The following is a 53,804-nucleotide window of genomic DNA, read 5'->3' on the forward strand; positions in this document are numbered from 1 at the left end:
GCTTCAACAAGCTGAAGAACGCTCGCCGGGTCGCAACCCGCTACGACAAGACCGCTGAGAGCTTCCTTGGCTTCATAGACATCACCTCCATCCGCCTCTGGCTGCGTCTTTTGTCAACATGACCTAGCGTTCAGTTTCATTTCACCTCACCAACTCCCGCACAACATACCCCACGTCCCCCTCGCCCGGCTGCGATGAGATCTCCCGCCAGTGCGCCTCGTCGATCTCCGGGAACCAGGTGTCCGCGCCCTCGACGGCGCAGTCGACCTCGGTCAGCAGCAGGCGGTGCGCCAGGGGCAGCATCTCCGCGTAGATGCGGGCGCCGCCGATGCCGTAGAGGCGGAAGTGGCCCTGGGAGGCGGCGAGTTCCACTGCCTCCGTGACCGAGCCCACGACGTGGTCGGCGAGCGAGCGGTCCCGGGACACCACGATATTCAGGCGGTTTTTCAGAGGCTTGACCGGCAGGCTTTCCCATGTGGCGCGGCCCATGATGAGGGCGCCGCCGGTGGTTTCGCGCTGGAACATCCGCAGGTCGCCGGGCAGGTGCCAGGGGATGGTGCCGTCGCGGCCGATGGCGTGGTTGCGGTCGCGGGCGACGATGAGGGTGATCATGGCGCCTCCTCAGACAGCGACGGGCGCGCGGATGGCGGCGTCGGGGGTGTAGTTTTCGAACACGAAATCTTCATACCTGAAGTCGAAGATGGAGGAGACCTCCCGCGTCAGCCGCAGTCTGGGCAGCGGATGCGGCGTGCGGGTGAGTTGCAGGGCGACCTGCTCCATATGGTTGGAGTAGATATGGGCGTCGCCGATGGAATGGACGAAATCGCCGGGTTCGTACCCGGTGACATGGGCGAGCATGACCTGAAGGAGAGCGTATGAGGCGATGTTGAAGGGCACGCCCAGGAACATGTCGGCGGACCTCTGGTAGAGCTGGAGGTGCAGCTTGCCCCCGGCGATGCGCACCTGCCAGAGCGTGTGGCAGGGGGGCAGCGCCATCTGATCGACCTCCGCCGGGTTCCAGGCGGAGACGATGAGGCGGCGGCTGTCGGGGCTCTTGCGGATCATCTCGATCAGCTTGGCGATCTGGTCGACCTCGCCCTGGGGCGTGGGCCAGTGGCGCCACTGGTGGCCGTAGACCGGACCGAGGTCGCCGTTTTCATCCGCCCATTCGTCCCAGATGGAGACGCCGTTTTCCTTGAGATAGCGGATGTTGGTGTCGCCGGAGAGGAACCAGAGCAGCTCGTGCACGATGCTCTTCAGGTGCAGTTTCTTGGTGGTGACGAGGGGGAAGCCCTCTGCCAGGGGATAGCGGGCCTGGAGGCCGAAATAGGAGGTCGTGCCGGTGCCGGTGCGATCCGTGGAGGGGGTTCCATGATCCAGAACGGTGCGTAGCTGGTCGAGATATTGGCGCATCTGGCGGTACTCCGGGCGGTTGGATTGATTCCCATGTCTGGCGACCTGCACAGTATATAGGGATTAGCGCCATATGCACCACCAGATACGGTAGGGCATTTGCGCCGCACCATGGTGCTTTCCCCCATGCAGGATTGACTTTGCAGCCTATCCGGTTGATGTTTCCGGCAAAACAATGCGCCGCAAATGGCACATGAGGCAGGCAGATGATCAGGAAAACCACGGCAGCGCTGCTGGCGATGCTCGCATTGGCGAGCTGCGGCGGAGACGGCACCAACCCGTTTGACGACGATACGACCACCGATGACGACGTCACCGATGAGGAGACGATCAACGGCATCCCGGCGGGACTGGCCAGTAATCTGACCAATGCGGTCTACGATCCGGATAGCGGCACGCTGAGCCTGACGCTGGAAGGGTTCGACGCGACCCCGATCGTGGCAAGCTTTGTGCGCAATGCCGCGCTGGATGTGGATGGCTATCAGGCCTACACGCTGCAGGACGACCCGCTGGACCGGCATTTCACGGCGCTGACGCGGCGCTCGACCGACCCGGGGACGACGGTCAAGGCCGGTGTCGTGGGGGACGGCGGACAGTTCAACTATTTCTACTCCGGCGGGTATTATGAACGCAGCGGGTCCTATAGTCCGCCGAGCTCGGGCGGGACGCCGGCGGGCCTTGTATCCTATGCGGGCAGCTACGTGGGCGTGACGAACATGAACGTCAATTCCGCCTCGCCCAACAACGACCTTCAGGCGATCGCCGATCCGACCATCCCGACGCTGAACCGACCGCAACAGGCGCGGCGGGTGACGGGAGACATCTTCCTTAACGTCAGCTTCGGCGACAATGCGGTGAACGGCGGGATCAGCAACCGCAATATCGTGGATGGCGATCCGACGGTGAATGGCGGGCTGCTGGCCGTGCCGGATATCGTCCTGGTGCAGGGTGTCATCGACGGGACCGCGGGGACCTTTGCCGGGTCGGTCGAACATGCGGGCGAAACGGGGACATCCATCGGCGCCTTCGGCGGGATCTTCGGGGGCACGGATGCCACCGCTGTCGGCGGTGTGGTGGAGGTCGAGCAGATCGACATCAACGATGGCCTGGGGCTGGAGAACGAGTTCGAGCGCGGTGTCTTTGTTCTGGACAGATGCGGCACCGCCAATGACGACCCGATCTGCGACACCGTGAACTGATCCGATGCTGCGGCGCCTCGCGCTTGCCCTGACGCTCCTCGGCGGGCTGGTCCTCGGACCCGCCCGGGCCGAGGAGGTCAGCGTCGCGCAGGCGCGGACCATCGGCGTTTCGGCGCTGCAGCAGGGGCGCCTCGACCTGGCGGAGGAGGTTGCGCTTGGCCTGTTGCAGCGGGATGGGGGGGACGCCTTTGCCCATCTGTTGCTGGCGCGGGTGCGCGCGGCACAGGCGCGGCCGAAGGAGGCGCGGCGGGCGCTGCGTCTTGCCTTTCGCGAGGCCGACAAGCCGATGCACAAGTTCCAGGCGGCGCAGATGGCGGCGCGGATGGCCTTTGAACAGGATAGTTTGACGGTGGCGCAGCTCTGGTTGCGCCGGTCGCTGGCCTATGCCCCGTCGGAGGCGCATGAATCCGTCGTGGTGCGCGACTATCGCATCCTGCGAGTGAAGAACCCGCTGTCCCTTGGCTTCGATTTCTCCGTCGCGCCCTCGTCGAATGTGAACAACGGGGCGGAAAGCTCCGTCTCGGTGATCGAGGGGCTGCCCTTTGTCGGGCAGCTGAGCCCCTCGGCCCAAGCGCTATCTGGGGTGGTCACCACTGCGGAGGGGCGGCTCAGCTATCGCCTGGCGGGGTCGCGGCAGATGCGCACCGATCTCAGCCTGAAACTGGGGACGCGGCAGGTCCGGCTGTCGGACGCGGCGCGGGCGGCGGCACCGACGGTGACCAACTCCGACCTTTCCAGCACGACGGCGGAGGCGGGGTTGTCCTACCTCCGCAAGGTGGGAGAGGGATCGGTGCGGGCGGAGACCTCGGTGGCGCGCAGCTGGCAGAACGGCGCGGCGCGGCAGGATGTGGTGACGACGGCGCTGACCTACGGGCGCAAGCTGAGCGAAACCTTGACTTGGCAGGGCGGGCTGACCCGGGACTGGCGGATTGCCCGGCTGAACCGGTTCCAGGATCAGCAGGGATGGACAGCGCGGTCCACCTTGGGGTTCGATCTGCCCTCGGGCGATCAGATGGCCCTGTCGGTCAGCTATCGCGCCACGGACAGCGCGGACGGCAACCGCCGCTCGGACCGCTGGCTGGCCTATGCCAGCTATCAGCCGGAGAAGCCCATCGGCCCGGCGGATGTGACACTGCGCATCGGCGCGGCCAGCCAGAGTTACGACGATTACATGGTCGGTCTGTTTGCCGTGCCGGGCGGGCGGCAGGACGAGACCTGGTTCGCCAATGTCGACATGGTCTTCACGGAGTTCGACTATGGCGGCTTTGCCCCGGCGGTTACCCTGTCGGCGCAACGGACCAGTTCCAATGTCTCGCATTTCACCAGCAAGCAGATGGCGATCACGGTTGGGGTCCGCTCGGCCTTCTGAAGGGCGATCGCGCAGCGCGGGGGGCGAGGCCCCTCGACACTTGGTCAAAGCGGCCTATCCTGCATCCGGAATGCGTGAAAGGGAGCCCGCAATGAAAGTCCGCTATTTGCACACCATGGTTCGCGTGAAGGACCTGGAGAAGACCATGGCCTTCTTTGAACTGCTCGGGTTGAAGGAGACCCGGCGGATCGACAGTGAACAGGGCCGGTTTTCGCTGATCTTCATGGCGCCGGACGGGCAGCCGGAGTGTCCGGTGGAACTGACCTACAACTGGGATGGCGATGACGGGCTGCCCTCGGACAGCCGCCATTTCGGGCATCTCGCCTATTCCGTCGGGAATATCTACGAGATGTGCCAGCACCTGATGGACAACGGGGTGACGATCAACCGGCCGCCGCGCGATGGCCGGATGGCCTTTGTCCGGTCGCCGGACAATATCTCGGTCGAGCTGTTGCAGGACGGGCCCGCGCTGGAGCCCGCGGAACCATGGGCCAGTATGGACAACACAGGCCATTGGTGATCCTGAGGGTCGCCGCGGCGCTCGCCGTCCTGCTGCTGGCCCCGGCCGCGCAGGCGCAGTGTCGGCTGGCGCTCTTGATCGGGATGGATGTTTCTGCCTCGGTCGATGCGCGGGAGTATCAGTTGCAGCGCGACGGGCTGGCCCGCGCTTTAAACGCGCCGGATGTCCGCGATGCGATTCTCAACGATCCCGGCGGGGCCATCGCCATGGCCGTCTATGAATGGAGCGGCCGGAGGCAGCAGACCGTCATGCTGGACTGGGTGCTGATCGACAGCCCCGCCCGGCTGGATGCGGTGATCGGGCAGATCGCGAGCGCGCGGCGCGGGTGGAAGGATTATCCCACGGCGATCGGCTATGCCCTGGGCTATGGGGCGGGGATGCTGCGGGATGGGCCGGTCTGCGACCGGCAGGTCATCGACATTTCCGGCGACGGGACCAACAACGAGGGCTTTCCGCCCGTGAACGCCTACCGGCATTTTCCGTTAAGGGATGTCGTGGTGAACGGTCTGGTCATCACCAGCGAGGAGCCGGGCGTGGTGGAATTCTACCGCGCCGAGGTGCTGCATGGGCCGGGGGCGTTTCTGGAGGTCGCGCGGGGGTTCGAGGAGTTCGAAGCGGCCATGGCGCGGAAGTTGTTTCGGGAGGTCAACGGGCTGATCCTGGGCGCCCGGAAAGATCGGACAAGGCAGCCTGGGTGAGGCTGCTGGTCCTTGCCATCTCCTGTCGGGACCGGTGGCACGAAGCGGTGCTGCGAGCGGGCCGATATCGGTGGATACCGGCCCGCGACCTTGCACTCACATAGCCGCCGCGCGCGGCGGCCCCGGATGGACATGGGTGGCACGTCCATGGTCCCATGGTCCTTCTAGACACACCTCTGCCAGGCGCGGCGCACGGGGGTGGATCAATAGATATATCTGATCTGATCCGACCAATACCGTTCGACCCGGCGCAGAGAGGATGTGATCAGGTCGATCCCCCCGGCGTCGAGGATCTCACGCTTGGCGATTTCGTCGGCATGCCGCGCGAAGAGTGCGGCGACCGTATCCCTGACATCGCGGCCCTTCTGCGTCAGCCGGACGCGGACGGAGCGGCGGTCGATCTCGCATCGCTGGTGGTGCATATAGCCCATCTCGACCAGCTTCTTGAGGTTGTAGCTGACGTTGGAGCCCTGATAGTAGCCCCGGGTCCGCAACTCGCCCGCCGTCACCTCGTTCTCCCCTATGTTGAAGAGGAGCAGGGCCTGGACGGCGTTGATGTCCAGCACGCCGACGCGTTCGAATTCATCCTTGATGACATCCAGAAGGAGGCGGTGCAGCCGTTCGACAAGCGAGAGGCAGTCGAGATAGGTCGCGAGGAAAGCCTGCTCTCCCGCCGGCAGGGGGGCTGGGTCGTACATGGACATGGTGAATCCGCTCCGTGGCTTGCTGCTCGGAGGGAGAGTGACCGATAATCGCCAAAAAAGTGTTAAGTTGCAGGGAAACTCAGGCCGGGCCGCGGGCGGCCTCTGCCGCGATGCGGTCGATCAGGGGGGCCAGGGGCGCGGGGGCGCCCTCCTGTCCGGTGATCCATCGGTAGAGGTCTTGGTCGTTTTCTTCCAGCACCCGGTCGAGGAGGTCGAGCTCGGCCTCCTCCAGCGAGTCGAGATGCGCCTCGGCGAAGCGCATCATCAGGATATCCATTTCCTTGGTGCCCCGCCGCATGGACCGCATGCGCATCCGCTTCAACCGGGTTTCACGGGGTTCGGTCATGCCTCAGGCAACCTCTTTGAGCTTGGCGCGCAGCCGCTTTTCCAGCACCGCCAACCGCCCGACCTTGACGTCAAGTTCGGCGCGCAGGTCACGCAGTTCGGTGAGGATGGCGGAAATATCGCCCGACAATTCGCTCACATCGCCCGGCGGCTCCACGCCTTCGCCGGTGCCGGTCAGAAGCCAGGGCAGCGACACGCCCAGCAAGCCGCTGAGCATCTGCAGCCGGTTGGCGCGCGGTTCGGACTGGTCTTCCTCCCAGGCGCGCAGTGTCGAGGTCTTGACGCCCAGGCGGCGGGCAAGGTCGTTCTGGCTCATCCCTGCGGCGTCGCGTGCCGCGGCGAGGCGATCGCCGAAGGTGGCGCTATCCGCCCCGAACCAGTCGGTGTTGTCGTCACTCATGCCGTCTTCCCTTCCGAACCTGCTTGAGAGGCTCTGCCAATGCTTCTATGACAGGGCCGTCCGAAACTCAAACCCTTGGGGGCCCCGATGCCTTTCCTGTCCGACACCCTGTCCCGTGTGAAACCCTCGCCGACCATTGCCGTCACGAACATGGCGGCTGAACTGAAGGCGGCCGGTAAGGACGTCATCGGTCTGGGGGCCGGTGAGCCGGACTTTGACACGCCCGAGAACATCAAGGCTGCTGCAATTGCGGCGATCAATGGCGGGAAAACGAAATACACCGCCGTCGATGGTATTCCCGAGCTGAAAAAGGCGATCTGCGCCAAGTTCAAACGCGACAACGGGCTGGACTATGCGCCCGAGCAGGTCACGGTCGGCACCGGCGGCAAGCAGGTGCTCTACAATGCGCTGATGGCCACGCTGAACCCCGGTGACGAGGTGGTGATTCCGGCGCCCTACTGGGTGTCCTATCCCGACATGGTCCTGCTGGCCGGGGGCGAGCCGGTCTTTATCGAGGCGCAGCTGGAGACCAGTTTCAAGATCACCGCCGATCAGCTGGACGCGGCGATCACGCCGAAGACCAAGTGGTTCATCTTCAACTCGCCGTCGAACCCGACCGGCGCGGGCTACTCGCGCGAGGAGCTGAAGGCGCTGACCGATGTGCTGAAAAAGCACCCGCATGTCTGGGTCCTGACCGATGACATGTACGAACACCTCGCCTACGACGATTTCGAATTCTGCACGCCCGCGGAGGTCGAGCCGGAGCTGTATGATCGCACCCTGACCGTCAACGGCGTGTCCAAGGCCTATGCGATGACCGGCTGGCGGATCGGCTATGCGGCGGGTCCGAAGGAACTGATCGGCGCGATCCGCAAGATCCAGTCGCAGTCGACCTCCAACCCGCCTTCGATCTCGCAATGGGCGGCGGTCGAGGCGCTGAACGGACCGCAGGATTACATCCCGGTCAACAATCAGACCTTCGTGCGCCGCCGCGACATGGTCTGCGAGATGCTGAACGCGATCGAGGGCATCACCTGCCCGGTGCCGGAGGGGGCCTTCTACGTCTATCCCTCCATCGCCGGTCTGATCGGCAAATCCACCCCCGGCGGTGTCGAGATCACGGATGACGAGGTGTTCGCCAAGGCACTGCTGGAGGACAAGGGCGTTGCCGTCGTCTTTGGCGCGGCCTTCGGCTTGTCGCCGAACTTCCGTGTCTCCTACGCGACCTCGGACGAGAACCTGAAAGAGGCCTGCACGCGGATCCAGGATTTCTGCGCGACGCTGCGCTGATGTCGGCCTCTGGGGATCGGATCACCGCAAACCTGCCGGCGCGCGATTTCGACGCGACGGCGGCGTTCTATGGGAAGATGGGGTTCGAAACGGCCTACCGCGACGATCATTGGATGATCCTGACGCGGGGGGCGCTCGTGCTCGAATTCTTCCCGCATCCCGAGGTTGACCCGTACTCGAGCTGGTTCAGCGCCTGTATCCGGGTTGACGACCTGGACAGGTATCATGGCGAATGGATGGCGCTGGACCTGCCGCGCGACCCCAAGTCGATCCCCCGGATCACCGGGATCATGGACCGGCCGCCGGTGCCGCGCATGTTCGCGCTGATTGATGCGGACGGGTCGTTGCTGCGCGTCCTGGAAAACGACTGAAAGGGCTGAACCTTGTCCACCGAACTGCCCCCGTATTACTTCCGCGTGCGCGACAATGGCGCCTTTGTCTTTCGCGTCACCGCCGCCGACCGGGCGCGGCGGATCGAGATGGAGCAGATCGCCGTCGTCAATATCCGCAATGGCGAGATCAAGGCGAATGGCGACCGCGCCCTGACCGAAGGGGATATCGAGGCGATCGAGACCTGGATGGAGGACCGGATCGTGACCCTCGCCCACCGCGATATCGACGACATCCTGCGGGCGGTGGACACGCTGAACCAGACGACGCATTGGGCGCAGTCGCGGGCCACGGACGAACAGCTGGATCTGGTGACGGATGCGATGCTGCTGGCCATGCATGATCTGCGCACGGTTCTGGTGCGCAAGAAGGCGGACCGGGTGCTGAAAACGCGCGGGATGGCGTGAGGCCGGGGGAACCTTGCCGCGACGTCTGACACTAGGGGTTGCGTGCCCCGGCACCCGCGCCGGGGCCTCGCACCTACGCAGCCTTGTCCAGCCATGATGCACATTCCTTCGAGGTCCCGGGGCGAGCCCGGGACTCGGCGGGTCACGTCGCCGGGGCGCCCGCCGCCGTGCCACCGTCTGACAGCCGGGGGAACACCCGCCACCAGAACCACCACATCAGCAGGATCGCGGCGATGGCGAGGCCGGCGGCCAGGCCCAGCCAGACGCCGACACCGCCCAGGCCCGCGCCGAAGCCCAGACCATAGGCGACCGGCAGGCCGATCAGCCAGTAGCTGATCGTCGCGATGATCATCGGCACGCGGGTTTCCTGCACGCCGCGCAGCACCCCGATGGCCATGACCTGCGCGGCATCGACCAGCTGGAACAGCGCGGCCGCCGCGAGGAGGATGCTGCCGGTGGCGATCACCGCCTCGCGCCGGGTGTCGTCGGGATCCAGGAACAGGCCGATCAGCGGCCCGGGCAGGGTCAGGAACAGCAGGATCGTCAGACCGGCGGCGATCATCGACAGGACAACGGCGCTGATCGCGCCCTCGCGCAGGCCGGGCCAGTCGGCGCGGCCCATGGCCCGGCCCGCCCGGACCGTGGCCGCATTGGACAGGCCGAGATGCACCATGAAAGTGAGTGAAGCGATCTGCAGCGCGATGCCATGGGCGGCCAGGGGCACCTCGCCCAGCCAGCCCATCATCACCGAGGAGGCGGAGAAGAGGCCGACCTCGGCCAGGGTGGTCAGCCCGATCGGCACGCCCATGGCGAAGACCCGGCGGAAGGCCTCCCAATCCGGGCGCCACATGCGCTGGAACAGCGTGTGTTCCGGCAGGCGGCGCAGGATGTAGACGACGAGCAGCACCATGGAGGTGATCTGTGTCCCGATGGAGGCGAGCGCCGCGCCGCGGATGCCCATTTCGGGCAGGCCGAGGTTGCCGAAGATCAGGCCCCAGTTCATCGCGGCATTGGCAAAGACCGCCGCGATGGTGACCCAGAGGATGATCCGGGTCATCTCCAGCGCCGACAGGAAGCTCTTGAAGACCATGACGACGATCGCGGGCAGCAGGCCGAACCCGGCGATCCGCAGGTAGTCGCCGGCCTGGCTGGCGACCTCGGGCTGCTGACCCAGGGCCTCGAATATCGGCCGGGAGAAGTACATCGCCGGGAAGGTGACCAGCGTGAAGAGCGTCACCAGCCAGAGCGCCATGCGGGTCGCGCGGCGGGCCTGGGTCGTGTCGCCCTGCCCTTCGGCCGCGGCGACCAGGGGCGTGACAGCCCAGGCGAAACCCGAGCCGGTGATGAAGATGACGAAGAAGGCCCCGCCTGCCAGTACCTGAGCCGCCAGCGCCGTCACGTCGTACCAGCCCAGCATGACCGCATCGGTCAGCGTGATGGCAAACTGCGCCACATGGCTGCCGACAAGCGGCAGGCCCAGGGTCAGGATGGCCCCTGCGTGGAAACGGAATGCCTTTGGCGTCATCATGGCGGTCCCATACGGTGCCGGATCGCATGCGGCAAGCCGCAGTGATGCCGGGCGGTGCACGGGCGATCTTGCGCGGGTCAGATCAGGCGCAGCGCCAGCGACAGGGACAGCAGGGCGACGAGGACACCGACGGCGAGTTCTGTCGTGGCGGCGATGCGGGCGGCAAGTGTTTCATCCGGCAGGAGTTTTCTCAGACGGTCCAGGGTGCCGCCGCGCAGCCAGACGGAGGCCAGGGCCGCGGCAACTGTCACGCTCGCCGTGCCCAGACCCATGGCAAAGGTCCCCGCGATCCCGGCAGGCAGAATATCCATCCGCCAGGTGATGATGAGCAGGAAGAGCGCGCCTGTGCAGGGCCGGATCGCCACCGCCCCGATCAGGATCAGCCCGTCGCGGAGGCTGTGGACGCGGGCGACCTCCTCGGGTGTGGGGGCGTGGGCGTGGCCGCAGGTGCCGTGGTCGTGGGCGTGATGGTGGTGCGCGTGATGGTCGTGCGCCCCGTGATCGTGGGGGGCGTCGTCATGATCGTGGTCGTGAGTGTCGTGGTCATGGGAGACGTGATCATGAGCGTGAGCGTGACCGCAGCCCGCCTGCTCCGGACGGACAAGCCCCCGGAGACCGCGCAGCGCCAGCCAGAGGCCGACCATGGCAATCGCCAGGTAGGAGGCCAGCGAGAGCCATCCGTCGGCCAGATCCGTCACCTGCGTCCGGGTCCAGCTGAGCAGGCCGATCCCGGCGACGACCATGAGCACGGCGGTCAGCGACTGCGCCAGGCTGGAGGCCAGCGCGAAGCCCGCCAGACGCAGGGCGGGCACCGCGCGGGTCATGCCGTATCCGCCGATCAGGATCTTGCCGTGCCCCGGCCCCGCCGCATGGAAAACGCCGTAGAGGAAGGCGACCGTCATCAGGCCGGAGAGCGCCCCGGCGTCGCCCTGTTTGATCGCCCGGACGGCGCGGGCGATGGCGTTCTGCGCCTCACGTTGTTCGGCGGCGGCCCAGAGCGCCAGGCGGTCGAAGCAGCCCCCGGCCCAGAGCCAGACCAGCCCGCCCGCGACCAGCAGCAGGGGCAGCAGCAGGGTCAGTCGGCGGGGGAGCATGTGATCGACACCGTCTCGGCAAAGACATGGCCCAGCATGGGGACCCCGACCGCGTCTTCGGGAAAGTCCGACATGATCTCGCGGGCCTCGCGGTAAGCGGCGTCCTGATCCGGCGGGGTGACCGTGGCGGCGCAGGAGTTGCCCACGGTGACGCCCAGGGTCAGGTCGTAGGCGGTGTAGAATTCCGGATCGAAGGCGCGGAGGGCCAGGCCGTCGGCCGCGACGGGCTCGGCCAGGGGACGGATGTGACGGGAGATCAGGCGCCCGTCCTCCACGTCGGTCGACAGGGGTTGCGGGGCGTCCAGCGCGACAGGCACGCCGCCGGGTGTTTCGAGATAGAGGTCGCCCTCGTAGCCCTCGATCCAGTTCATGTCCCAGCCGTCGATCTGGGCCAGCTCCGCCTCGGTCAGGGCGCCATCGGCGTCGTCGTCCAGGCCCCGGTCCTGCATGATCAGGAGGGAATAGAGGTCGTCGTATTTCCAGGTCACCTCGACCTGGGTCACGCGCCCGGCCTCGTCCAGCGTCAGCGCAAGGCCGGTGTCCACAAAGATATGCGGATGCGCCAGCGCGGGCGCGGCGGCGGCGCTGAGAAAGCCGAAGGCGACAAGGGCGGGCAGAACACGCATGGAGAAGCCCTAACCAGCGCCGCCGGACCTTGCAAGAGCGTGCCGCGCCCTGCATGGGCCGACCTTTGCCTGCTGCCGCGGCGCGGCGTGACAATGCGCCGCGGCCCTCCTAAGGTCCGACCAATCGCACCACCGGTGGCATCCTTCGGTGGTGCGGTGGATGCAAGGGAGGAAACCAAATGAAAACACTGCTGAAACCGGCCGTTGCCGGACTCTTTGCCTGTGCCCTGATGGCTGGCAGCGCGGTTGCCGAGAGCCATTCGGACATGAGCTGGACCGAGTCCAAATATGGGCCGGACGACGAAATCGGCGCCGCAAACCTGCTGACGCCGGAGCGGGCCAAGGCGGCGGCCGGGCTGGTCACCGAGGGCAAGACCTATTCGCTAGGCCTGACGCTCGACAGTACCGTCCCGGCCTTTGCGCCGCGGTCGATGTCCATCGCGATCCTTCAGCCGGGTCAGGTGAACAATTCCGGCCTGGGGCCGACCAAGACGACCTACAACGACGATATCTTCATGGGCTGGCTTGGTATCGGGTCGCAGATCGACGGGCTGGGCCATATCGGGGTGGACCATACCTATTACAACGGTCTGGAAGGCTCCGATTTCGTGGCCGCCGACGGGATGACCAAGCTGGGCATCGAAAAGGTCCCGCCGATGGTCACGCGGGGCGTGTTGCTGAACATGTCGGCGTTCTATGGCAAGGACATCCTGGACGAAGGCACGGCCTATACCCGCGAGGACATCATGGCCGCCGCCGAGCAGCAGGGCGTCGAGATCCGCGAAGGCGACGTGGTGCTGTTCCATTCCGGCTGGCTGGACCTGCTGAAGGAAGAGACCCGCGACACGGCGCGCTATGGGTCGGTCGAGCCGGGGCTGGGCAAGACCGGGGCGGAGTACCTGGCCGAGATCGGCGTGGTCGCCGTGGGCGCGGATACCTGGGGGCTGGAGGCCGTGCCCTTCGAGGAGGGCGTGGGCGTCTTCGAGGTGCACCAGATCCTGCTGGCGCATAACGGGATCTACATCCTGGAAAACATGGTCACTGAAGAGTTGGCCGCCGATGGCGTGACGGAGTTCATGTTCGTCCTTGGCCAGGCCAAGGTGCGCGGCGCGGTTCAGATGATCATCAATCCGGTCGCGATCCGGTAGGAGGCCACGGGACGCGACGGAGAAGGCGGGCGGTTCCGGAAGGGGGCCGCCCGTTTCCTCTTCGGCATCAGGCACTGCCATGTTATCGCCGGTATTGCGGCGCCAACCATAACAAACTGTTAACTTGTTTGGCCTTGATACGTGGCAGGACCCCGGTCAGGTTGCCCCCCATGAATGAGCGCGACATACAGCTGAATGGCCATAGTTTTCATCTACGGGAATGGGGGGACTCCGGTTCGCCTACCCTGTTGATGCTGCACGGGTTCCCCGAATACGGCGGGGCCTGGGGCGATCTGGCGACGCTGCTGGCGGACCAGTATCACTGCATCGCCCCGGACCAGCGCGGCTATGGGCAAAGCTACGCGCCGCCCGAGGTCGAGGCCTACAAGATGACGCAGCTGGTCGGGGACATGGCGGCCCTGGTCGAACAGATCGGCGGGCCGGTCAGCGTGATCGGCCATGACTGGGGCGCCGGGGTGGCCTATGCGCTGGCCATCAAGCGCCCGGATCTGGTGGATCGTCTGGTGATCCTCAACGGGGTGCACCCCGGGCCGTTCCAGCGGGCACTGGCCAATGGCGGGACACAGGCGGCGGCCTCGCAGTACATCCATTTCCTGCGCCGCGAGGATGCGGAGGAGCGGCTGTCGGCGGATGGTCATGCGAAGTTGCTGTCGCTCTTTGCCGAGAATATGGACATGTCCTGGATGACGCCGGACCGACGGGCCGAGTATGTGGCGGAGTGGTCGCGGCCAGGACGGCTGACGGGGATGCTGAACTGGTATCGCGCGACGTCGCTGGTGGTGCCGGAGCCGGGGGTCGGGGCCGATATCCTGCCGCTGCCGGTCGATCCGTTTCGGGTCACGATGCCGCATCTGCTGATCTGGGGGCTGGGCGACACCGCGCTGCTGCCGGAATCCAACGAGGGGCTGGAGCGGTATTGCGACAAGCTCACCCGGGTGGAAATCGAGGATGCGGATCACTGGATCGTCCATCAGCGCCCGGCGCAGGTGGCCCAGATCATCCGCGGCTGGCTGAGCGGCAAAGTCTGATCCCATCTGCATCTTTGTCTTGCCTCGGCCGTCGGCACGGGGCAACTATGGCCTGTTCTCAGGGCGGGGCGGAATTCCCCACCGGCGGTATGCGGGCGATGTCCCGTAAGCCCGCGAGCGCCCCGCGCCGTCAGGCCGGGGGTCAGCAGACCAGGTGAGAGGCCTGGGCCGACGGTCATAGTCCGGATGAAAGAGAACGAGCGACGCGGCCCTGCAGGGCGGCGTGGCCCGTGATCGCCTTGGGTGACGTGTCTGTTGCGAAAGGAGATCACCATGACACACACCCGATATGCCTTCATCAAGGCGAACTGGCATTCCGACATCGTATCCCGTGCTCTGGACGGGTTCTGCGAGTTGATCCCGGCGGATCAGGTCGATGTCTTTGATGTGCCCGGTGCTTTTGAGATGCCCCTGCTGGCGCGGGACCTTGCCGCCTCCGGGCGGTATGTGGCCGTTGCGGCGGCGGCCCTTGTCGTCGATGGCGGCATCTACCGCCATGACTTTGTCGCGCAGGCCGTGGTCGACGGGCTGATGCGGGCGGGGATGGATACCGGCGTGCCGGTTCTGTCGGTCTCGCTCACCCCGCATCAGTATCAGGAGACGGAGCATCACAACCGGATCTACGCGGAGCATTTCGTGACCAAGGGACGCGAGGCCGCAGAAGCCGCGCTGATGATCGGGCGGACCCGCGCGGCGCTGGCGGCCTGACGGGGGCACCGCAGAAGCGGGTTTGGATATGTGCCGCGACCGGCTAGGCTGGTCGCAGCATCCTTTCGGAGGACCCGATGCCCGACGCCTTTGACCGCCTGATCCCGGACGCGCAGGATTTCTGCCGCCGCCTGTCCGCGAACAATAGCAAGGACTGGTACGAGGCGCACAAGGACGAGTATCGCGCCAATCTGAAGCGGCCGGCGGAGCTGCTGCTGGAGACGCTGGTGCCGACGCTTGACCGGATGACGGGCGGGCCGGTCAGGACCAAGCTGTTCCGGATCAATCGTGACCTGCGCTTTGCCAAGGGCCAGCCGCCCTACAAGGATCACCTGCATATGCTGTGGTACGCGCCCTCGGCCGGGGTGGCGCCGATGGGGTGGTTCTTCGGGATCGAGACCGACTCCGTGCGGGTCGGGGCGGGGTTCATGAGTTTCGACGGCCCGGCGTTGACGCGCTGGCGGGAGGTGATGGCGGGGCCCGAGGGGGCCGCGATCGCGGCGGGGGTGCAAACGCAGCTGGCACTTGGGGCAACGATGCGGGAGGCGGCGTTGAAACGCGTGCCCCCGCCCTACCCCAAGGATCATCCGCAGGGAGAGTTCCTGCGGCGCAAGGGCATGGGCCTTTTCCGGGCCATGGAGGTGCCGAACACCGACCTTCCCGGCGCCCTGTCGGCGGAGTTCGAACGCCTCTGGTCTGCGTTCGAACCACTGGCTCACGCGCTTTCCCGCTGAATCTCCGGACAAATCCGGGCTGCGTGTCGGCAACGCCCCTCGCGAGACCTGCGAATGCTTGTATCCGGCGCCTCCGGGCTGCAATAATGCGGGCCAACCAGACAAAGAGCAGCGCATGGCCAACGACCTTCTGACCTCCAATGAACCGGATAGCTACGACGCCTCCTCGATCGAGGTGCTGGAGGGGCTGGAGCCCGTCCGAAAGCGCCCCGGCATGTATATCGGTGGCACCGACGAACGCGCGTTGCACCATCTGGTGGCGGAGGTTCTCGACAACTCCATGGACGAGGCGGTGGCAGGACATGCCAACCGGATCGAGGTGGAGCTGCACGAGGATTATTCGATCACCATCCGCGACAACGGGCGCGGCATGCCGTTCGACCCGCACCCGAAGTTCCCGGGCAAATCGGCGCTGGAGGTGATCCTGTGCACCCTGCACGCGGGCGGCAAGTTCGGCGGCAAGGCCTACGAGACCTCGGGCGGTCTGCACGGCGTCGGGGCCTCGGTCGTGAACGCGCTGTCGGACTCGCTGGTGGTGCAGGTCGCGCGGGACCGCAAGCTGGTGGAGCAGCGGTTTTCGCGCGGCGTGCCGCTTGGCCCGCTGGAGGAGATCGGGGCAGCGCCGAACCGGCGCGGGACCACGACGACCTTCCACCCGGATGCGGAGATCTTTGGTCATCACAAGTTCAAACCAGCGCGGCTCTTCAAGTCGATCCGGTCGAAGGCCTACCTCTTCTCGGGCGTAGAAATCCGCTGGAAATCCGCCATCGACGACGGAGAGACGCCGACGGAGGCCACGTTCCACTTCCCCGGCGGTCTGGCGGATTACCTGCGCGAGACGATGGTCGGGGCGATGGTCTATGCCGACGCGCCCTTTGCCGGTCGGGTCGATTTTCAGGGCCGCTTCGGCGTGCCGGGCCGGGTGGAATGGGCGATCAACTGGACGCCTGTCCGCGACGGCTTCATCCAGTCCTACTGTAACACCGTGCCGACCCCCGAGGGCGGGACGCATGTGGCGGGCTTCTGGGCGGCGATCCTGAAGGGGATCAAGGCCTATGGCGAGCTGGTGAACAACCGCAAGGCAGGCCAGATCACCCGCGACGACCTGATCTACGGCGGTTGCGCGCTGGTGTCCTGTTTCATCCGCGAGCCGGAGTTCGTGGGCCAGACCAAGGACCGGCTGGCCACGGTGGAGGCGCAAAGGCTGGTCGAGAACGCGGTGCGCGACCATTTCGACAACTGGCTGGCGGCGGATACGAAATCCGCCGGGGCGATCCTCGATTACCTCGTCCTGCGCTCGGAAGAGCGTCTGCGGCGGCGGCAGGAGAAGGAGACGCAGCGGAAGACGGCGACGAAGAAGCTGCGCCTGCCCGGTAAGCTGACCGACTGTTCGGCGACCAACCGCGAGGGGACGGAGCTGTTCATCGTCGAGGGTGACTCGGCCGGCGGGTCGGCCAAGATGGGCCGGGACCGGAAGACACAGGCGCTGCTGCCGCTGAAGGGCAAGATCCTGAACGTGCTGGGCGCGGCCTCCAACAAGATCGGAACCAATCAGGAGATCAACGACCTCTGCCAGGCCATGGGCGTCGGGTTGGGAACCAAGTTCAACCTTGATGACCTGCGCTATGACAAGATCATCATCATGACCGATGCGGATGTCGACGGGGCTCATATCGCCTCGCTTCTGATGACCTTTTTCTTTTCCCAGATGCGTCCGCTGATCGACAGGGGCCACCTTTACCTCGCCTGCCCGCCGCTGTTCCGCCTGACCCAGGGGCCGCATCGCGTCTATGTCCAGGACGAGGCCGAGCGGGACATGTGGCTGGAGAAGGGTCTGGGCGGCAAGGGCAAGATTGACGTCAGCCGCTTCAAGGGTCTGGGCGAGATGGATGCGAAGGATCTGAAGGAAACCACGATGGATCCCAAGACCCGCAAGCTGATCCGCGTGACCGTGGACGAGGACGCGCCGGGCGAGACCGGGGATCTGGTGGAGCGGTTGATGGGCAAGAAGCCCGAGCTGCGATTCCAGTTCATCCAGGAGCGGGCAAGGTTCGCGGAGGATCTGGACCTCTGACGTTAGGGCGACGAGTTGGAGAGATGGGTGCAAAGCACCCATCCTACGGTTCGACGTGGAAGCGACGGGTGGGAGAGATGGGTGCGTAGCACCTATCCTACGGCCGGATGGCTCCAAGTAGGATGGGTCCTCCGGACCCATCTCATGCGGGATCGGGCTGGATCTTTGGTGCCCCGCGCAGGAACGTGGCAAAAACCCGGCTCGGCAGTGTTGGAGAGCCTGACAGACCGGCCCTGAATGTGGCCGGTCTATTGCTGTCTCCCCCAACCTGACGCCAATGCGCAACAGCGGTTTTGCAGTCATCGCTCTGGACTCGCGCGTAATGCCCAATCGAATCCCCGGCTCTTGTCTGCAAGGTTTGAGCGGCAAATGGCTTTGGATTTGGCGTCGAGTTTGGAACAACGGCGCCCTCGGCGCACAACCATTCACGGAGGCGAAACAGTCCCGGTCAATTTTCCGCCCAAGTCGCGACTCCTCCGCGATTCGGTCACGGTTCCGCCTTCTTCATGAGGGAATTCTTGCTTTGCTCACCTGGGTCAAGAAATGCCCTGAAAGTAAGAAGAATATGAAAAGACTGCTGCACCGTTATCGGACCTCCGAAGAGGGATCCGCGACGATCGAAACTCTGATCTGGCTTCCGGTTTTTGTCTGGGTGCTGGTGATGATCATCAACGCGTCGCTGATCCTGTATCAAAAGAACGTGGCCTTCCGCATCGTACAGGACGCCAACCGCATCCTTTCGACCGGGTACATGCGCACCACGGCGGAGACCGAAAGCTACATTTCGAGCCACATCACCGGCTTCGCGCCCGGAGCAACGGTGTCGACGACGATCGACAACGGGGTCGTGACGTCGGACGTCAGCTACCAGATTTCGAACCTGTTCATGCCCCACGTCGTGGACGACCTGTTGAACATCCGGGTCAACATCTCCGCCCAGCACTTCATGGAGTATTGATCATGCGGGCCCTTTTGCGCCGACTTGTCCGTGATCCGTCCGGCAGCATGACGATCCTGTCGCTGTACTTCCTGGCCGGTCTGCTGGCGGTCAGTGCGCTGGCCATCGACTTCGCCTACCTGCTGGCGGCGCGGAACCAGCTGCAGGTGGCTGCGGATGCGGCGGCGCATGCGGCGATCTACTACCGCGAGACGAACCCGTCGTCGGATGCCAAGCTCAAGGCTGTGGAACTGGCACAGCACGCCATGCCGGCGAGCGAGTATGGGACGGTTCTGCGGGCCGAGGATGTCGAGTTCGGCCATTGGGATTATGCGACCAGGACCTTCACACCTGATCCGTATTCCCTGGATGCCGTCCGCGTCCGGCCCGGGCGCACGGCGGCGCGCGGCAATGCGGTTTCCGCGCATCTGTTCAAGATGGTGGGCGAGCCGTTCTGGGACCTCGCCGCCCAGGCCGTTTTCGTCGGGTTCCGCCCGCATTGCTTCCGCGAGGGTTTCGTCGGTGAAGATGTGGTCGACGTCCAGTCGAACAACGGCTTTCAGGACGGGTTCTGCATCCACTCGAACCGCTACGTGTCCGTCAACTCCAACAACACCTGGGAGGCGGGGACGATCGTGTCCATGCCCGACAGCAGCGAAGTTGATCTGCCCCGTTCGGGATTTGAAACCAACGAGGGGCTGCAGGCCGCGCTGCGGAACGGTCAATACCGGCTGCGCATCCTGAACAAGTTGGAGCGGATCCACGACGATCTCTATCTCGCCTCGGGGAGCTATCTGCCTAATTACGTCTCCGGCTCCGCCCCGATCATCCTGTCGAGCAAAAAGCTTGGCACGACGGACTTCCTGCCGGGCCGCGTTCACCGGGTCACCTGCAGCGGGCAGAGTGTCACGATCGAGGCGGGATCGGTGCTGCAATACGTTGTGATGGTCACCGACTGTCCAGTCAAATTCGGGCAGGGCGTGACGCTGGAAGACGCCGTGATCTTCACGCGGTCGACCGATGACAAATCCGTCTACGCAGCCTCGTCCCTGCAGATCGGCAAGAACGACAACTGCGCCACGGGCGGCGGGGCACAGATCATCACCTACGGCGGCATGGATGTGCCCAGTGACCTGCGGTTCTTTGGCGGTCAGGTGATTGCAAAGGGGCCTGTCAGCTTTTCCGCCAATGCGGGCGGCATCCAGGGCGCGTCCATCGTGTCCGGCAGCACCATCTCTGGCACCTCGAACATGACCATGGGGTTCTGTGACAACGGGATGGAAGACAACTTCGAAGCGCCCTACTACCGTCTCGCCTACTGAGGTGGTCTGAGCAAGCCCCCGACCGTTCCGAGCCTACCCCGCCGTGGGCGCCCCGTTTTTCAGTCGCAGGACCCACCTTTGCGCGCGGCGCGCTTTATGTGGTGGGGGCAAGGTCGGCGCGGCCGGTCTGGCGGATCACATGGGTGCGGAGCACCCATCCTACGGTCGGCAGCTCGGTCCATGTAGGATGGATCCTCCGGACCCATTACCCTACACTGCCACCAGCACCCCGTTCTCCAGCCGCAGGACACGGTCCATGCGCGCGGCGAGTTCCATGTTGTGGGTGGCGACCAGGGCAGCCAGGCCGGTCTGGCGCACCAGGTCCATCATCGCGGCAAAGACACGGTCCGAGGTCTCGGGATCGAGGTTGCCGGTCGGTTCATCCGCCAGCAGCACGCGCGGGGCATTGGCCAGCGCGCGGCAGAAGGCCACCCGTTGCTGTTCGCCGCCAGACAAAGCCGCGGGGCGATGATCCGCGCGCTCCGCGATGCCGACAGTCTCCAGCAGCTCCGCCGCCCGGGCGCGGGCCGCGCTGCGGGCGATGCCGTTGGCCAGCTGCGGCAAGACGATGTTTTCCTCGGCCGAAAACTCCGGCAGCAGGTGGTGGAACTGATAGACAAAGCCGACCTGATCGCGGCGCACGGCGGTGCGGCGGCGGTCGCCCAGGCCCTGCATCGCCGCGCCGCCGATTGCGACCTCGCCCGTGTCGGGCTGGTCCAGGAGGCCGGCGATATGCAGCAGCGTGGATTTTCCCGCGCCCGAGGGGGCGACGAGGGCCACGGCCTCGCCACTGCGCAGGGTCAGGTCGACGCCGCGCAGCACCTGCACCTCGCCGGGCTTCCCGCGTTTGTAGACCTTTTCGATGCCGGTGAGTTCGAGGACCGTGTCACTCATAGCGCAGCGCCTCCACCGGGTTCATCCGCGCGGCGCGACGGGCCGGGATGATGGTAATCAGGAAGGACAGGCCGAGCGACAGGGCGACAGCCGAGAGGACATCGGCCATCTGCAGCTTGGCCGGCAGGGCGTAGATGCCGCGGATCGACGGATCCCAGACGCCGCCGCCGGACAGGCGGTCCACCAGGGCGAAGATCGGGTCGATGTAGATGGCGAAGAGGCAGCCAAGGATCAGGCCCAGCAGGGTGCCGATCAGGCCGGTCGTTGCGCCGCAAAGGAAGAAAACCCGCAGCACGGAGCTTTCGGTCAGCCCCATGGTGCGCAGGATGCCGATGTCGCGGCCCTTGTTCTTCACCAGCATGATGAGGCCGGAGACGATGTTCATCGAGGCGATCAGCACGAGGACCGAGAGGATGATGAACATCACGTTGTCCTCGATATCCAGGGCCCGCAGGAAGGCGCCGGAGGCGTCGCGCCAGGTCCAGATCAAGGCCCGTTCGCCCGCGACGTTCAGCAGGGGCAGCGCCATTTGGTCTACCCGCTCGGGGTCGGCGATCATCACCTCGATCTCGTCCGCGACGTTTTCACGGTTGAAGTAGCTCTGCGCCTCGGCGAAGGGCATATAGAGGCGGGTCTGGTCGATGTCGTAGCGCCCAGCGGTGAAGATATAGGTGATCTCGTAGGTCTTCACGCGTGGGCTGGTGCCAAAGGCCGTCTTCACCCCGTCGGGCGAGATCAGCTTGATCCGGTCCCCGAGCGTCAGGTTCAGGTCGCGCGCGACGCCGGAGCCGAGGGCGACCCCCTCCTCGAACCGGGCGAGGTCGCCCTGCGAGGTTTCGGGGTTCACGATGCGGGGAATATCGGCGAGGTCAGCGGCGCGGATGCCGTAGACCTGCACCCCGGCTGTATCGCCCCGGGCGGAGGCCATCACCTGACCTTTGACCAGGGGCGCGGCATGGGTCACGCCGGGCACGCCCGCGATCCGCGCGGCCATCTCGTCGTAGTCCTCGATCGTGCGCACCAGATTGCCCGCCGCATCCGGCGCGCCGGCGTTGTAGACCGTGACATGGGCATTGGCGCCGAGGATCGTATCGACAAACTCCGCCCGGAACCCGGCCCGCACCGAGAGGGTGATGATCAGGGCGGCGACGGCGAGGGCGATGCCGATCAGGCTGATCCAGGTCATCACCGATACGCCGCCCTCGGCCCGGCGGGCCCGGAGGTAACGCCAGGCGATCATCCATTCGAACGGGGCAAAGGGGGGCGGGCTGGCCGACATGGGCTCTCCTAGGCTGGGGTCTGGCAGATGTGCGGCGTGGGGGGCGTGGCGTCAAGAGGGTCTGCGGCGGCGGAACGGGGCCGACAGCAGCGCGAACAGCATGGACAGCAGGGACCCGATCACCCCGACCGCCAGCATGCCCAGGACGGCGCCAATGGCGGCGAAGCTGCCGCCGGCGAAGGTCAGCGGCAGGGCGGGCTGGTAATCCTGCAAGGCGCGGCGGGCGACCTCTGCGTCGTTGAAATGGGTGATGCGATAGGCACGGGTGAAGGGGCCGCTGGCTTTCAGGGCATTGAGATCGGCAGTCAGATCCTCGTGGCGGGCCAGGGTCCGGATCATGTCGGCGCGGCGGCGTTCGACAAAGCCGCTGCCGGTCATGGCGGACAGGGCCTCGTCCCTCGTCAGGCCTTCTGCGGTGGCAGAGCGGTCGAAGTCATCCACGACGCGGGTGAGTTCGTCCACCGCCCCGGCCAGGCGCTGCGTATATTGCTGCGAATACTCGGGGAATTGCGAGAGGCCTGCGGCCCCTGCCAGCCCGCCAATCAGGGTAAGGGTACGTGCGATCATGGTCTGCCCGGTTTTTCCGCAAGCTTACCGGAATTTCCGCGGCTTGGATACGGGCGCTCGTCTCGCGTCCTACTGGCCGCCGTGGGCCACCTTGGCCAGGGCCATGTCCAGCGCCTGCATATCCGGCAGGGTGGCGCAGGCGTCGTACCAGACCGTCACGGTCCAGCCGGCCTGCCAGTGGACGGCGTAGCTGCCCAGGTTCGGCCCGTCGATGAAACAGAGCGCGCCGAAGTGCCAGACATTGATCGCCTCGCCCGTGTCGCGCTGCAACAGGCCCATGCCATAGCTCAACGGGCCGTCAATGGGGATACGTGGCAGATCGGAGAGCCGGTCGGTCAGCACGCCCTCGGGGCCGGCGACATGATCGAGGAATTGTGCGAAATCACCCACGCTCAACGCCCATCCCCCCCAGGGCAGGTAGGCACCGAACCGGTCCGACGGTTCGGCCGTGACGCCCGCGGGGTCAAGGACGAGGGTTCGGCAGGCGGTGTCATAGGGCTGGCCCGTGATGGCCTCGATCACCGTGCCGAGGACGGCGTAGTTTTCGTTGCTGTAGTAATAGCTTGGCGCGCCCGGGGTCAGGCGGTCGGGAGCAAGGGCGCGCTCGGTGATCTCCTGCCAGCGCGGCTCCGGCCGGTCGCGCCAGAAGGCCATGGGACCCTGGGTGTAGTCTTTCCGCAGGCCGGTGGCATGGCTGAGCAGCGCGCCAATGGTCGTCGGGGCCGCATCGGGCAGGTCCAGCACATCGCGGGCGGGCGTGTCGTACGTCAGGTCGCCCGCATCGACCAGGGCGGCGACGCAGGCGGCGGTGATTGATTTGGAGAGGGAGGCGATGGCGACGGGCCGGTCCGGCGCCATGCCGCGCGCCCAGGTGGCGACAGGCCGACCGTCGTAGCGCAGGGCGATGGCCCCTGCCCTGACGTCGGCCATGTCCATCCAATCGGCGTAGGTCTGTTCGAAGAGCCGGGCCCGGTCCTCCACATCCTCCGCCCGGACCAGCGAGGCGGTCAGACAGAGCAGGAGGACCAGCCAGCGCATCAAAGTCCGGCGTAGATCGCCGCGACGCGTTTGACGGCCTCTTCGGGGGGCAGCTCTTCGCTTTCCCCGGTGCGGCGGGAGGTCAGTTCGACCACCCCGTTCTTGAGGCCGCGCGGCCCGACGGTGATCCGCCAGGGTAGACCGATCAGGTCCATCGTGGCGAACTTGCCGCCCGCGCGTTCGTCGCGGTCGTCGTAAAGCGGTTCCAGCCCGAGGGCGGTGAAGGCGTCATAGAGCGACTGGCAGGCCGCGTCTGCTTCGTCATCGCCCTGCTTGAGGTTGACGATGCCGACATGGAAAGGTGTGACACCCTCGGGCCAGATGATGCCCTTGTCGTCATGGCTGGCCTCGATGATCGCGCCGAGCAGGCGGGAGACACCGATGCCGTGCGACCCCATGTGCAGGGGCGTCTTGCCACCATCGGCGGTCTGGACGAAGGCGCCCAGCTTTTCCGAATACTCGGTGCCAAAGTAGAAGATCTGACCGACCTCGATACCGCGGGCGGAGCGACGACGCGCCTCGGGGATCTCATTGAAGACGGCCTCGTCATGGGTCTCGTCCGTGCGGGCGTAGCGGGAGGTGAACTCCTCCAGCACCGCCTGGCACTGGGCCTTGTCGTCATAGTCGATCTCGCGGTCGCCGAACTTCAGGTCGGTGATCTCGCTGTCGTAGAAGACCTCCGATTCCCCGGTCTCGGCCAGCACGAGGAATTCATGAGTGTAATCGCCGCCGATCGGGCCGCTGTCGGCGCGCATCGGGATCGCCTGAAGGCCCATGCGTTCGTAGGTCCGGAGGTAGCTGACGAGGTGGCGGTTGTAGGCGTGCAGCGCGTCTTCCTTGGTCAGGTCGAAGTTGTAGCCGTCCTTCATCAGGAATTCGCGGCCGCGCATGACGCCAAAGCGGGGGCGGACCTCATCGCGGAACTTCCACTGGATGTGGTAGAGGGTCAGCGGCAGCGCCTTATAGGAGGTGACGTAGTTGGCGACGATATCGGTGATCATTTCCTCGTTCGTCGGACCATAGAGCATCTCGCGGTCATGCCGGTCGGTGATGCGCAGCATTTCCGGGCCGTAGGCGTCATAGCGGCCGGACTGGCGCCAGAGATCCGCGGACTGCAGCGTCGGCATCAGCATGGGGATATGGCCCGCGCGCTGCTGTTCCTCGTGCACGATGGTCTCGATCTTGCGCAGCACCTTGAAGCCGAGCGGCAGCCAGGAATAGATGCCGGCGCTGGCCTGCCGGATCATGCCGGCGCGCAGCATGTAGCGGTGGCTGACGATCTGGGCGTCGGCGGGGGTTTCCTTGAGAACGGGCAGGAAGTAGCGGCTCAGGCGCATCGGGGTGTCCTTTGGATCGGCATTCCCTAGCGGTTTACTGACGCGGCATGGGCGAGACAAGGGCAGCGACACGTGATGTTGGCCTGCAGGCGGGAAAGGGTGCCTGCGCCGCCACGAGGGTGGGGATGAGCGGCGCAGGCTGCCGCATTCGGATCGGGACAGTGACCCATGCGACGGGACGAGGGCCCGACAGGATCCGCAATATGGCGGCATGCCGGGGTCGTTTGTGGTTCCTCGGGGCCAAGCCCCCTGACCCGGGGCCTAGCCCTCGAATGGTCGGAACAGGGACAGAATGACGCCGGGTCAGGGGATTCGACAGTCTGGAATTCCCTACCTTTGTCGCGGGGCGTGCCGCCTGTCCCGGCCTCCGCGCCGGGACCTCGCGGCGGGCGTCCGGGCGCTGTGGTGGTGCTCTGTTGCGCGGGGCCCCGGCGCAAGGCCGGGGCACGGGGGTGCTTTACTGCCGCTTGTTTCGGGTCGCGAGGGATGCCACTGGATGGTGCGCCCGGCCTTGACCGGTCGCGCCGCCGCAACCACTTGAAGACCGTGGCCAATACGGCGACAATTGCGGGAAATGGAAAGGACAGCCATGGCTCTACCCGTCAGGCAGCAGATGAAATACTGGGGGGTCGCTGCGGCGATCTTTTTCCTGGCGCTCTGGTGGCTGGGCGATGTGATCCTGCCCTTCGTTCTGGGCGGGGCCGTGGCCTATTTCCTGGATCCCGTGGCCGACCGGATCGAAGCGGCGGGGGCGAGCCGGGCGCTGGCCACGGCGCTGATCACTCTCGGGGCGCTGCTGATCTTTGTCCTGCTGGCGCTGCTGGTCATTCCGACGCTGATCAACCAGGCGCTCGCGCTCTTCGATACGGTGCCAAAACTGCTGAACGAATTGCAGCGCTTTCTGACGACGCGGTTCCCGGATCTGCTGGACGACAGTTCGATCCTGCGGCAATCCCTGACCTCTGTCGGTGAGACGATACAATCCAAGGGCGGGCAGTTGCTGCAGACGGCGCTGACCTCGGTCGGGTCGCTGCTGAACGTGGTGATGCTCTTCGTGATCGTCCCGGTGGTGGCCTTCTACCTGCTGTACGACTGGGATCGGATGATTGCCCAGATCGACGACATGCTGCCGCGCGACCATGCGCCTGTGATCCGCAATCTGGCATCGCAGATCGACAAGACACTGGCCTCCTTCATCCGTGGCATGGGCACGGTCTGTCTGATCCTGGGCACCTATTACGCGGTGGCGCTGATGCTGGTCGGGCTGCAGTTCGGCCTGGTGGTGGGGGCCTTTGCGGGCCTGATTACCTTCATTCCGTACGTCGGCGCCCTGCTGGGCGGCGCAATGGCGATCGGTCTTGCGCTGTTCCAGTTCTGGGGCGACTGGGTGTCCATCGGCCTCGTCGCGGGGATCTTCGTGCTGGGGCAGGTGATCGAGGGCAATGTGCTGACGCCCAACCTCGTTGGCTCGTCGGTCGGGCTGCACCCAGTCTGGCTGATCTTTGCGCTGTCGGTCTTCGGCTCGCTCTTCGGATTTGTCGGGATGCTGGTGGCGGTGCCGGTGGCGGCAGCGATCGGGGTGCTGATGCGGTTCGTGATTTCGCAGTACAAGGACAGCCAGCTGTATCGCGGCTACGACAGCACATCCGGTCCGCGGGACTGAGACATGAGTGACCCCCTGCCTCTCGAACATCCCCGCAGGCCGGGGTTGGGCCGGGACGACTTCATGGTCGCGCCGGGCAATGCGGTTGCGCTGGCGATGCTGGATGGCTGGCGCGACTGGCCGCGGGGCAAGCTGGTGCTGACCGGACCCGCGGGGTCGGGCAAGACCCATCTGACGCATATCTGGGCGGCGGAGAGCGGCGCGCGGATCATCCCGGCCACTGCGCTGGCCGGGGCGGATATCCCGGCGCTGGCGACCGGACCGGTGGCGGTGGAAGACGTGGACGGCATCGCGACGCGTGAGGGCGAAGAGGCGTTGTTCCACCTGCACAACCTGATGCAGGCCGAGGGGCATGCCCTGCTGCTGACCGGGGCGCTGGCCGTGGCGGCCTGGCCCCTGCGCCTGCCGGACCTGCACAGCCGGTTGCAACAGGCGCAATCGGCGGTGTTGGAAGCCCCGGATGACGCCCTGCTGAGCACGCTGCTGGTCAAGCTTTTCTCCGACCGGCAGCTGCAGGTGCCGCATCAGGTGGTCGATTACCTGACCCGGCGCATGGATCGGTCGTTCGAGGGGGCGCGGCGGGTGGTTTCGGCGCTGGATGAGGCATCGCTGGCCCAGCGCCGCGCGATCACCGTGCGACTTGCGGGGGAGGTTCTGGACAAGCTTGACCCCACAGAGTCATAAAAGCGTCTTACGGTCTGGATAGGACTGCCAGACCTCGAATTTTTCCCGGACAGAAGATGACCAGCGCAGATTTCCTCCACTCAGACTTTCCCGAACCGCAGGAGCTGGACCAGAAATTCCTGTCCGGGCCGGGACGGTTCGTGAACCGGGAGCTGAGCTGGCTGGGCTTCAACTGGCGGGTGCTGGAGGAAGCGGAGAACCCGCGCGTGCCGCTGCTGGAACGGTTGCGGTTCCTGTCGATCAGCGCGACCAACCTGGACGAGTTCTACACCGTCCGCGTCGCCGGCCTGCGGGAGCTGATGCGGGAGGGCAATACCACCCCCGCCGCCGACGGGCTGTCCCCGGCCGAACAGCTGGACCTGATCGACGCCGACGCGCGGCGGCTGATGCAGCGGCAGCAGGATATCCTGGACAAGCTGCAGGCGCAGATGCGGGAGGTCGGGATCGCGATCCTTGACCGCGAGGAACTGACCGAGGCGGACAAGACCTATCTGGCGGATGTGTTCCTCTATCGGGTCTTTCCGGTGCTGTCGCCGCTGGCCGTCGACCCGGCGCATCCCTTTCCCTTCATCCCCAACACCGGCTTTTCCTTCGCGCTGATGCTCGAACGGCGGCGCGACGGGCGGACGCTGCAGGCGCTGCTGCCGATCCCGCATCAGATCGACCGTTTCATCCCCCTGCCCTCCGGCCCCGGACAGAACCGGTTCCTGCCGCTGGAGGAGCTGCTGCTGTTGAACATCGGGCAGCTATTCCCGGGCTATCGCACCACAGGCTCCTGCACCTTCCGGGTGCTGCGCGACAGCGATCTGGAAGTGGAGGAAGAGGCCGAGGACCTTGTGCGCGAATTCGAGACCGCGCTGAAACGCCGTCGGCGGGGAGAGGTCGTGCGGATGAAGATTTCCGCCAACGCGCCCGCCGCCCTGCGCGAGATCATCATGCGCGAGCTGCATGTGCGCAAGGAGGAGGTGATCGAGGTCGACGGTATCATCGGGATCTCCGACCTCCGGGAGCTGGTGATCGACGAGCGGCCCGATCTGCTGTGGCCGCAATTCACCCCGCGCGTGCCGGAACGGGTGCAGGATCACGAGGGCGACATGTTCGCCGCGATCCGGCGCAAGGACATGCTGCTGCACCACCCCTATGAGACCTTTGACATGGTGGTCCGCTTCCTGGAGCAGGCCGCGCGCGACCCGGATGTGGTGGCGATCAAGCAGACGCTATATCGGACCTCGAAGAATTCACCGATTGTCGAGGCGCTCTGCGAGGCGGCGGAGGACGGGAAATCCGTCACCGCACTGGTCGAGTTGAAGGCGCGGTTCGACGAAGCCGCGAATATTCGTCAGTCGCGGCGGCTGGAACGGTCCGGTGCACATGTGGTCTATGGCTTTGTCGACTGGAAGACGCATGCCAAGATCTCCACCGTGGTGCGGCGGGAGGGCGACCGACTGGTCACCTATACGCACTACGGGACGGGCAATTACCACCCGATCACGGCGCGGATCTATACCGACCTCAGCTTCTTCACCTGCGATGCCCAACTGGGCCGCGACGCGACGAAGGTCTTCAACTATCTCTCCGGTTACGCGCAGCCCGAGACGCTGGAAAACCTCAAGATCAGCCCGCACCGGATGAAGGATTTCCTGCTGGAGCAATTCGAGGCCGAGGCAGAGCACGCCCGCGCCGGCCGCCCCGCGCAGATCTGGGCCAAGATGAATTCGCTGATCGAGCCGGATGTGATCGACGGCCTATACCGGGCCAGCCAGGCGGGCGTGAAGATCGACCTGGTGATCCGGGGCATCTGCGGGCTGAGGCCCGGTGTGAAGGGGCTGTCGGAGAATATCCGGGTGAAATCCATCGTCGGCCGGTTTCTGGAGCACAGCCGCATCGTCTGTTTCGGCAATGGGCACGGGCTGCCGTCCAAGGGATCGCGGGTCTTCATTTCCTCCGCCGACTGGATGGGGCGCAATCTGAACCGCAGGGTGGAGACGCTGGTGGAGATCACAAATGCCACGGTCAAGGCACAGATCGTCGGTCAGATCATGGCCGCGAACCTGGCGGATCAGGCGCAGAGCTGGGTGATGCAGCCGGACGGGCATTTCGCCCGCGTGCCGATCCCCAAGGGGCAGTTCGCCTTCAACTGCCACCGGTTCTTCATGGAAAACCCGTCGCTTTCGGGGCGCGGGTCCGCCGGGGCGAAGGACGTGCCCGTGCTGACGCATGAGGCGGAGTGAGGGATAGCGGGTGGCGATTTATGGTGGGGATGAACCCCGCCACACTGGGCGGGTTGGTCAGCCTTCCTCAGCCGCCTGCGCCACCATCCACCTGACCCCAAAGCGGTCGGTCAGCATACCGAAGAGCGGCGCCCAGAACATGGGAGACAACGGCATCCGCACCTCCCCGCCCTCTGCCAGGGCGTCGAAGACGCGGCGGGCTTCTGCCTCCGTCGGGAAGTCGAGGCTGATACTGACGCCCGACATGGGCGCGGTGCGGTCGGGATCGTCGGAGGCATAGATCCACCCCTCCCCCACGGCGAGCGCGGAATGCATGACGGCCTCGGGGTCAAACTCCCCCATCTCGGCTTTCGCATCGTCGGGCATGGCGGTCATCGACATGATCTCGAGCGAGTCCGGCTTGCCAAAGAGCGCGGCGTAGAAGGTCATCGCCTCGCGGCAGGTTCCGGGAAAGAACAGATAGGGGGTCGGCTGCATGGGGGGCCTCTTGACTGGTTAACGGGGGGACTCGCAGGAGTGGCGAAAGTTTGCCATTCCGCACATCGCCTGTCACGTCACCCTTTTCTGTTACCGATTCAAAGGGCCTGCTTGGTTGACGCCGCGCGGTCCGGCTGCAAAGAAGGACCCGAAGATCAGCGGCAGGCCGAAGACCATGGATGGAAGCTCCGACCCCGGCATTGGCGACGACACCGACTGGGGGCCGTTTCAGCGGCCACTCTTTGCCGATCCTTCGGTGCGCCACCTCAGCCGTGTCGGTGTGGTGGATATCGGGTCGAACTCTGTCCGTTTGGTGGTGTTCGACGGCGCGGCGCGCAGTCCGGCCTATTTCTACAACGAAAAGATCATGTGCGCCCTGGGCGCGGGCCTTTCCGAAACCGGGCGGCTGAACCCCGAGGGGCGCAAGCGCGCGCTGGCGGCGGTTCACCGGTTCCAGCTGCTGGCGCACGGGATGGAGGCGGTACCGCTGACTGCGGTCGCCACCGCCGCGGTGCGCGATGCGGAGGACGGGCCGGATTTCGTCGCCCAGGTCCAGCGGGAAACCGGGCTGGAGATCAAGGTGATCCCCGGCGAGGAAGAGGCGCGGCTGTCGGCGCAGGGCGTGATGCTGGGCTGGCCGGGCAGCTATGGCCTGGTCTGCGACATCGGCGGGTCGTCGATGGAGCTGGCCGAGATCAAGGGCGGCCAGGTCGGGCGGCGCGTGACCTCGGCCCTGGGGCCGCTGAAGCTGCGGGAGATCAAGGGCGGGCGCAAGGGCCGCCGCGCCTATATCAAGGAGCAGGTCGAAAGGCTGGCCGAGGAGATGGGATCGCAGCGGGACCGGCTGTTCCTGGTCGGCGGGTCGTGGCGGGCCATCGCCCGGGTCGACATGGACCGGCTGAACTATCCCCTGCATGTGCTGCACGAATACCGCATGTCGACCAAGGCCGTGCGGGCCACGGCGCAGTATATCCGCGACAACGACCTGGACGAGCTGCGGGCGCGCTGCTCCATCTCCTCCGCACGGATGGACCTGGTGCCCTTCGCCTCCGAGGTGCTGACGGAGGTCGTGCGCGCCTTCCGCCCGCATGACATCGCGATTTCCAGCTACGGGATCCGCGAAGGGCTGCTCTATCAGCAGATGCCGCAGGCCCTGCGCGACCGCGATCCGCTGATCGAGGCCTGCCGCTTTGCCGAGGCCAAGGATGCGCGCCTGCCGGGGTTCGGCCGGACGCTCTACAATTTCATCCTGCCGATCTTCAAATCCGCCCGCGACGAGCGCAAACGGATCATCCGCGCGGCCTGCCTGTTGCACGACGTGACCTGGCGGGCGCATCCGGACTACCGGGCGGAGGTCTGTTTCGACAATGCGACCCGCGCCAACCTGGGCGGGCTGAAGCATTCGGAGCGGATCTTCCTGGGACTGGCGCTGCTGCATCGCTATCGCAACAAGCGCGAGGGCACATCGTTCGAAGACCTCTATCACTTCCTCCCGGAGGAGGAGCAGCGGCAGGCCGAAATCGTCGGCAAGGCGATGCGGTTCGGCGCGATGCTCTGGCTGGAGCAGGATTCGATCCCCGGGGAATTCCGCTGGTTCCCCAAGAAGAAGGTGCTGGAATTGCGCCTGACCGAAGCGGCCTGGCCGCTGCTTGGCGAAGTGGCCATGGCGCGGCTCAAGTCACTGGCCTCCTCACTCAATGCGGACCTCGATGTCAGCATGACGCGGTAGGGCGGGGTCTCGGAACGAAGCGCCGGTATTGCCGTCAATGCAATGCGCCATGTCCCGGCCCCCGTGCCGGGACCTCTTGAAGCAGTGCGTCATGGCCTGCCCTCGCGCCGGGACCCTGTGCCAAATGGGGGATCAGAGACCCGGGCGCGGGGCGCAGTGGTTTTGCAGGCTGTACACCAGGGGAGAGGCCCCGGCGCGGGGGCGGGGGCGTGCGGTTTTCCTGCGGGGCCCCGGCGCGGGGCCGGGGCGCGGGGGCACTACAGCTCCACCTCGCCGTTCGGGCCGGGTTCGGGCAGGTCCAGCGGCGGCTCTTCGGCCTTGCGACGCAGGATGATGTCGCCGTTTGGCAGGATCTCCGGCGGGTGGTAGGCGCTGAAATCCTTCACGGTCTCGAACAGATCGACCAGCGCGGGGCCCATCTCGGCCATGAAGCTCTGCATGGCCGGTCCCGCCTCCTCGGCGAAATCGCGCAGCCCGCGCAGCGCCGGGTCCATTTCCTCGGCCAGACCCCGGAAAAACAGCTGCGCGCCGCGTTCCATCAACGAGGGGCCTTCTTCGTCAGGCGGGCTCTCCTGAGCGGCGACAGGCAATGGCAACAGAAGGGCGACGATCAGGACGATGCGTTTCATGAGGCCAATATAGGGCGCAACCCGCCCTCCGTGTAGGTCAGATGTCGATATCCAGCACCACAGGGAAATGATCCGACGCCGCGATCAGCGCGTCCCGCAGCTCCGCCCGCCCCCAGCATTCGGGGTCGTCGAAGGGATGCCAGATCCGCCAGCGCGGGTTATGGGCGCGCAGATCAGGCGAGATCATGATGTAATCCAGCAGGGCCTGAAGAAACCGTTTCTCCGGCTTGATGTAGAACCGCGCGGAGGAGGGCGGCGCTGTCAGCTTGCTGCGCAGGGCCGTCTCGGCATGGGGATCGTAAAGGCGCGGCTCTTCCGCCCCCATCACGATCTCGACCGAGGACCGGCCAAAGAGGTGTTCGTATTCATCCAGCCCCGGACCGTCGTTCAGATCGCCGAGGAGGATCAGGCTCTCCCCCTCCGCCAGGTGCTGGGCGATGCGCTGGCGCAGCCAGATCGCCTGGGCCAGTTGCTTGCGGCGGTTGGCTATGGAGAGGCGCATGACCTCGTCCCGGTTTATCGCGCCATGCGGGGCCTTGGATTTCAGATGCACCCCGATCATGCGCAGCGCCCGGCCCGTCGCCAGGGTCACGGCCAATTCCAGCGGCGGTTTTGAATATACGATCTCGTCCTCGGTGGCGTCGATATCCAGGTCGATCCGGAACCGCCCGTCAAAACGCGGCGCATGGCGCGCGTCGACCAGGCCTTGCGGGCTGTGCTCGGCGGTCATCACATCGGGATCGTACAGCAGCGCGATTTCCTGCTGAGTCTGATTGGGAAAACCGATGACGGCGCGCCGGGCCCGCAGGGAAAAGGCCTCGGCGAACGCCTGCAGTGCGTGAATGGTGGAGCGGCGGGAATTGGTGTCCGGCGCCTCGATCACCATGACGGCATCGGCATCGATCGCGGTGAAAACGAGGCCGAGCGCCTCGATCTGCTGCGCCCGGGTCACGTCGCGGCGGGCCGACCAGTTGTCGTCCATCAGCAACTGGCCCCGATCGTCGAAAAGCGCGTCGAACCATTCGATGTTATAGGCGGCGATGCGCATGGCTCAGGCCACCGGGGCCCCTGCCCGGCTGCGTTTGGCGGTGATCTCCTCCCAGGCGCGGTTGAGGTCCATCATGCGGCGTTCGGCCATGCCGATGGCCTCCTCCGGCAGGCCGCGTGCGGCGAGGCGGTCGGGATGGCATTCGCGCACGGCCTTTTTCCAGGCGGCGCGGGCCTCGTCATAGGTGGCGCCCGGGTCCAACCCCAGGATGGAATAGGGGTCGGCCATGGCATCTGGCACGTGACGGAAACGGATGTTGCGGAACCGGGCCTCGTCCATGCCGAAGATACGGGCGACCTCGGCCAGGAACTCGTCCTCCGCCGGGTGATAACCGCCGTCGGCCATGGCGATGTGAAACAGCCCGTCCAGGATATCGCATAGCGTCTCGCTCCTGGGGCCGAACATGGCGGCGATGCGCCGGGCATAGACATCGAACCCCGCCACGTCCTGCCGCGCGAGGTCAAAGACCTTGGCCGCCTCCTTCTCATCCCGCTTGGCGATGCGGAACACCTCGCGGAAGGCCGTCACCTCGTTCCGGGTGACCTGCCCGTCCGCCTTGGCCATCTTTGCCCCCAGGGCGATGACGGCGATGGTGAAGGCTACGGAGCGTTCGGGCGGCGTGCGCAACACGTCGAAGACCGAAGCGAGGCTTTCTCCCCGCGCCAGTTTCGAAACGGCTTCGGATATGCGGCTCCAGATCGACATGGGCGCAGCTTATCGCGCCGCGTCGGGGCTGTCAGAGATTTTTCTGCATGCGCACAAAATGCCGCCCCCCGGGGGGCTCGTTCTTTTTGCCCCAAATATCTTCGGGGGAGAATTGGGCCCGAAAGGGCTCAAGAGGGGGCAGACAGCCCCCTCCCCCGCTTCAGCCGCGCGTTTGGCGGATAAGCTTAAGGATATCGGCGGCGGCGGCCGGGATATTGGTGCCCGGACCGAAAATCGCCTTCACCCCGGCCTTCTTCAGGAAATCGTAATCCTGCTGCGGGATAACCCCGCCGCAGATGACGAGGATGTCGCCCGCGTCCTTTTCCTTCAGCGCCTCGATCAGCTGCGGGGCGAGGGTCTTGTGACCTGCCGCCTGGGACGAAATGCCCACAACGTGCACGTCATTGTCGATGGCGTCCTGCGCGGCCTCTTCCGGCGTCTGGAACAGTGGGCCGACATCCACGTCAAACCCGATGTCGGCAAAGGCGGTGGCGATGACCTTGGCCCCGCGGTCATGGCCGTCCTGGCCCATCTTGACGACCAGAAGGCGAGGGCGGCGGCCCTCTTCCTCGGCGAAGGCCTCGATGTCCTTCTGGATTGCGGCAAAGCCCTCGTCGCCCTCGTAGGCCGCGCCATAGACGCCTGCCAGGGTCTTCACCTCGGCCCGGTGACGGCCGAATTCCTTCTCCATTGCCATGCTGATTTCCCCTACGGTGGCGCGGGCGCGGGCGGCTTCGACCGCCGCTTCCAATAGATTGCCGCCCTCTTTGGCGCGGCGGGTCAGTTCGTCCAGCGCCTTTGTGCAGGCGTCCTCGTCCCGCTCGGCGCGGATGCGTTCCAGTGCCCTCACCTGGCTTTCGCGCACCTTGACGTTGTCGACGTCCAGAATGTCGATCGGATCTTCCTTGTCCTTGCGGTACTTGTTGACGCCGACGATCACCTCCTCGCCGCGGTCGATCATGGCCTGACGGCGGGCCGCCGACTCCTCGATCCGCAGCTTGGGCATGCCGGAGGCGACGGCCTTGGTCATGCCGCCCATCTCCTCGACCTCCTGCATCAGCTCCCAAGCCTTGTTGATCAACTCGTCCGTCAGGCTCTCGATGTAGTAGGAGCCCGCCAGCGGATCGACGACCTTGGTCACCTGCGTCTCCTCCTGCAGGATCAGCTGCGTGTTCCGGGCGATCCGGGCCGAGAAGTCGGTCGGCAGGGCGATGGCTTCATCCAGCGCGTTGGTGTGCAGAGACTGGGTGCCGCCCAGAACCGCGCTCATCGCCTCGTAGGCGGTGCGGATGACGTTGTTGTAAGGGTCCTGTTCCTGCAGCGACACGCCGGAGGTCTGGCAGTGCGTCCGTAGGACCTTGGATTTCTCCTGCTGCGCCCCGAACTCGGTCATGACGCGGTGCCAGAGGGTTCGCGCGGCGCGCAGCTTGGCGATTTCCATGAAGAAATTCATGCCGATGGCGAAGAAGAACGACAGGCGGCCGGCGAACTTGTCGACATCCATGCCCGCTTCGATCGCGGCCTTCACGTATTCGCGGCCGTCGGCCAGCGTGTAAGCGAGCTCCTGCACCAGGTTCGCGCCGGCCTCCTGCATATGGTAGCCGGAGATCGAGATGGAATTGAACTTCGGCATCTCGTTCGAGGTGTATTCGATGATGTCGGAAATGATCTTCATCGAGGGCTGGGGCGGATAGATATAGGTGTTCCGCACCATGAATTCCTTGAGGATGTCGTTCTGGATCGTGCCCGCCAGAAGCGACTTGTCATGCCCCTGCTCTTCGCCCGTCACGATGAAAGAGGCGAGGATCGGGATTACCGCGCCGTTCATCGTCATGGAGACGGAAACCTTGTCGAGCGGGATGCCGTCGAAGAGGATCTTCATGTCCTCGACGCTGTCGATCGCCACACCGGCCTTGCCGACATCGCCGACCACGCGGGGGTGGTCGCTGTCATATCCGCGGTGCGTGGCGAGGTCGAAGGCGACCGAGACACCCTGCTGACCGGCGGCGAGGTTGCGGCGGTAGAAGGCGTTGGATTCCTCGGCCGTGGAGAAGCCAGCATACTGGCGGATCGTCCAGGGGCGGCCCGCGTACATCGTCGCCTTGGGGCCGCGGGTAAACGGCGCCTGACCGGGGATGGAGCCCATGTGGCCCAGCCCCTCGGTGTCCTCTTCTGTATAGAGCGGCTTGACGGTGATCCCCTCAAGCGTTTCCCAGTCCAGTGCGGAGAGCGGCTTGCCCCGCAGCTCCTTCTCAGCGAGAGCCGACCATTCGTCTTTCTTCGATGCCATTGTCATGTCCTCTTCCAATAAGCCCGGGCGGCAGGTGATATCCCGCTCTCTCCGGCTGGTGTTTCATCCCTGGTGTACGGCGGCCGGGTAGGCGGTAGGTCGCAATGCCCCCGCCACCCGCGGCCAGCCAGAATTCGTCGTCCTGCCATGCCTCCGCCAGCATGGCGCGCTGATCCGCGTCGAAGGGCTGCCAGCGCCCCGTCCCTGCAGGAATGGCGGATGTGTCGGCGCCCCGCCCGTCCAGCGCCGCGCGCAGCTCGTCCCGGTCAGGCGCGGCGTTCAGCTGCAGATCGCCGTGGAACTGCGGCGGTTTGATCGCCCCCGCCGTCATCTCTTCAAGCGTCGCCCGGGGCGTGGTCCCGAAGGGCAGCACCCGCAGCTCCGCCCCCTGACAGGCCGCGACGTCGCGCGCTATGTCGCGCCAGCCCCGGGCGCTGCGCGTGATCCTGTCACGCTGCGCGGCGGAGGGGACAGTATGACCCCGCTGCACGGCATAGGCCATGGCCGAGGGCCAGTAGCGATGTTGCGGGCGGACCGTCATGACCACCCTGTCAATGCGATGGTCGAAGGCGCGGGCCACCCGTTCCATCCGTTCGGCGGCCTGGGGGTAAAGACGGGCGCTGCGCAGGTTGTGCGCGGGCAGGCCCAGCAAGTTTTCCTCGCTGACAATCAGGCGACTGATCCCGGTCTTTTCCAAGCGCGTCAGCGCCTGCGCGATGTGGCAGCGCAGCGTATCCATGTCGGGGGCGGAGGCATCGTTTCGCGGAAGCAAACCGGCCAGGAGCCCTGCCCGGGTTTTCCGGGGGCCCCAGAAGGCCAGGCGCTGGCGGCGCAGTACTGTCGCGTTCTGGCGCATGTAGTGTTGAAAGCTGGTCGTAGCGGTGCGATGTGCACCGACATGCAGGATGATCTCCATGGTCCGGGCCCTTCTGTGCCGCGCGATCCGAGGTCGGCGGGTGTCGATGATGGCGCGCATCATGCCCCCTGACCTCTGACGAACTGCTTAACGGCGCGAATGGCGGCGGTGTCACCTTTGCGACAAATCGGGTCAGCAAGGATGACGAAACCAGTATTACCCCCTATATCGGTAGGAACGGAGGCCCCACGATACATGCGCAAGCTCTTGACCTGTCTGCTACTTCTCGGTTCCGCGCCCCTCGCCGCGCAGGAGGCCGCGTCCGCCCCGACGCCCACGATGGAAGCGGAGGCTGCCACGCCCGGAGAGACCACGGGGGAGAGCCAACCGGCCGATGAGGCGACGGATGGTATCTTTCTTGACGTGGTGCCGGAGACGCTGGACGAGCTCCGCTGGCTCAAACGGGTGGTCGCGGTCTTTGCCGACAGCCCGAACGATCCCAACTTCCGCCGCCAGATGGCGGCGCTGCAGGACCGGCCCGCGGAACTGGCGGTGCGGGATGTCGTCGTCGTGACAGACACGGATCCGGCCGCGCAAAGCGCCTTGCGCCAGACCTTTCGGCCGCGTGGGTTCATGATGGTCCTGATCGGCAAGGATGGCCAGATCAAGCTGCGCAAACCGCAGCCTTGGGACGTGCGGGAAATCTCCCGCGCCATCGACAAGACGCCGCTGCGCCAGCAGGAACTGCGGGACCTGGGCCAGAGGGGCGGGAGATAGGACAGCCTCCGACCGGCCGAGGGTTTATGACGACCCGTGCGGCGGGGATCCTGCAGCGGCCTCAGCGCGTTATCCTTGTATTCAGGGGTTTGAAAGCATATTCTCACCCCACCAACAGCAAGAGTGCAGGCCAATGAATACGGTGAACCTCGATCCGCGCGACGCGGCGAAGGACGAAGAGAACCCCCTGATCTGAAGACGGGGGCCTTCAACGGCATGTCTGCTGCTGACGTCATGACCGTCATCTCGAGGGCTCCTCGAGATGACCAAATGCCTGACCATCCAATTCGACCAGTGCCTTGCTGCAGGCCTTCGGAACCTGTGCCTGAATGGTCATGTAACGGATGATGGCATCCCGCTTGCGATCCTGCGGCAAACCGCGGAATTCGGGAGTTCGCACAGACGCTTCAATCCGCTCAAGACGGTCCAGAACATGGAAGAGATTCTGCACTTTGATGATCTGATCGTCGTGCAAGATCTCGATTTCGGCCATGACCCGTTTCAAGGTCGAGAAATCGTGGCCGTAAAGGATGAACGGTTCGTAGGTGGCGTCTGCTGCAAACTTCGCTTTCACATCATCCAGCACGCGATCCAGAGACTGCGTCAGGAGGTTTGAAAACTTCAGGATGTTCTCGATCTCTGCGATGAGCGCGCCGATCATGTCCTCTCGCCGGTCATGCGCTTCCTGAGCACGTCGCATTTCCTGTGTCAGGAACGTGACCAGCCAACCGGCAACCGCAATCGTCGCGGCGATCAAGGCCCCGAGCGTCCAGCGGTCGAGATCCGGAATCGAGACCAGCGCAATCACGACCAGAACAACAACCACCGCGACGGGCAGCAGAATCTGGACCGTTCGCACCAGAACCCGCCTCAGCAGCTTGGGCACGAGCAGCGAATGCACGATCAGAAGCACGATCGCGCCGGAAGCGGCCGCGCCGATCTGTCGATAGCGGTCCGCGACACCGCTATCCGTCGCGACCAGAAGTCCTATGACCGCCAGGATCACTCCGAGGCTTATGAAGCCGTCGCGGTTCATAGCGTCATTCGAACTCCATGATCACTTCGTCGACCGCTAGGCTGTCGCCCGGGCCCGCGTTGATCTTGGTGACCACGCCCTTCTTCTCGGCGCGCAGGATGTTTTCCATCTTCATCGCCTCGATGGTGCAGAGCGCCTGACCCTCCTGGACCTCCTGCCCCTCTTCCACGTCGATCTTCACGACGAGGCCCGGCATCGGGCAGAGCAGCAGTTTCGAGGTGTCGAGCGGCAGTTTTTCCGGCATCAGGCGCGCCAGTTCGGCATGGCGGGGCGAGCGGACGTGGACCTTGAGATCGGCCCCGCGCGAGCGGATGCGGAAGCCACCGGAGATCTTGCCGACCTTGAGCACAAGCGGCGCGCCGTCGACCGTCATCTGGGCCAGTTGGTCGCCCGGCGTCCAATTGCCTTCAACCCGGTGCGAGGACCCGTCGGAGAAGCGCACGGTGGAGCCCGACGGGTCGGCGTCGATGGTCGTTTCGAATTCCGCGCCCTGAAGCGTGACGACCCAGTCCTCACCGACATGGCGTTCGTGGTTGTCCATCCGGCCAGACACACGGGTCCGCCGGATTTCGGCGACCCGGTTCATGGCGGCGCTGGCGGCAGCGATGCGTTTCAGCGCGGGTTCGTCCAGGTCCACCCCTTCGAAACCCTCGGGATATTGTTCGGCGATGAAGGCGGTGGTCATCTCGCCGTCGATGAAGATCGGGTGATCCATCACGGCGGCGACGAAGGGCAGGTTGTGGCCGATGCCTTCGACCTCGAAGGTATCCAGCGCGACGCGCATCGCCTCGATCGCCTCGGCCCGGGTCGGGGCCCATGTGCAGAGCTTGGCGATCATCGGGTCGTAGTACATCGAAATCTCGCCGCCCTCGTAGACGCCGGTATCGTTGCGCACGGCCGTCTCGCCCTTGGGCGCATCGCCCTGCCATTTACCGTTCTCCAGCAGCGGGCCGGCGGCGATCTCCGCCGGGGGGCGATAGCGGGACAGACGGCCGATGGAGGGCAGAAAGCCGCGATAGGGGTCCTCGGCATAGAGCCGGTTCTCGATGGCCCAGCCGGTCAGGGTCACGTCATCCTGCGTCATCGTCAGCTCTTCGCCGTTCGCGACGCGGATCATCTGTTCGACCAGATCGACACCGGTGATCAGTTCGGTCACCGGGTGTTCCACCTGCAGGCGGGTGTTCATTTCGAGGAAGTAGAAGTTCTTCTCGCCGTCGACGATGAATTCCACGGTCCCGGCGCTGGCGTAGCCCACGGCCTTGGCCAGCGCGACGGCCTGTTCGCCCATGGCCTTGCGGGTTTCCTCGTCTAGGAAGGGGCTCGGCGCCTCTTCGACCACCTTCTGGTTGCGGCGCTGGATCGAACATTCGCGCTCGCCCAGGTAGATGCCGTTGCCGTGGCTGTCGCAAAGCACCTGGATCTCGATATGCCGGGGCTGCGTCACGAACTTTTCGATGAAGATCCGGTCGTCGCCGAAGGAGTTTGCGGCCTCGTTCTTCGACGACTGGAAGCCTTCGCGCGCCTCCTGGTCATCCCAGGCGATCCGCATCCCCTTCCCGCCACCGCCGGCGGAGGCCTTGATCATCACGGGATAGCCGATCTCCTTGGAGATCTTCACCGCCTCGTCGGCGTCCTCGATCAGGCCCATGTAGCCGGGGACGGTGCTGACGCCTGCCTCCTGCGCGATCTTCTTGGAGGTGATCTTGTCGCCCATGGCCTCGATCGCCTTGACCGGCGGGCCGATGAAGGCCACGTCGGCCGCTTCGAGCGCTTCGGCGAATTTCGAATTCTCCGAAAGGAAGCCGTAGCCGGGGTGAACCGCCTGCGCGCCCGAGGCCTTGATCGCCTCCATGACCTTGTCGATCACGATATAGGACTGGTTCGCCGGGGGCGGCCCGATGTGCACGGCCTCGTCCGCCATGGCGACGTGCAGCGCATTCTTGTCGGCGTCAGAGTAAATGGCCACGGTCTTGATGCCCATCTTACGCGCAGTCTTGATGACGCGGCAGGCAATCTCGCCCCGGTTGGCGATCAGGATTTTGTCGAACATGTCAGTCCCTCTTCGGTTCTTGGCCCGGTTCTTGGCTCCGGATGGTCCGGGGCATCGTACAACGCGAAAACCCCGTGGCAGCGGTGCTGCTACGGGGTTTCACAGGTTTATGGACCGTCAGGCGAACCTGACGGATATGGTTCAGATCAGTTGACCGACCGGCACTTGCCGGGGTTGGTCTGGCAGTAGGCGACGTTGGCTGCCGCGCCGACAATGGCGCCGGTGCCGGCATTACCGCCGGTGACAGCTGCGCCGCCGATCCCGGCCGCGCCGCCCACGAGGGCCTGTTCGCCGACCGTGTCGCCGCAGGCCGCAAGCGCGCCAAGGGCAAGGGTCGCAACGAGTGTGATTTTTGCTCTGCGCATCGTTCCGTTACTCCTCGATTAATGCGTGTCCACTGAATAACACGCAGTTTCAGGGAATGTTCCAGCGTTCTTGTGGCACAGGCAGAAAAGCGCCCAAACTCACGCAGTTGTGAAAGGTCGGTGCGAGATGTGGGAAAAAGGGCGGGCGGCCTGATCTTGGGGACATCAGACCGCCCGATTGGGGAAGGGTAACGATAGTGACACATCGCGATCCGGGTCGGGAAAGACCCATTGGCGACAGAGTTGATGCTGACGCAAATTTCTGAAACCGCAAATGCCTCGCGTGCCGCGGCGGGATTCTGAGCCAGATTTCGCGCAATTCCGAAATGAATGGGCGAAAACATGCTCAACGCATGAGTGTGGGCATGGGTGTGGCGCAGGCCGGTCATTCCCAGCCCTCCTCGTCCTCGGGCTCGTCCGGATCGACCGGATCGAAAATCTGCGGGAAGGAGCGGCGGGCGACAGCCTCGTCGATCTGCAGCAGGGCGTCGTAGTCGGCGGGATCAAAGGGGTCTTCAGCCGGGATGACTTCGCGCCCGAACAGCCAGGAAAGGCGGCCGGCATCCAGGTTGCCGCGCTCGAACGGGTCTGCACCGAAATGCTCCCACAGCGCGGCCATGAAGCCCTCGTCTGCCCGGCGGTCGGCAGGTCGGCGGTCGCGATAGCGTTCGCGACGCGTGATCGGCGTGACCCCCTTGGGGTTGGCGCGACGGATTGTGAACTGGAAGTCCGTGCCGGTCAGGCGACCCGGGAACCCGCGATGCTTCAGCATGGGCACGCCCCCAAGGATAGGGCCGCGCCAGGGTCGCAAAGGGGGCGGGAATGCGGGGCGGGCCCTAGGGCCGCGCCCCGAAAAGTCTTACTTGTACTTGCCGGTGTAAACCGGTTCGGTCGAGATCGGTTGGACTTCGACGTATTCCGGCTCGGGCTGGGCACAAGCAGCCGCGAAGGCCATGAGGCCCATTGCGGCGACGATTTTGATGCTCTTGGACATCTGCTACTCCTGTTTGGTCTGCCAAGTGAACTGGCCCCGGATTGCTCCGAGGTCCGCCCAAATGTAGGCGCGTCTTGGGAAACGCCTAGTCTGACCATAGCGCAATCTGTCCTGATTTCATACGAATACCGGCGGGGGTCCGCCGCCTGTGACGGGAAAGCCGCAACCTGACGCAAGGCCGCGACGGGTCGCGCAACATCTTGTGGAAGCATCAAAAGCCCTCCCAAATGCAGGCCCCGTCCTCGAGGCGGAAGGCCTCGAAAAACTGGGGGATTTCGGGTGCGGTGGTGCCGAATTCGACCGGTGCCGCCGCGATGGATATCACCGCCTGCGAGGCGGGCGCGCGGGTGACGGTGCGATAGGTCACCGCCTCGCTTTCGCAGAGCGCGGCGAAATCGTCCTGGATCCGGTCATACTGATCGCGGGTGATCCCCGGCGCGACATAGCGAAAGCGCAGCCAGACAGAGCCATCGGGCTGCGTCTCTTCGAGCACCTCAAGCAGGGTCATGGCGATACCCGAGGGCACGGCGAGGGGCTCCTCCTGCCCCCACACCGTGGTCGCGGCGGCGCAGAACGCCCCCAGGGCCGCGACTTTTGTCCACTGCCCCCTCATGTCCGCCGCCTCGCATGGGCCAGCCACCGCTGCCGGTTGGACGGGCTGTCCAGAACCATGGCGATCCGGTCCGCCGCCCCGCCTGTGGGACCGGCACAGCGTCCGCCGGCCTCGACCGCGATTGCAGCGCCAGCTTGAGCGACCCGCACCACCGGCGAAAATCCGCGCAACCGCTGCAGCGCCCGCCAGATGTCCTGACGGATCTGATGCGCCAGCGCGGTCAGCGACACGGGATGCGGCGCAGCGAAGCGGGCGGTCACGGCCAGATCGAACCGCACCGGCAGCTGCCGGGCGATCGTGACCGCGCTGTCCTCGCGCAGGATATGCCAACGGGGGTTCGTCACACTGCGGTCCTGCGGGTCAAAGCGGAATGTTGTCGTGCTTTTTCCACGGATTGCTGAGCTTCTTGTTGCGCAGCGAGGCAAAGGCCCGGGCGACCCGGCGACGGGTCGAACGCGGCTGGATCACCTCGTCGATGAAGCCCTTTTCGGCCGCGACGAAGGGGTTGGCGAAACGGTCCTCGTAGTTCTGGGTCCGCGCCGCGATCTTTTCGGCATCGCCCAGTTCCGAGCGGTAGAGGATCTCGACCGCACCCTTGGCCCCCATCACCGCGATTTCAGCCGTGGGCCATGCGTAGTTGAAATCACCACGCAGGTGCTTGGACGCCATCACGTCATAGGCGCCGCCATAGGCCTTGCGGGTGATGACCGTGACCTTGGGCACCGTCGCCTCGCCATAGGCGAAGAGCAGTTTCGCGCCGTGCTTGATCACGCCGCCATATTCCTGGCCGGTACCGGGCAGAAAGCCGGGGACGTCGACGAAGGTCAGGATCGGGATCTCGAAGGCATCGCAGAACCGGACAAAGCGCGCGGCCTTGCGGGAGCTGTCGATGTCGAGACACCCAGCCAGCACCATCGGCTGGTTGGCCACCACGCCAACCGTCTGCCCCTCCAGCCGGATGAAGCCGGTGATGATGTTCTTCGCGAAGTCTTCCTGGATCTCGTAGAAATCGCCCTCGTCCGCGACCTTCAGGATCAGTTCCTTCATGTCGTAGGGGGAGTTCGCGTTTTCGGGGATCAGCGTGTCGAGGCTCGACTCGATGCGGTCCGGCGCGTCAAAGAAGGGGCGCACGGGCGGCTTTTCGCGGTTGTTGAGCGGCAGGAAGTCGACGAGGCGGCGGACCTCGGCCAGCGCCTCCACGTCATTTTCGAAGGCACCATCCGCGACCGAAGATTTCTTGGTGTGGGTGGATGCGCCGCCCAGCTCCTCGGCCGTCACGACCTCGTTCGTGACAGTCTTCACCACGTCCGGGCCGGTCACGAACATGTAGGAGCTGTCCTTCACCATGAAGATGAAGTCGGTCATGGCGGGCGAATAAACCGCACCGCCCGCACAGGGCCCCATGATGACCGAAATCTGCGGCACGACGCCGGAGGCCATAATATTGCGCTGGAACACGTCCGCATAGCCGGCGAGGGAGGCGACGCCCTCCTGGATGCGAGCGCCGCCGGAGTCGTTCAGGCCGATGACGGGTGCGCCGTTCTGGATCGCCATGTCCATGATCTTGCAGATTTTCTGGGCGTGTGTTTCAGAGAGCGAGCCGCCGAAGACGGTGAAATCCTGGCTGAAGACATAAACCATGCGGCCATTGATCGTGCCCCAGCCCGTGACGACGCCGTCGCCATAGGGGCGGTCCTTTTCCATATCGAAATCGGTGCAGCGGTGCGCAACGAACATGTCGAATTCTTCGAAACTGTCAGCATCAAGAAGCAGCTCGATCCGTTCCCGCGCCGTCAGTTTGCCCTTTGCGTGCTGGCTGTCGATCCGTTTCTGGCCGCCACCCAGGCGGGCCGCTTCCCGGCGGTCATGGAGTTCCTGGATAATGTCTTTCATGGGGCTGTCTCCTCTTGACGGGCCATAAGGCCCCGGCCAATCTTCGGGGACCATACGGAGTTCGCCGGGAAGACCAAAGGGGAATCCGGCAAATTTGCAAACATTTGGCAGCGGCTGCATTGCTAATTGCAAAGCAGCAAAGAACATCCCGGAGTTGCAGGAATTACATGACCTCCGCATGGACTTTGCTCCGCGCCGGGCCTAGCTGTCACGGATGGCCATGACCGAAACATCCAAATACCTGCGGCACGACAGTCCGCCGCATCTGACGACGCTGATCCTGCTGTCGTCGATGACCGCGCTGGCGATGAACATCTTCCTGCCGTCGTTGCCCAGCATGGCCGAGTATTTCGATGCGCCCTATCGCTATGTGCAGTTGTCTGTCGCGGTCTTTCTGGCCACCAATGGCATCCTGCAGCTGTTCGTCGGACCGATGGCGGACAAGTTCGGACGTCGCCCTGTGATCCTGTGGGGGTTGGGCCTCTTCTGTCTCTCGACCCTGGGCTGCATCTACGCCCCGAACATCGGGCTCTTTCTGCTGTTCCGGTCCTTCCAGGCGACGGCGGCCGTGGCCATGGTGCTGTCGAGGGCGGTGGTGCGGGACATGTATTCGGCGGACAAGGCGGCGTCGATGCTGGGCTATGTGGTGATGGGCATGTCCATCGTGCCGATGATCGCCCCGGCCATCGGCGGCGTGCTGGACGAGGCCTTCGGCTGGAAATCGACATTCTGGGTGCTCTTCGGCTTTGGCGTGCTTGTCTTCACCATCGTCTGGTTCGACCTTGGCGAGACGGGCAAGCCCAGTTCGCTGACGCTGGTCGGGCAGTTCCGGGAGTATCCGGAGCTCTTCGCCTCGCCACGCTTCTGGGGGTATTGCCTGGCCACCGCGTTTTCCTCCGGCGCCTTCTTCGCCTTCCTCGGCGGCGCGCCTTTTGTCGCCAGCAATGTCTTCAACATGAGCCCGGCGGAGTTCGGCTATTTCACCGGCGCCCCGGCGATCGGCTATTTCCTCGGCAATTGGTTGACCGGCCTTTATGCGACCCGGGTCGGGGTGAACCCCATGATCCTGATTGGGGCGATCATCACCTCGGCCGGGCTGGCGATCTCCCTTGCGCTGTCCTACGCGGGGATGAGCGGGCCGTTCGTCTTCTTCGGCTTCATGACGCTGGTCGGGCTGGGCAATGGGCTGGTGATCCCCTCGGGAACGTCGGGCATGCTGTCGGTGCGGCCGCATCTGGCCGGTACGGCGTCCGGGCTGGGTGGGTCGATCCAGATCCTGGGCGGCGCGGCACTTTCGGCTTTTGCAGGCGCGATGCTAACACCGGGCACGGGGGAATTTCCGCTGATCTGGATCATGCTGGGCACCTCTGTCGCAGGGTTCCTGGCCATCCTCGTGGTGATCTGGCGCGAGAAACAGCTGGCCCGATAAGCGCTTGTTAACACGGCTTTGCAAAGTTACCTGTGATGGTATTGTAGAATTGCAAAGTCGAGGGACCTGCGTCGATGGCAACCAAGAAGCTCTATGCCGGCGCAAAGCTGCGTGAGACGCGTCAGAAACTTGGCCTGACCCAGAAGGAATTCGCCGCGAAACTTGGCGTCTCCCTGCCCTACCTCAACCAGATGGAGAACAATAACAGGCCGGTCTCTACGACCGTGGTCCTGGCCCTGGCGCAGGAATTCGGCTTTGACGTGACGGAACTGTCGACGGGGGATAGCGAGCGGCTGGTTTCGGACATGAGGGAGGCAATGGCGGACCCGATCCTGGCCGATGTGGCGCCGCCGCTGGCTGATTTGCGGCTGACCGCGTCGAACGCCCCGGCCCTGGCCCGCACCTTCATCCACCTGCACCGCGCCTACCGCCAGACGCATGAGCGGCTGGCCTCCCTCGACGAGGCCCTGGGGCGCGAGGACGCGCGCACCCTGCCCTCGCCCTGGGACGAGGTGCGGGATTTCTTCCATTACTGCGACAATTACATCGACGCCGTGGACCGCGCGGCAGAAAACTTCGCCTCGCCAGCCATGCCGGAAAAGAACATCCGGGTCCGAGCGGTCTCGCAACTGGGTAACGAGGGGGTGTCGGTGGATTTCGCCGATACCAAATCCCTGCGTCGTTATGATCCCGAGACGCGGCGGTTGACCCTGTCCCGCCGCGCCGCGCCGGAGACGCAGACCTTTCAACTGCTGCTGCAGGTCGCTTTGCTGCAACATGACAAACTGCTGGAGGCGACGCTGGACTTTGCAAAGTTCCAGTCCGACGCCGCCCGCTCCATCGCCAAGATTGGTCTGGCAAACTACTTTGCCGGGGCCGCGCTCATGCCCTATGGCGCCTTTCTGGATGCGGCGCGGGAGGTGCGACACGATGTGGAGGTGCTGGCCCTGCGCTTTGGCGCCTCGATCGAGCAGGTGGCGCATCGGTTGTCGACCCTGCAACGGCCGGGGGCCAAAGGGGTTCCGTTTTTCTTCGTCCGGGTGGATCAGGCCGGGACGATCACCAAGCGGCATTCCGCGACGCGTCTGCAATTCGCGCGGTTCGGCGGGGCCTGCCCGTTGTGGAACGTGCACCGCGCCTTTGAAACGCCCGGCCGTTTCCTGCGGCAACTGGCGGAAACGCCGGACGGGGTGCGTTATATCTCCATCGCGCGGGACGTGTCCAAGCCCGGCGGGTCCTGGGGCGCCCCGGACCGGCGGTTCGCCATCGCGCTTGGCTGCGAGGTTACCCATGCCCCGGCGCTGGTCTATGCCGATGATCTGGACCTGTCGCAGCCCGGGACATTCGAACCGATCGGCATTTCCTGCCGCATCTGCGAACGCGAGCATTGCCATCAGCGGTCCGTTCCGCCGCTGGAGCGGCGGTTGACCATTGATGTCAACGAACGGGGCACCCTGCCCTATGATGTAGGCTGAAACCCGGGGTCAGTTCGTCCGAAGGGCGCTGTAGATATTGTCCTTCAGGGCCGCGCGCTGCTTGCGAAGGTCGATCATCGCCAGGTCTTCCATCGGTTCGACATTCGTCTCCGCCCGGTGAATCCGGCGGTTCAGCGCATGGTACTCCTCGGTCATCCGCGCGAAATGCGCATCGACCTGTTTCAGCGTGCTGATGGTTTCGGCGTGGCCGGGGAAGTCGTCGTGAAGCTCGTGAGGCGTATGTGCCATAGGTGCGTCCTTTCCTGTCGTCTTGGCCCCATTCAAGATCGAGTCGCCGTGCGCGGCTTTGACCGGGATCAAATTGCATGGTGTCTTGGGCTGGTTTCACGCGGCTTTCTCCGGGAATGGGCCCGCCTCTGTCGGGAGGGCGGTCCGATGGTCCCATGGTTTCGCCTTGACCCTCGCCGCAACACATGCGGAATATGTTTCCGCATATCGGGAGGATTACCATGAATATCAGCACGCTATTTTCGCTTGAGGGCAAGGTTGCGGTCATCACCGGGGGCTCTCGCGGGATCGGCAAGCATTTCGCCCGCGCCTTCATCGAGGCCGGCTGCGCCAAGGTCTATATCACCGCGCGCAAGGCGCAGGCCTGCGTCGACACGGCAGAGGAGCTGGGGCCGAAGTGTATCGCCCTGCCGCATGACCTCTCCACGCTCGAAGGGATCGACGCCTTTGTCGCCGACCTCGCCAGCCACGAGGATCACATCGACATCCTGATCAATAATGCCGGGGCGGCCTGGGGCGAGGAGTACCTGCAGTTCTCGGAAGCAGGCTGGGACAAGACGATGGACCTGAACCTGAAGTCCCCGTTCTTCCTGACCCAGAAGCTGCACGGCATGCTCAAAAAGAACGCCACTGCGGAGGAGCCGTCGAAAGTGATCAACATCGCCTCCATCGACGGGTTGCGGCTGAACCCGTGGGAGACCTATGCCTACCATGCCTCAAAATCCGGGCTGATCTACCTGACGCGGCGCGTCGCCGCGAAGGTGCTGGAAGACAACATCCTGGTGAATTGCATCGCGCCGGGGGCCTTTGCGTCGGACATGAACCGCGCGGCGCGGGATCACGGGGACGAGGTGGCAAAGCGCATCCCGCTCAAGCGGATCGGGAACGGCGAGGATATCTCGGCCGCGGCGATCTATCTGGCGGCCCGGTCGGGGAATTACGTGGTGGGTCAGACGATTGCCGTGGACGGCGGGCTTGTCTGGGCCATGATCGGGTCGTCGATCGACGCGTAAGGCCCCGGGGTCGGCGGGGTAGATGGGTCCGGAGGACCCATCCTACGGGTGACCCCGAGCGGAATTGGGCGAGCGGGGCCTTCCCACACGACCGGCCCCAACCGGCCCTTGTAGGATGGGTCCTCCGGACCCATCTGACCCGCGCAAACCCGCCCAACGACGGCACCGCCATCCGGTTCACGACCCGCGAAACGCCCGCAATAGCGCCACCCGCCGGGGGCGAAAGCTGCCCTCTCCTATCTCCGCATGTTCCATCCCGGAGAGGTGGAACACCCGGTAATCCATCCGCATCCGGCAATGCGCCAGCAGCATCAGCGACTGTTCGCCATAGGAAATCGCCAGCGGCCAGATCTCCCGCTCCGTCACACGGTCCTGCAGGTCGCGATAGCGGATGCGCAGGCTGCGTTCCTCCCAGCAGGCATCGCGGATCAGGTCCATGTCGACCGTCACCTTCGGGCGGGGACCGGAGGGGCGCCAGGCGTGCAGGGCGGTGTGCATGGCCTGCCGCGCCTGCCGGTCCGGCAGGGTGGCCACGATCCGCGCCACTGCGCTGCGCCCGGCCTTGGTCAGGGTCTCGTCGCCCATCTGCTCCAGCCCGCTCAGCGCCAGCATCAGCGCCTCGATCTCCATCCGGTCGAAGCTCTGCGGCGGCAGGGCGGGATCCTCGGTCAGCGTATAGCCCACCCCCGGCGCGCCATCGATCAATGCCCCGCCCGCGCGCAGCGTGGCGATGTCCCGGTACAGCTGGCGGAGGGAGACGTCGGTTTCCGCCGCCAGTTGCCCGGCCGTCACCGGTTGCGGCAGGCGGCGGATCACATCCATCAGGCGCATCAGGCGATCGGTCCGGGCCATGTCACATCCTGCCGTAAATTGTCAGCATACCCAGACTAATCTCCGGCCATCGCAATTGAAAGGACTGCCGATGCCCATCCTCTACCACGCCCCGTTTAGCCGATCCTCCACCGTGGCGGCCCTCGTATACGAACTGGACGCGCCGGAGATCGAAATCCGCCAGGTTTCCGTCACCCGTCAGGGCGGCAAGGGCGGCCCCGACCCGGCCAACCCGCATCCCGAGAAAAAGGTGCCCTTCCTCGTCGACGGGGCGGAGGAGGTGCGCGAGCGTGCCGCGATCATGACCTATCTGACGGATGCCTATCCCAAGGCCGGACTGGGGCCCCTGCCCGGTGAGGCCGGGCGCGGCGCTTATCTGTCATGGTTGTCTTATTACCAGGGCGTGATGGAGCCGCTGATTCTGCTGTGGTTTTCCAAGCTCTCCGCCCCCGCCTTTGCAGACTCGCTGCGGGATATGGAGACAATGTACCGGCACCTCGAAGACACGCTCGCACAGGGCCCATGGCTGCTTGGCGAGAGGTTCACGGCCGCCGATCTGCTGTGCAGCTCACCCTTTGGCTGGGTGCCGGGGCTGGGCGAAGGTCACCCGGTGATCGAGGATTGGGTCAAGCGTTGTTCCGAACGCCCCTCCATGCGCCGCGTGGCCGAGGAGGACGCCCGCGCCATGGCCGAGGCCGGTTAACCCAGGGCCGCGCCATATTCGAGGATGACGGGGACCACGAGGTCCTCTTCATCCTCAAGGTGGCGGTGCAGGAAGGTCCGGAAGGCCCGTTGCGCCTCCAGCAGCTCGCGGGCCTCCCGCTCGTCATCCTCTCCGGCGGCGATGCGTTGCAGGACGGCATTGGTCGAGGCCGCCAGAGCATGGATATGCCCGTCCAGAGCATGGTGATCCCGGTCGAGAATCTCGAATCCCCGCTCCAGCCGCCGGTCCAGCGGGATGAACTGGGGAAAGTAGTGGTGATCCTCGATCTGGTGGTGCCCGTGCAGCTGGTTGAGATAGGTGGAGGTGTAGTGCTGCATCTCCCGGCCGTAGTTCGGGTTGGCCCCGTCAAGCCGCTTTTCCGATCCCTCCACAAGCAGGTCGTTCAACTGGCGGAACATGGCGTGCCGCTCCAGCCAGAAGGCGGTGAGGTCATTGAAATTCGGATGGCCCCGCCATTCCGTGCGGGGATAGAGATCGGCGAGCACCCGCAGGTGTTCCGGCAATCCCTTGCGGATATCGAGGGCGAGAGGGTCGTCCGTCACAGGCTTAACCACGGGCTCAATCCATTTTCTGCGGCGGCACCGGCGGGGTGATATGCCGCCGTTTCAACACCGACTCCCGCCAGGTGATGAAGCTGATCGCGCTGATGATCATCACGCCGCCAACGATGACATAGGGGTCCACCGGTTCATTGAACAGGATCGCCCCGAGGGAGACCGCCCACACCAACTGCAGGAAGGTCACCGGCTGGGTAACAGTGATGGGCGCGGCCTGAAAGCCCTTGGTCATCAAGTAATGGCCCGCGGTGGCGAAAATCGCCGTCCCGAAGAGAACCAGCATCTGGAACGGCGCGGGCGTGACCCAGACCGGTGCGGCCATCGGCGCCAGGCCGATCGTCACCCCGACAGACAACATGGTAACTACGATCACGGGGTTGGTTTCCTCCGACAGGCACTTGGCTACCAGGAAGGAGCCAGCGAAAACCACCGCTGCAATCATCATCGCCATGTGGCCCGGCCCGATTTCGCGAAACCCCGGCCGCAGGATGATCGCCGCTCCGATCAGGGCGACGACGATGGCCATGATCCGGCGGAACGCCAGCTTTTCGCCCATGAAGAGTGCTGCGCCGATCGTCACATAGATGGGCGAGAGGTAGTTCATCGCGGTCACATCGGCCAGCGGGATCGTCGCCATGGCAAAGAACCACAGCGCCACCCCGACCGCATGAAGGACGCTCCGCAGAGTGAAGAGCAGCCATTGCCGCCGTGTCAGCCGGATCGCCATGATCTGACGAATGGCGGGCACCAGTAGGACAAGGCCCAGGGCGTAACGGAGAAAGGCCATCTCGGCCGCAGGCATGACGGGACCGAGGTATTTGACCAGCACATTGACGCCGACAAAGAGGATCCCGGCCCCGAAGGTCCAGAGTATGCCCTCAACGGGCCGTGAATTGAATGCTGATGTCATGTATTCTGGGTGACATGTTCGGGGGGGAAGGGCAAGGGGGATGTGTGGGGAGGGCGCGGTTGTCTCCGGCGTCGCGCGGACCGGCAAAAAACTTGGGAAAGTTTTGAACCTTTTTCTCGCCCGACACGACACATGAACAGAAAAACGGTCAACGCACGCAGGAACGCAAAGGAAACCCAATGCCCAAAATCGACGGAATCTCCTATCCCGATGGCATCAAGGCCATGCTCAAGGACAGAAAGATCGGCCCTTTGTACAGGGACTTTTTGGACAAGAGATTATGCGAAGAGATCTATGTCTTCCTCGAGGAGACCGCGTCCAAGCGCGATCCTAAGTCGCAGTATAAGATATTCTTCACCTCGAGGGGAAAGTACGCGATCAATGTCGAAGGACCGACGTTGGCCAAAGCCAAGGTCCTCGGCGAGAAACAAGACTGGAAATCGAAGGAATGGAAGAAGATTTACGACGACGCCGAAGAATACATCGTGAAACTGGCCAAAGGCGAACACGACAGCAAGTTCTACGAGACTGACCCGGCCTTCAAAGAGCATCACGCCTTCATGCTGGAAAAGCACATTCTCAAAATGAAATACCCCACTCTGCTCGCCGACCTGAACACCGACGACAAGAAGGCTGTCGCGAATGTTGCGGCACTTCTGAAGGCCGACAAGAGGGCTGGTGAAAAGGCGGTCAAGATCTTCACGAAGAAGACCAAGGGCGCTCCCCCGCCGCGGGAAACGAAGAGCAAGATCATGAAGTTCTTCAGAATCAGATGATCTTGCGGCGAGGGGGAGGCGGCACCGGCGGAGGCCCTCGGTGCCCGCCCCCCTACTGCCGACTGCAATCAGGTGAGTGGCGGCGCGGTCCGTCCGGCAGGCCCATGCGCCGAGCTTGGCCAGATCACACGCCCCCTCACCAAATCAGCCCCACCCCGATTGCCGTCATGACCAGCGCCATCGCCAGGTCCAGCACGCGCCAGGCGGCGGGGCGGCGGAAGATCGGGGCCAACAATCGTGCACCATAACCGAGCGCCGTGAAGAAAACGGCGGAGGCGCAGGTGCCGCCAAGGGCGAAGGACAGCTTGTCCTCGTATCCGGTCGATACTGCGCCCATCAGCGCCAGCGTATCGAGGTAGACATGCGGGTTGGCCCATGTGAGCAGCAGGCAGGTCACCACGGCCGCGCGCAGGCTCAAGCCCCCCTGCCCCTCGGCAGAGAGCTGTTCGCCGCCCCGCCAGGCGTTGCGAACCGACAGCGCCGCATAGGCAAAGAGGAAAGCCGCCCCGCCATAGCGCATCGCCTCCGCCAACCAGGGGAGCCGGGCGGTGAGCGTGCCGAAGCCCGCCACCCCCGCCATGATCAGCGCGGCGTCGGATATGGCGCAGACCGCCACCACCGCGCCCACATGTTCGCGGCGCAGGCCCTGACGCAGTACGAAGGCATTCTGCGCCCCGATCGCGACGATCAGGGACAGGCCAAGCCCGAAGGCGGCAAAGAAGGTGGCAAG

At 65.0% G+C, this 53,804-nt stretch carries 56 protein-coding genes, 1 pseudogene and 1 riboswitch (1 of these 58 running past the window's edge); of the genes and pseudogenes, 25 read left to right on the plus strand and 32 right to left on the minus strand.

The window, feature by feature from the left end:
• A pseudogene (locus ACFC2Y_RS13395) lies at positions 1-122 on the plus strand (IS5/IS1182 family transposase); the annotation flags it as partial.
• A 19-nt stretch (positions 123-141) separates the two neighbouring features.
• On the opposite strand, the gene ACFC2Y_RS13400 reads toward ACFC2Y_RS13395, so the two are convergent.
• Both ACFC2Y_RS13400 and ACFC2Y_RS13405 read right to left on the minus strand, forming a co-directional pair.
• Positions 142-612: a dihydrofolate reductase gene (locus ACFC2Y_RS13400; protein WP_375175706.1), complete on the minus strand. Its 471-nt coding sequence runs from the start codon at positions 610-612 to the stop codon at positions 142-144.
• Positions 613-621: 9 nt separating this feature from the next.
• Positions 622-1,413 carry a thymidylate synthase gene (locus ACFC2Y_RS13405; RefSeq protein WP_375175705.1) on the minus strand — a complete coding sequence of 264 codons (792 nt, stop codon included), beginning with the start codon at positions 1,411-1,413 and terminating at the stop codon, positions 622-624.
• Positions 1,414-1,619: 206 nt separating this feature from the next.
• Here ACFC2Y_RS13405 and ACFC2Y_RS13410 point away from each other — a divergent pair, with 206 nt between their 5' ends.
• The 4 genes from ACFC2Y_RS13410 to ACFC2Y_RS13425 all read left to right on the plus strand — a co-directional run bounded on the left by ACFC2Y_RS13410 (position 1,620) and on the right by ACFC2Y_RS13425 (position 5,199).
• Complete coding sequence (locus ACFC2Y_RS13410; protein WP_375175704.1) at positions 1,620-2,612, plus strand: thymidylate synthase; 993 nt, start codon at positions 1,620-1,622, stop codon at positions 2,610-2,612.
• Positions 2,613-2,616: 4 nt separating this feature from the next.
• Positions 2,617-3,981 (plus strand): surface lipoprotein assembly modifier, encoded by a 1,365-nt coding sequence (locus tag ACFC2Y_RS13415; RefSeq protein ID WP_375175703.1) that lies wholly within the window; start codon positions 2,617-2,619, stop codon positions 3,979-3,981.
• Between the two features lie 91 nt (positions 3,982-4,072).
• A complete protein-coding gene (locus ACFC2Y_RS13420; protein WP_375175702.1) occupies positions 4,073-4,501 on the plus strand; it encodes a VOC family protein in 429 nt (142 codons plus the stop codon).
• A complete protein-coding gene (locus ACFC2Y_RS13425) occupies positions 4,468-5,199 on the plus strand; it encodes a DUF1194 domain-containing protein (protein ID WP_375186146.1) in 732 nt (243 codons plus the stop codon). Before ACFC2Y_RS13420 ends, ACFC2Y_RS13425 begins: the two co-directional genes overlap by 34 nt.
• A gap of 203 nt (positions 5,200-5,402) precedes the next feature.
• On the opposite strand, the gene ACFC2Y_RS13430 is transcribed toward ACFC2Y_RS13425, so the two are convergent.
• From ACFC2Y_RS13430 to ACFC2Y_RS13440, 3 genes are all read right to left on the minus strand, one after another.
• Positions 5,403-5,903 (minus strand): MarR family winged helix-turn-helix transcriptional regulator, encoded by a 501-nt coding sequence (locus tag ACFC2Y_RS13430; protein WP_375175700.1) that lies wholly within the window; start codon positions 5,901-5,903, stop codon positions 5,403-5,405.
• Positions 5,904-5,982: 79 nt separating this feature from the next.
• A complete protein-coding gene (locus ACFC2Y_RS13435; protein ID WP_375175699.1) occupies positions 5,983-6,249 on the minus strand; it encodes a succinate dehydrogenase assembly factor 2 in 267 nt (88 codons plus the stop codon).
• Between the two features lie 3 nt (positions 6,250-6,252).
• Positions 6,253-6,648 carry a helix-turn-helix domain-containing protein gene (locus ACFC2Y_RS13440; protein WP_375175698.1) on the minus strand — a complete coding sequence of 132 codons (396 nt, stop codon included), beginning with the start codon at positions 6,646-6,648 and terminating at the stop codon, positions 6,253-6,255.
• 87 nt (positions 6,649-6,735) lie between these two features.
• Here ACFC2Y_RS13440 and ACFC2Y_RS13445 point away from each other — a divergent pair, with 87 nt between their 5' ends.
• The 3 genes from ACFC2Y_RS13445 to ACFC2Y_RS13455 are packed head-to-tail and all read left to right on the plus strand — an operon-like array spanning position 6,736 to position 8,735.
• Positions 6,736-7,938, plus strand: a complete 1,203-nt coding sequence (locus tag ACFC2Y_RS13445; RefSeq protein ID WP_375175697.1) for a pyridoxal phosphate-dependent aminotransferase — start codon at positions 6,736-6,738, stop codon at positions 7,936-7,938.
• On the plus strand, positions 7,938-8,309 hold the full coding sequence (locus ACFC2Y_RS13450; protein ID WP_375175696.1) for a bleomycin resistance protein: 372 nt from the start codon (positions 7,938-7,940) through the stop codon (positions 8,307-8,309). The genes ACFC2Y_RS13445 and ACFC2Y_RS13450 overlap by 1 nt, the downstream gene beginning before the upstream one ends.
• Positions 8,310-8,321: 12 nt before the next feature.
• Positions 8,322-8,735, plus strand: a complete 414-nt coding sequence (locus tag ACFC2Y_RS13455; protein ID WP_375175695.1) for a hypothetical protein — start codon at positions 8,322-8,324, stop codon at positions 8,733-8,735.
• A 142-nt stretch (positions 8,736-8,877) separates the two neighbouring features.
• Here ACFC2Y_RS13455 and ACFC2Y_RS13460 read toward each other — a convergent pair whose 3' ends face one another.
• From ACFC2Y_RS13460 to ACFC2Y_RS13470, 3 genes are all read right to left on the minus strand, one after another.
• Entirely contained in the window at positions 8,878-10,263 is a 1,386-nt protein-coding gene (locus ACFC2Y_RS13460; protein ID WP_375175694.1) for an MATE family efflux transporter, read from the minus strand.
• Positions 10,264-10,340: 77 nt separating this feature from the next.
• Positions 10,341-11,357, minus strand: a complete 1,017-nt coding sequence (locus tag ACFC2Y_RS13465; protein ID WP_375175693.1) for a nickel/cobalt transporter — start codon at positions 11,355-11,357, stop codon at positions 10,341-10,343.
• Positions 11,339-11,983 (minus strand): DUF1007 family protein, encoded by a 645-nt coding sequence (locus tag ACFC2Y_RS13470; protein WP_375175692.1) that lies wholly within the window; start codon positions 11,981-11,983, stop codon positions 11,339-11,341. The genes ACFC2Y_RS13465 and ACFC2Y_RS13470 overlap by 19 nt, the downstream gene beginning before the upstream one ends.
• Before the next feature lie 179 nt (positions 11,984-12,162).
• On the opposite strand from ACFC2Y_RS13470, the gene ACFC2Y_RS13475 reads away from it, so the two are divergent.
• The 7 genes from ACFC2Y_RS13475 to ACFC2Y_RS13505 all read left to right on the plus strand — a co-directional run bounded on the left by ACFC2Y_RS13475 (position 12,163) and on the right by ACFC2Y_RS13505 (position 19,955).
• The gene (locus ACFC2Y_RS13475) at positions 12,163-13,131 is read left to right on the plus strand and encodes a cyclase family protein (protein ID WP_375175691.1); all 969 of its coding nucleotides are present in this window, start codon (positions 12,163-12,165) and stop codon (positions 13,129-13,131) included.
• Between the two features lie 251 nt (positions 13,132-13,382).
• The gene (locus ACFC2Y_RS13480) at positions 13,383-14,180 is read left to right on the plus strand and encodes an alpha/beta fold hydrolase (protein WP_375175690.1); all 798 of its coding nucleotides are present in this window, start codon (positions 13,383-13,385) and stop codon (positions 14,178-14,180) included.
• Between the two features lie 50 nt (positions 14,181-14,230).
• A riboswitch (FMN riboswitch) is annotated at positions 14,231-14,382 on the plus strand.
• Between the two features lie 71 nt (positions 14,383-14,453).
• Positions 14,454-14,888 (plus strand): 6,7-dimethyl-8-ribityllumazine synthase, encoded by a 435-nt coding sequence (locus ACFC2Y_RS13485; RefSeq protein ID WP_375175689.1) that lies wholly within the window; start codon positions 14,454-14,456, stop codon positions 14,886-14,888.
• A 77-nt stretch (positions 14,889-14,965) separates the two neighbouring features.
• Positions 14,966-15,622 (plus strand): DUF2461 domain-containing protein, encoded by a 657-nt coding sequence (locus ACFC2Y_RS13490; protein ID WP_375175688.1) that lies wholly within the window; start codon positions 14,966-14,968, stop codon positions 15,620-15,622.
• Positions 15,623-15,737: 115 nt separating this feature from the next.
• On the plus strand, positions 15,738-17,696 hold the full coding sequence (parE, locus tag ACFC2Y_RS13495) for a DNA topoisomerase IV subunit B (protein ID WP_375175687.1): 1,959 nt from the start codon (positions 15,738-15,740) through the stop codon (positions 17,694-17,696).
• A gap of 565 nt (positions 17,697-18,261) precedes the next feature.
• Positions 18,262-18,654: a TadE/TadG family type IV pilus assembly protein gene (locus ACFC2Y_RS13500; protein ID WP_375175686.1), complete on the plus strand. Its 393-nt coding sequence runs from the start codon at positions 18,262-18,264 to the stop codon at positions 18,652-18,654.
• Between the two features lie 2 nt (positions 18,655-18,656).
• The gene (locus ACFC2Y_RS13505; protein WP_375175685.1) at positions 18,657-19,955 is read left to right on the plus strand and encodes a pilus assembly protein TadG-related protein; all 1,299 of its coding nucleotides are present in this window, start codon (positions 18,657-18,659) and stop codon (positions 19,953-19,955) included.
• Between the two features lie 210 nt (positions 19,956-20,165).
• On the opposite strand, the gene ACFC2Y_RS13510 is transcribed toward ACFC2Y_RS13505, so the two are convergent.
• From ACFC2Y_RS13510 to proS, 5 genes are all read right to left on the minus strand, one after another.
• Positions 20,166-20,849, minus strand: a complete 684-nt coding sequence (locus ACFC2Y_RS13510; protein WP_375175684.1) for an ABC transporter ATP-binding protein — start codon at positions 20,847-20,849, stop codon at positions 20,166-20,168.
• On the minus strand, positions 20,842-22,128 hold the full coding sequence (locus tag ACFC2Y_RS13515; RefSeq protein ID WP_375175683.1) for a lipoprotein-releasing ABC transporter permease subunit: 1,287 nt from the start codon (positions 22,126-22,128) through the stop codon (positions 20,842-20,844). The genes ACFC2Y_RS13510 and ACFC2Y_RS13515 overlap by 8 nt, the downstream gene beginning before the upstream one ends.
• 51 nt (positions 22,129-22,179) lie before the next feature.
• Positions 22,180-22,695 (minus strand): DUF2937 family protein, encoded by a 516-nt coding sequence (locus tag ACFC2Y_RS13520; RefSeq protein ID WP_375175682.1) that lies wholly within the window; start codon positions 22,693-22,695, stop codon positions 22,180-22,182.
• 69 nt (positions 22,696-22,764) lie between these two features.
• The gene (locus tag ACFC2Y_RS13525) at positions 22,765-23,733 is read right to left on the minus strand and encodes a serine hydrolase domain-containing protein (RefSeq protein ID WP_375175681.1); all 969 of its coding nucleotides are present in this window, start codon (positions 23,731-23,733) and stop codon (positions 22,765-22,767) included.
• Positions 23,733-25,070, minus strand: coding sequence for a proline--tRNA ligase (gene proS, locus ACFC2Y_RS13530; RefSeq protein ID WP_375175680.1), 1,338 nt, complete (start codon positions 25,068-25,070; stop codon positions 23,733-23,735). The genes ACFC2Y_RS13525 and proS overlap by 1 nt, the downstream gene beginning before the upstream one ends.
• A 589-nt stretch (positions 25,071-25,659) precedes the next feature.
• Here proS and ACFC2Y_RS13535 point away from each other — a divergent pair.
• The 3 genes from ACFC2Y_RS13535 to ACFC2Y_RS13545 are packed head-to-tail and all read left to right on the plus strand — an operon-like array spanning position 25,660 to position 29,648.
• Positions 25,660-26,733, plus strand: coding sequence for an AI-2E family transporter (locus tag ACFC2Y_RS13535; RefSeq protein ID WP_375175679.1), 1,074 nt, complete (start codon positions 25,660-25,662; stop codon positions 26,731-26,733).
• Between the two features lie 3 nt (positions 26,734-26,736).
• Positions 26,737-27,417 (plus strand): chromosomal replication initiator DnaA, encoded by a 681-nt coding sequence (locus ACFC2Y_RS13540; protein ID WP_375175678.1) that lies wholly within the window; start codon positions 26,737-26,739, stop codon positions 27,415-27,417.
• 56 nt (positions 27,418-27,473) lie between these two features.
• Entirely contained in the window at positions 27,474-29,648 is a 2,175-nt protein-coding gene (locus ACFC2Y_RS13545; protein WP_375175677.1) for an RNA degradosome polyphosphate kinase, read from the plus strand.
• Between the two features lie 57 nt (positions 29,649-29,705).
• Here the strand turns inward: ACFC2Y_RS13545 and ACFC2Y_RS13550 are convergent, their stop codons facing one another.
• Entirely contained in the window at positions 29,706-30,125 is a 420-nt protein-coding gene (locus ACFC2Y_RS13550) for a VOC family protein (RefSeq protein WP_375175676.1), read from the minus strand.
• Positions 30,126-30,300: 175 nt separating this feature from the next.
• Here ACFC2Y_RS13550 and ACFC2Y_RS13555 point away from each other — a divergent pair, with 175 nt between their 5' ends.
• Positions 30,301-31,854: a Ppx/GppA family phosphatase gene (locus tag ACFC2Y_RS13555; RefSeq protein WP_375175675.1), complete on the plus strand. Its 1,554-nt coding sequence runs from the start codon at positions 30,301-30,303 to the stop codon at positions 31,852-31,854.
• Between the two features lie 257 nt (positions 31,855-32,111).
• Here the strand turns inward: ACFC2Y_RS13555 and ACFC2Y_RS13560 are convergent, their stop codons facing one another.
• The 5 genes from ACFC2Y_RS13560 to ACFC2Y_RS13580 form a co-directional block, all read right to left on the minus strand.
• Entirely contained in the window at positions 32,112-32,483 is a 372-nt protein-coding gene (locus tag ACFC2Y_RS13560) for a hypothetical protein (RefSeq protein WP_375175674.1), read from the minus strand.
• A gap of 37 nt (positions 32,484-32,520) precedes the next feature.
• Positions 32,521-33,531, minus strand: coding sequence for an endonuclease/exonuclease/phosphatase family protein (locus ACFC2Y_RS13565; protein WP_375175673.1), 1,011 nt, complete (start codon positions 33,529-33,531; stop codon positions 32,521-32,523).
• Positions 33,532-33,534: 3 nt separating this feature from the next.
• Complete coding sequence (locus ACFC2Y_RS13570; protein WP_375175672.1) at positions 33,535-34,236, minus strand: TerB family tellurite resistance protein; 702 nt, start codon at positions 34,234-34,236, stop codon at positions 33,535-33,537.
• Positions 34,237-34,396: 160 nt separating this feature from the next.
• Entirely contained in the window at positions 34,397-36,526 is a 2,130-nt protein-coding gene (gene scpA, locus ACFC2Y_RS13575; protein WP_375175671.1) for a methylmalonyl-CoA mutase, read from the minus strand.
• Positions 36,489-37,505, minus strand: a complete 1,017-nt coding sequence (locus ACFC2Y_RS13580; RefSeq protein WP_375186447.1) for a hypothetical protein — start codon at positions 37,503-37,505, stop codon at positions 36,489-36,491. The genes scpA and ACFC2Y_RS13580 overlap by 38 nt, the downstream gene beginning before the upstream one ends.
• A 132-nt stretch (positions 37,506-37,637) precedes the next feature.
• Between ACFC2Y_RS13580 and ACFC2Y_RS13585 the strand changes: the two genes are divergently transcribed.
• Positions 37,638-38,159, plus strand: a complete 522-nt coding sequence (locus ACFC2Y_RS13585) for a DUF4174 domain-containing protein (protein ID WP_375175669.1) — start codon at positions 37,638-37,640, stop codon at positions 38,157-38,159.
• 241 nt (positions 38,160-38,400) lie between these two features.
• Here ACFC2Y_RS13585 and ACFC2Y_RS13590 read toward each other — a convergent pair whose 3' ends face one another.
• The 8 genes from ACFC2Y_RS13590 to ACFC2Y_RS13625 form a co-directional block, all read right to left on the minus strand.
• Positions 38,401-39,195 carry a hypothetical protein gene (locus ACFC2Y_RS13590; RefSeq protein WP_375175668.1) on the minus strand — a complete coding sequence of 265 codons (795 nt, stop codon included), beginning with the start codon at positions 39,193-39,195 and terminating at the stop codon, positions 38,401-38,403.
• Between the two features lie 4 nt (positions 39,196-39,199).
• Positions 39,200-41,245, minus strand: coding sequence for a biotin carboxylase N-terminal domain-containing protein (locus ACFC2Y_RS13595; protein ID WP_375175667.1), 2,046 nt, complete (start codon positions 41,243-41,245; stop codon positions 39,200-39,202).
• A gap of 146 nt (positions 41,246-41,391) precedes the next feature.
• Complete coding sequence (locus ACFC2Y_RS13600) at positions 41,392-41,610, minus strand: hypothetical protein (RefSeq protein ID WP_375175666.1); 219 nt, start codon at positions 41,608-41,610, stop codon at positions 41,392-41,394.
• 385 nt (positions 41,611-41,995) lie between these two features.
• Positions 41,996-42,382, minus strand: a complete 387-nt coding sequence (locus tag ACFC2Y_RS13605; protein WP_375175665.1) for a hypothetical protein — start codon at positions 42,380-42,382, stop codon at positions 41,996-41,998.
• Positions 42,383-42,469: 87 nt separating this feature from the next.
• Entirely contained in the window at positions 42,470-42,604 is a 135-nt protein-coding gene (locus tag ACFC2Y_RS13610) for a hypothetical protein (RefSeq protein WP_375175664.1), read from the minus strand.
• Positions 42,605-42,815: 211 nt separating this feature from the next.
• Positions 42,816-43,217, minus strand: coding sequence for a DUF6497 family protein (locus ACFC2Y_RS13615; RefSeq protein WP_375175663.1), 402 nt, complete (start codon positions 43,215-43,217; stop codon positions 42,816-42,818).
• The gene (locus tag ACFC2Y_RS13620) at positions 43,214-43,561 is read right to left on the minus strand and encodes a hypothetical protein (protein WP_375175662.1); all 348 of its coding nucleotides are present in this window, start codon (positions 43,559-43,561) and stop codon (positions 43,214-43,216) included. Before ACFC2Y_RS13620 ends, ACFC2Y_RS13615 begins: the two co-directional genes overlap by 4 nt.
• 16 nt (positions 43,562-43,577) lie before the next feature.
• Positions 43,578-45,110 (minus strand): acyl-CoA carboxylase subunit beta, encoded by a 1,533-nt coding sequence (locus ACFC2Y_RS13625; protein WP_375175661.1) that lies wholly within the window; start codon positions 45,108-45,110, stop codon positions 43,578-43,580.
• A 214-nt stretch (positions 45,111-45,324) separates the two neighbouring features.
• Here ACFC2Y_RS13625 and ACFC2Y_RS13630 point away from each other — a divergent pair, with 214 nt between their 5' ends.
• Together ACFC2Y_RS13630 and ACFC2Y_RS13635 are read left to right on the plus strand one after the other, a co-directional pair.
• A complete protein-coding gene (locus ACFC2Y_RS13630; RefSeq protein WP_375175660.1) occupies positions 45,325-46,539 on the plus strand; it encodes a multidrug effflux MFS transporter in 1,215 nt (404 codons plus the stop codon).
• Between the two features lie 74 nt (positions 46,540-46,613).
• Positions 46,614-48,014 carry a short-chain fatty acyl-CoA regulator family protein gene (locus ACFC2Y_RS13635; RefSeq protein WP_375175659.1) on the plus strand — a complete coding sequence of 467 codons (1,401 nt, stop codon included), beginning with the start codon at positions 46,614-46,616 and terminating at the stop codon, positions 48,012-48,014.
• A 9-nt stretch (positions 48,015-48,023) separates the two neighbouring features.
• Here ACFC2Y_RS13635 and ACFC2Y_RS13640 read toward each other — a convergent pair whose 3' ends face one another.
• Positions 48,024-48,263 carry a YdcH family protein gene (locus tag ACFC2Y_RS13640; protein ID WP_375175658.1) on the minus strand — a complete coding sequence of 80 codons (240 nt, stop codon included), beginning with the start codon at positions 48,261-48,263 and terminating at the stop codon, positions 48,024-48,026.
• Between the two features lie 221 nt (positions 48,264-48,484).
• Here ACFC2Y_RS13640 and ACFC2Y_RS13645 point away from each other — a divergent pair, with 221 nt between their 5' ends.
• Positions 48,485-49,276 (plus strand): SDR family oxidoreductase, encoded by a 792-nt coding sequence (locus ACFC2Y_RS13645; RefSeq protein ID WP_375175657.1) that lies wholly within the window; start codon positions 48,485-48,487, stop codon positions 49,274-49,276.
• A 177-nt stretch (positions 49,277-49,453) separates the two neighbouring features.
• On the opposite strand, the gene ACFC2Y_RS13650 is transcribed toward ACFC2Y_RS13645, so the two are convergent.
• Positions 49,454-50,128, minus strand: coding sequence for a helix-turn-helix transcriptional regulator (locus tag ACFC2Y_RS13650; RefSeq protein WP_375175656.1), 675 nt, complete (start codon positions 50,126-50,128; stop codon positions 49,454-49,456).
• Positions 50,129-50,198: 70 nt separating this feature from the next.
• Between ACFC2Y_RS13650 and ACFC2Y_RS13655 the strand changes: the two genes are divergently transcribed.
• Positions 50,199-50,810 (plus strand): glutathione S-transferase family protein, encoded by a 612-nt coding sequence (locus tag ACFC2Y_RS13655; RefSeq protein WP_375175655.1) that lies wholly within the window; start codon positions 50,199-50,201, stop codon positions 50,808-50,810.
• On the opposite strand, the gene ACFC2Y_RS13660 is transcribed toward ACFC2Y_RS13655, so the two are convergent.
• On the minus strand, positions 50,807-51,373 hold the full coding sequence (locus ACFC2Y_RS13660; protein ID WP_375186147.1) for a hemerythrin domain-containing protein: 567 nt from the start codon (positions 51,371-51,373) through the stop codon (positions 50,807-50,809). The genes ACFC2Y_RS13655 and ACFC2Y_RS13660 overlap by 4 nt on opposite strands.
• 16 nt (positions 51,374-51,389) lie before the next feature.
• Positions 51,390-52,298 carry a DMT family transporter gene (locus tag ACFC2Y_RS13665; protein WP_375175653.1) on the minus strand — a complete coding sequence of 303 codons (909 nt, stop codon included), beginning with the start codon at positions 52,296-52,298 and terminating at the stop codon, positions 51,390-51,392.
• 179 nt (positions 52,299-52,477) lie between these two features.
• Between ACFC2Y_RS13665 and ACFC2Y_RS13670 the strand changes: the two genes are divergently transcribed.
• Positions 52,478-53,074 (plus strand): hypothetical protein, encoded by a 597-nt coding sequence (locus ACFC2Y_RS13670; protein ID WP_375175652.1) that lies wholly within the window; start codon positions 52,478-52,480, stop codon positions 53,072-53,074.
• Between the two features lie 136 nt (positions 53,075-53,210).
• Here ACFC2Y_RS13670 and ACFC2Y_RS13675 read toward each other — a convergent pair whose 3' ends face one another.
• On the minus strand, positions 53,211-53,804 hold the 3' portion of the coding sequence (locus tag ACFC2Y_RS13675; RefSeq protein ID WP_375175651.1) for a LysE/ArgO family amino acid transporter. Its footprint extends 6 nt past the window's final position; the window shows 594 of its 600 coding nt (coding positions 7-600); the start codon falls outside the window, past its right edge; it ends in the stop codon at positions 53,211-53,213.

It is taken from the genome of Pseudooceanicola sp., from assembly GCF_041987405.1.
Taxonomy (GTDB): domain Bacteria; phylum Pseudomonadota; class Alphaproteobacteria; order Rhodobacterales; family Rhodobacteraceae; genus Pseudooceanicola.

Bases quoted from the DNA above. Each gene is read 5' to 3' on its own strand.
- ACFC2Y_RS13400 (WP_375175706.1), bottom strand. From the start codon at position 612: ATGATCACCCTCATCGTCGCCCGCGACCGCAACCACGCCATCGGCCGC.
- ACFC2Y_RS13405 (WP_375175705.1), bottom strand. From the start codon at position 1,413: ATGCGCCAATATCTCGACCAGCTACGCACCGTTCTGGATCATGGAACC.
- ACFC2Y_RS13410 (WP_375175704.1), top strand. From the start codon at position 1,620: ATGATCAGGAAAACCACGGCAGCGCTGCTGGCGATGCTCGCATTGGCG.
- ACFC2Y_RS13415 (WP_375175703.1), top strand. From the start codon at position 2,617: ATGCTGCGGCGCCTCGCGCTTGCCCTGACGCTCCTCGGCGGGCTGGTC.
- ACFC2Y_RS13420 (WP_375175702.1), top strand. From the start codon at position 4,073: ATGAAAGTCCGCTATTTGCACACCATGGTTCGCGTGAAGGACCTGGAG.
- ACFC2Y_RS13425 (WP_375186146.1), top strand. From the start codon at position 4,468: ATGGGCCAGTATGGACAACACAGGCCATTGGTGATCCTGAGGGTCGCC.
- ACFC2Y_RS13430 (WP_375175700.1), bottom strand. From the start codon at position 5,903: ATGTCCATGTACGACCCAGCCCCCCTGCCGGCGGGAGAGCAGGCTTTC.
- ACFC2Y_RS13435 (WP_375175699.1), bottom strand. From the start codon at position 6,249: ATGACCGAACCCCGTGAAACCCGGTTGAAGCGGATGCGCATGCGGTCC.
- ACFC2Y_RS13440 (WP_375175698.1), bottom strand. From the start codon at position 6,648: ATGAGTGACGACAACACCGACTGGTTCGGGGCGGATAGCGCCACCTTC.
- ACFC2Y_RS13445 (WP_375175697.1), top strand. From the start codon at position 6,736: ATGCCTTTCCTGTCCGACACCCTGTCCCGTGTGAAACCCTCGCCGACC.
- ACFC2Y_RS13450 (WP_375175696.1), top strand. From the start codon at position 7,938: ATGTCGGCCTCTGGGGATCGGATCACCGCAAACCTGCCGGCGCGCGAT.
- ACFC2Y_RS13460 (WP_375175694.1), bottom strand. From the start codon at position 10,263: ATGATGACGCCAAAGGCATTCCGTTTCCACGCAGGGGCCATCCTGACC.
- ACFC2Y_RS13465 (WP_375175693.1), bottom strand. From the start codon at position 11,357: ATGCTCCCCCGCCGACTGACCCTGCTGCTGCCCCTGCTGCTGGTCGCG.
- ACFC2Y_RS13470 (WP_375175692.1), bottom strand. From the start codon at position 11,983: ATGCGTGTTCTGCCCGCCCTTGTCGCCTTCGGCTTTCTCAGCGCCGCC.
- ACFC2Y_RS13475 (WP_375175691.1), top strand. From the start codon at position 12,163: ATGAAAACACTGCTGAAACCGGCCGTTGCCGGACTCTTTGCCTGTGCC.
- ACFC2Y_RS13480 (WP_375175690.1), top strand. From the start codon at position 13,383: ATGCTGCACGGGTTCCCCGAATACGGCGGGGCCTGGGGCGATCTGGCG.
- ACFC2Y_RS13485 (WP_375175689.1), top strand. From the start codon at position 14,454: ATGACACACACCCGATATGCCTTCATCAAGGCGAACTGGCATTCCGAC.
- ACFC2Y_RS13490 (WP_375175688.1), top strand. From the start codon at position 14,966: ATGCCCGACGCCTTTGACCGCCTGATCCCGGACGCGCAGGATTTCTGC.
- parE (WP_375175687.1), top strand. From the start codon at position 15,738: ATGGCCAACGACCTTCTGACCTCCAATGAACCGGATAGCTACGACGCC.
- ACFC2Y_RS13500 (WP_375175686.1), top strand. From the start codon at position 18,262: ATGAAAAGACTGCTGCACCGTTATCGGACCTCCGAAGAGGGATCCGCG.
- ACFC2Y_RS13505 (WP_375175685.1), top strand. From the start codon at position 18,657: ATGCGGGCCCTTTTGCGCCGACTTGTCCGTGATCCGTCCGGCAGCATG.
- ACFC2Y_RS13510 (WP_375175684.1), bottom strand. From the start codon at position 20,849: ATGAGTGACACGGTCCTCGAACTCACCGGCATCGAAAAGGTCTACAAA.
- ACFC2Y_RS13515 (WP_375175683.1), bottom strand. From the start codon at position 22,128: ATGTCGGCCAGCCCGCCCCCCTTTGCCCCGTTCGAATGGATGATCGCC.
- ACFC2Y_RS13520 (WP_375175682.1), bottom strand. From the start codon at position 22,695: ATGATCGCACGTACCCTTACCCTGATTGGCGGGCTGGCAGGGGCCGCA.
- ACFC2Y_RS13525 (WP_375175681.1), bottom strand. From the start codon at position 23,733: ATGCGCTGGCTGGTCCTCCTGCTCTGTCTGACCGCCTCGCTGGTCCGG.
- proS (WP_375175680.1), bottom strand. From the start codon at position 25,070: ATGCGCCTGAGCCGCTACTTCCTGCCCGTTCTCAAGGAAACCCCCGCC.
- ACFC2Y_RS13535 (WP_375175679.1), top strand. From the start codon at position 25,660: ATGGCTCTACCCGTCAGGCAGCAGATGAAATACTGGGGGGTCGCTGCG.
- ACFC2Y_RS13540 (WP_375175678.1), top strand. From the start codon at position 26,737: ATGAGTGACCCCCTGCCTCTCGAACATCCCCGCAGGCCGGGGTTGGGC.
- ACFC2Y_RS13545 (WP_375175677.1), top strand. From the start codon at position 27,474: ATGACCAGCGCAGATTTCCTCCACTCAGACTTTCCCGAACCGCAGGAG.
- ACFC2Y_RS13550 (WP_375175676.1), bottom strand. From the start codon at position 30,125: ATGCAGCCGACCCCCTATCTGTTCTTTCCCGGAACCTGCCGCGAGGCG.
- ACFC2Y_RS13555 (WP_375175675.1), top strand. From the start codon at position 30,301: ATGGATGGAAGCTCCGACCCCGGCATTGGCGACGACACCGACTGGGGG.
- ACFC2Y_RS13560 (WP_375175674.1), bottom strand. From the start codon at position 32,483: ATGAAACGCATCGTCCTGATCGTCGCCCTTCTGTTGCCATTGCCTGTC.
- ACFC2Y_RS13565 (WP_375175673.1), bottom strand. From the start codon at position 33,531: ATGCGCATCGCCGCCTATAACATCGAATGGTTCGACGCGCTTTTCGAC.
- ACFC2Y_RS13570 (WP_375175672.1), bottom strand. From the start codon at position 34,236: ATGTCGATCTGGAGCCGCATATCCGAAGCCGTTTCGAAACTGGCGCGG.
- scpA (WP_375175671.1), bottom strand. From the start codon at position 36,526: ATGGCATCGAAGAAAGACGAATGGTCGGCTCTCGCTGAGAAGGAGCTG.
- ACFC2Y_RS13580 (WP_375186447.1), bottom strand. From the start codon at position 37,505: ATGATGCGCGCCATCATCGACACCCGCCGACCTCGGATCGCGCGGCAC.
- ACFC2Y_RS13585 (WP_375175669.1), top strand. From the start codon at position 37,638: ATGCGCAAGCTCTTGACCTGTCTGCTACTTCTCGGTTCCGCGCCCCTC.
- ACFC2Y_RS13590 (WP_375175668.1), bottom strand. From the start codon at position 39,195: ATGAACCGCGACGGCTTCATAAGCCTCGGAGTGATCCTGGCGGTCATA.
- ACFC2Y_RS13595 (WP_375175667.1), bottom strand. From the start codon at position 41,245: ATGTTCGACAAAATCCTGATCGCCAACCGGGGCGAGATTGCCTGCCGC.
- ACFC2Y_RS13600 (WP_375175666.1), bottom strand. From the start codon at position 41,610: ATGCGCAGAGCAAAAATCACACTCGTTGCGACCCTTGCCCTTGGCGCG.
- ACFC2Y_RS13605 (WP_375175665.1), bottom strand. From the start codon at position 42,382: ATGCTGAAGCATCGCGGGTTCCCGGGTCGCCTGACCGGCACGGACTTC.
- ACFC2Y_RS13610 (WP_375175664.1), bottom strand. From the start codon at position 42,604: ATGTCCAAGAGCATCAAAATCGTCGCCGCAATGGGCCTCATGGCCTTC.
- ACFC2Y_RS13615 (WP_375175663.1), bottom strand. From the start codon at position 43,217: ATGAGGGGGCAGTGGACAAAAGTCGCGGCCCTGGGGGCGTTCTGCGCC.
- ACFC2Y_RS13625 (WP_375175661.1), bottom strand. From the start codon at position 45,110: ATGAAAGACATTATCCAGGAACTCCATGACCGCCGGGAAGCGGCCCGC.
- ACFC2Y_RS13630 (WP_375175660.1), top strand. From the start codon at position 45,325: ATGGCCATGACCGAAACATCCAAATACCTGCGGCACGACAGTCCGCCG.
- ACFC2Y_RS13635 (WP_375175659.1), top strand. From the start codon at position 46,614: ATGGCAACCAAGAAGCTCTATGCCGGCGCAAAGCTGCGTGAGACGCGT.
- ACFC2Y_RS13640 (WP_375175658.1), bottom strand. From the start codon at position 48,263: ATGGCACATACGCCTCACGAGCTTCACGACGACTTCCCCGGCCACGCC.
- ACFC2Y_RS13645 (WP_375175657.1), top strand. From the start codon at position 48,485: ATGAATATCAGCACGCTATTTTCGCTTGAGGGCAAGGTTGCGGTCATC.
- ACFC2Y_RS13650 (WP_375175656.1), bottom strand. From the start codon at position 50,128: ATGGCCCGGACCGATCGCCTGATGCGCCTGATGGATGTGATCCGCCGC.
- ACFC2Y_RS13655 (WP_375175655.1), top strand. From the start codon at position 50,199: ATGCCCATCCTCTACCACGCCCCGTTTAGCCGATCCTCCACCGTGGCG.
- ACFC2Y_RS13665 (WP_375175653.1), bottom strand. From the start codon at position 52,298: ATGACATCAGCATTCAATTCACGGCCCGTTGAGGGCATACTCTGGACC.
- ACFC2Y_RS13670 (WP_375175652.1), top strand. From the start codon at position 52,478: ATGCCCAAAATCGACGGAATCTCCTATCCCGATGGCATCAAGGCCATG.